Below are 57,671 nucleotides of genomic sequence, written 5' to 3'. Positions count from 1 at the left end.
CATCGCTATTCAGCCGCCAAATAATATTTTCTCTCCGGTCTGCCGATAATCCCGTACTCCAGCTCGGCTCGCGCTTCTTCCTTAGACACAAGATACTCGGCATAGCGGCGGGCTGTTGTTCGTGACGCACCCATTGCTTCTCCAAGTTCTTCCGCTGTCATTCCTCTCCCGGCAGTACACAGCGCCTCTTTAATTTTTTTCAGCGTGATCGGATTGATGCCTGTCGGCAAATCCTCCGCAGTGACAGCTCCCTTAGAGCTGCCCCCAAAAATATGGTCAATCATGGATTGGCTGACCTCCGGCTGAGACAGCAGCACCTGCCTTTTTTCTTTATACTGCAGCAGCACCTGTTTGAACTTGTCAGCCGATACAGGCTTTATCAAATAGTTTGCGATCCCCGCCCGCAGCGCTTCCTGTAAGTGGCGGGTTTCCGTTGCGGCTGTGATGATCATAATATCCACTTCCGGAAACCGTCTCCGTATCTCTGGAATCAATGCTGTTCCGAGCTCGTCCGGCATATAAATATCCAATAGCAGCAAATCAGTTTTGTGTGTCTCCAAAAGCAACATTGTCTCTTTTGCATTGCCCGCTTTGCCGATAATGCTGAATCCATCAAGCTGTTGAATCAATCTCTCATGAATTTGCGCAACCCGAAAATCATCCTCCGCAATCACGATGTGAATCAAATGGATTCCCCCTTTGTCTGTTTCTCCTTCGGTATAAAAACAGTAAATACCGCTCCCCCGCTTTTTTGATTTGTCAGCTCGATCCAGCCTCCCAGCTCACGCACTGACTCTTTTACGTTGGCGAGTCCGTAGCCTCTCTTCATCCCCTTTGAAGAGTAGCCTCTTTCAAACACCGCCTCCATTTTATCAGGCGGCACTCCCAATCCCGTATCGGATACTTCGATAACAATATCCCGTCCGATATCTGTAATAAAACATGAAACCTCCTGTACGCTTTGATCCGCTACAGCTTCGAAAGCGTTATCAATCAAATTGCCGATAATTGTAATGAGATGGGACAAGCCGACATGAGGAGGAAGAGGCCCAAGTGTGCTGTTGTCATCGATCGACAGCTTCACCTTTTTTTCCGATGCTTTGCTCATCTTTCCTAACAAAATCGCCTGCACCTGCTGCGAATGAATATTTTGGAATAAAATATCATGCTGTTCATTTTGGATGGCGTATTCCTCTTTAATCAGTTCAATCGCTTCGTCATATTCACCAAGCTCAAGCAGCCCTAAAATCGCGTATAGCTTATTGGAAAATTCATGAGTCTGAGCGCGCAGGTCCTCTGAGTATTTACGCACCTCTGTCAGCGTGTCAATCAGCTTTTTCAGTTCTGTTTTTTCTCTGAAGCTGATAACGATTCCGTACCTCTGTCCGCCTTGTGTCATGACTTTTGTATTGATAATAAAGACTTGGTCGTTGACACATACCTCCTGATTCGATTGCATTTCTTCCTGCTCAAGCACAGACATCAGTTCTGCTCCCGGCATCACGTCATCAATAGGCACGTTCATCACAGGCTCGGAAAGCTTAAGCATCTCAGCCGCTGATACGTTCATCATCGTCACAATGCCTTCACGGTTGGTGGCGATGATCCCTTCCTTAATCGCCCGCAGCATCGCATTCCGCTCCCGATAAAGAGATGCAATTTCGTGCGGCTCAAGGCCAAGCGTATCCTTTCTGATGCTTTTGGCAAGCGCGGCGGCACCGGCAAATCCAAGCAGCAGCACGAGTACAGCCATGAAGCTTAAGTCTCGCAGATGTCTCTTAATGCCTTGCTCTGTCTTCGTTTGCAGAAAATCAACGGACACGCTGCCGATCACTTGGCTGCGCCCCTTTTGTTCCTCGATAATCGGTGCGCTGCCACGAATCACCCTTTGTCCATCCGTTTTTGTCTCTGAGACGTGAGAGCCTCCAAACAGGATTTCTCTGCTTCTCGTCAGATGCTTATTTCCGCTATTTTCCGAGGCGGTTCGGACCATTCCTTTTTCATCAAGCACATAAATCGCATAAGCGCCGGTCTGTTCTTTCATTTGTTCAATGACCTCCTGCGCCTCGGCAGCTTGCCCGCCTTTCGACACGATAAGCTCCTTTGCCGGCGGCATATAGGAAATCGTTCTCGCCGTCTGTACCGCCAGCTGCTCTGCCTGTTTTCGCCCTTCTTTTGTTTGCTGAACGGCAAACGTGACTGTCAGCACGCCAATCACAAAGATCAGCAGCGCCGCAATCAACCCCATTATTTTTGTTTGCAGAGAAAAATGGAATCGCTTTTTCACCACAGCACCAGCCGTCCTTTCTACCTAGATCATACCATTTTTCGCCCGGTCATTTTCTTATTTTTCAAAATCCATTTCTTTGGTGATCAGAATCTATTATTCAGATCAAGATGTTTCCTTGTCACATTACCAGTGTCCAGTTTTGCTGAACAATCCTTTTTTCATGAAGGAATCATTCCGTCTGAACATTTCAATATACATATAGTATCTGAGTGATATGGTGAAGGGCGGGAGGTTATGGTGAAAACGAGTCTTATTGTGCTGACTTATAATCAATTGGCGCTAACAAAACAATGCTTGGAGAGCATATGGACGCATACCGATGATGACTGTATAGAAGTGATTGTTGTAGATAACGGCTCTCATGACGGGACACAGGACTACCTCAAACAGATCCCTTCAATCAAAACGATTTTTAATGAAACAAACGAAGGGTTTGCGAAAGCCTGCAATCAGGGCCTTGAGGCCGCTTCGGGGGACAATGTTCTTTTTTTAAACAATGATACTGTTGTGACAAGTCATTGGCTGGAGCCGATGATCAAGCTGCTTTATCAAGATGATAAAACCGGCATGGTCGGGCCTGTAAGCAATTATGTCAGCGGGCCTCAGCAAATCTCAGTTGATTACAACAGCTTAGAAGGAATCGAAGCTTTTTCACGGCGCCATTGCATGCAGCAGCGGGGCAAATCAAGAAGCGTTTTAAGGCTGGTCGGATTTTGCCTTCTTGTCAAAAAAGAGGTACTGGACAAAATCGGCGGCTTTGACGAGCGTTTTGGAGGCGGTTCATTTGAGGACGATGATTTGTGCCTTCGCGCTCTGCAGGCAGGATATCAGCTGAAAATCGCCCTTGATTCGTTTGTGCATCATCACGGGCATGCCACGTTTTCCGGAAATCCGGATTTAAGCATCAGCCGATTATATCAGGTCAACCGCCAAACCTTTATAGATAAATGGAAGCACGATGTGACGGCTTTTATTGATCCCCAGCCAGAGCTGACAGCCCTTGTGCCTTCAAAAGCCCGCTCCATCCTGCATATCGGCTGCGGCGCGGGAGCTGCGGGTGCAGAGCTGTTGAACCGGCAAACCTGTACATTGTACGGCATTGAAGAAGATGCATTGCTACGTACAATGGCAAGCGCCTATTATGAACAAGTCACGTCAGCAGATACGGAAACACGCGGCCTTCCTTACCCTGAGGCTTTTTTCGATACCATTTTGATAGGAGACCTTTTGAGCTGCTCGATGCATCCCCGGCGAACGATTGAGGCTCTTGCCGTTTATCTAAAGCCTTCAGGCTCATTGATTTGCAGTATCCCGAATGCAGCTTATGCAGACACGCTTTTCTCATTATTATGCGGAACACCGGCACACACGCATTTCATCACGCCTCAAAACGTAAACACACTATTTCCCGAACACCTTTATGACATAAAATCAACCACCTCTCATTTAGCCGTTCCTGAATCGAACATACAGCTGTTTTTACAAGAAGTTGAATATCTTGCCGGGCAATTTGATTTGCCTTTGGATCACTTATCAAAACATGCTCAGATTGATTACATGTTTGTCCATGCAATGAAGAAAAAACCTGAAGCGGAGGTGGTGATATGATTTCGATCAGTCTATGTATGATCGTGAAAAATGAGGAAGCCGTTATCGGCCGCTGCTTAGATTCTGTGCGCAGGATTGCTGATGAAATGAACATTGTGGATACCGGCTCAGTTGATCAGACGAAAGACATCGCTGCCCGTTATACAGACCGTATCTTTGATTTTGAATGGATAGACGATTTTGCGGCCGCCCGAAATTTTTCGTTTCAGCAGGCAACAGCTGACTATATTTTATGGCTTGATGCCGATGATGTGTTTACCGAGAAGGATCAAGAACTGTTCTTGGATTTAAAAAGAACGCTTGATCCGCATATTGACGCGGTATCAATGAACTATCACCTGGCGTTTGATGAAGAAAACAACGTCACATCCAGCTTAAGAAGATACCGGCTCGTAAAACGGGAAAAGGGCTTTAAGTGGATCGGCGCGGTTCATGAATATTTAGAGGTGTACGGAAACCTCCATCACAGTGACACAGCGGTTTCTCACATGCCTCTTAGCCATGACGCTGACCGAAATCTGCGAATTTATGAAAACATGGCCTCGTCAGGAAAGGATTTTTCGCCAAGAGATTTATTTTACTATGCGAACGAGCTGTGTGATCACGGAAAAATAGAAAAAGCGATAGAATACTATTTGCGTTTTTTGAAAACAAAGCAGGGATGGGTTGAGGATAATATCAGAGCCTGCAATAAATTAGCAGATTGCTATCATTCATTGGGACTGAAGGAAAAAGAATTAAACTGGGTGCTCCACACGCTCGTCTACGGACCTCCCAGAGCGGAAACGTGCTGCAGATTGGGATTCTCTTTTTTAGAAAAAAACGATGTCCAAACCGCTGTCTATTGGTATGAAAAAGCAATAGAAGATAGAGGCTCAGAAAGCTTGGCTTTTCAAAACCGCGCCTGCGCCACCTGGCTGCCTCACTTACAATTAGCCGTCTGCTACGATAAGCTTGGCCAGCATCAGCTTGCCTATCAGCATAATGAATCGGCTTTACAATACCGTCCTCATGATTCAAGAATGCTTGCCAACAAAACATACTTTGAAGAGGTCCTGCAGCAGCAGGCTGGCTCCGGAGGTGAACATCATGGAAATCAATAAAAGGTCACTTGCTGATTCTATGAAAGAATATGAGCGAAAAGATAAAGAGTATTACAAAAGCATCAACCGGCAGCTGTTTGACCTGGTAGAACCCCATGCGAAAACCATTCTTGAGGTCGGATGCGCCGAAGGCCTGTTTGGCGCAGCTGTTAAGGAAAAAATGAATTGCTCCTATTTTGGGGTCGAATCATATCCGCCAGCTGCCGAAAAAGCCGCTCATCACATTGACGAAGTGATAACAGGAGACATCGAAACATTGAAGCTTCCTTTTGAAAAAAACACATTTGATCACGTCATCTTCGGCGATGTATTGGAGCACTTAATAGACCCTTGGACAGTGTTAGCTAACATGAAGCCTTACGTAAAAGAAACAGGGAGCATTTTGGCAAGCATTCCGAATATCGGGCATATCTCAATTTTTGAAAGTCTGCTGACCGGCAAATGGACGTATACACAGGCTGGGCTGCTCGATAAAACACACTTCCGTTTTTTCACCTTGGAAGAAATGAAGAAGATGTTTCATGAAACAGGTTACAAGGTCAGCCAGATCGATCCTATTTCCTTTACGACTCACTATTATGAAAAAATGATCAGCAAACTGGCACATGTCAGAGCAAACATGGGAATTCACCATGCAAATTTCGAGGAGGAAGCCAGAGCCTATCAATATGTCATAAAGGCGCAAAAAAGATGAAACAGCATCTAAATGAAAATTCCATTTGCTTCATTACATGTGTTAATGATGACACCCTTTATGACCTCTGCCTGAGACATATCCAGTCTCTATCAGTGCCGCCGCATATGGAGGTTGAGTTAATTGATATACGAAAGGCTGACAGTATGGCCTCCGGCTACCAGGCGGCAATGCATCAGTCAGACGCAAAATATAAAGTGTATGTCCATCAGGATACATTTATCATTAATCGTTCATTTATTTACGATATCCTTCATGTCTTTCAGCAGAACGATGCGCTTGGCATGATAGGCGTCATAGGAGCTGAAGACGTGCCGCAAAGCGGAATTTGGTGGGAGGCTTCTAAAAAAGCGGGAAAAGTTATTGAATACCGCAGTACGTATAGCTATTTGTCGTTTGATGAGATAGACGGAACCGTGAAAACAGTTGAAGCATTAGACGGTTTATTGCTGGCCACCCAGTACGATCTCCCGTGGCGAAAAGAGATCTTTGACGGCTGGCATTTTTACGATACTTCTCAATGCTTTGAGTTCAGGAAAAAGGGATATCTTGTCGGTATTCCTCATCAAAAAGAGCCATGGGTCATACATGCTTGCGGCAATGAGTTTGATTCTGACCAGTATTCTGATTACCTTAACAAATTTTTATCGGAATATTTTAAAACATGAAAAGGCTTAAGGCTTGAATTGGCACATCAAAAAACCTACTTTTCAAAAGTAGGTTTCTTGATTTTCATTTACTTAAATTTAAAAGCAACTGAAATAGGTGTTCCTATTTAAGAGAATCTGATGGCATTTATATCCATATTCACTACGCTGCTGTTGCTCACATTACTAGCTGCTGTAAAGATTATTCTAACTTCATAAGAAGTCGTGCCTGCGGCAGCTGCAGTATCTACATACGTTGTAGCAATTGGAAATCTTGACGTCGTAGCTACGCTAATATTTCTTTGGGCAGAGCGTGTATCTATCAATACTCCGTTTCGATAAACTCTGATTTGGAACGTAAAGTTCGAGTTAGCTGCCGTTGTCACATCCACAGAAAGGGCAAGATCTAATTTTATTAATTGCCCAGCGACTGTTGGCATATTTAAAGTCCCAATTGATGTTTCAGTACCGTTAACAGCAACTGAAACCGGGCCTATTACCTCATTATAAAACAGCTGCGGATTTGGTCCTGTTGGGCCTGTGGCTCCTGTCGCTCCGGTTGATCCTGTTGATCCTGTGACTCCCGTTGCTCCTGTGACTCCCGTTGCTCCGGTTACTCCGGTTGATCCGGTTACACCAGTTGATCCGGTTACTCCTGTTGATCCAGTTGCTCCTGTTACACCAGTTGATCCGGTTACACCAGTTGATCCGGTTACTCCTGTTGATCCGGTTACTCCTGTTGATCCAGTTGCTCCTGTTACACCAGTTGATCCGGTTACACCAGTTGATCCGGTTACTCCTGTTGATCCGGTTACTCCTGTTGATCCGGTTACTCCTGTTGATCCGGTTACTCCTGTTGCTCCGGTTGATCCGGTTACACCAGTTGATCCGGTTACTCCTGTTGATCCGGTTACTCCAGTTACTCCTGTTTCTCCGGTTGATCCGGTTACTCCAGTTACTCCTGTTGGTCCTGTTTCTCCAGTTACTCCTGTTGATCCGGTTACACCAGTTACACCTGTTGGTCCTGTGACTCCTGTTGGTCCTGTTTCTCCAGTTGCTCCGGTTGCTCCGGTTGATCCTGTTGATCCGGTTACTCCTGTTTCTCCTGTTGATCCGGTTACTCCAGTTACACCTGTTGGTCCTGTTTCTCCAGTTACTCCTGTTGATCCCGTTGCTCCTGTTTCTCCAGTTGCTCCGGTTGGACCTGTTGGTCCTGTCGCTCCGGTTGATCCTGTTTCTCCGGTTACACCTGTTGGTCCAGTCGCTCCGGTTGCTCCGGTTACTCCTGTTTCTCCTGTTGATCCTGTCGCTCCGGTTGATCCCGTTGCACCGGTTGGTCCAGTTACACCTGTTGCTCCGGTTACACCTGTTGCTCCGGTTACACCTGTTGCTCCGGTTACACCAGTTACACCTGTTTCTCCAGTCGCTCCGGTTGATCCTGTTGATCCGGTTGATCCTGTTGCTCCTGTCGCTCCGGTTGATCCGGTTACACCAGTTACACCTGTTACACCAGTTGATCCGGTTACTCCAGTTACACCTGTTGGTCCTGTTTCTCCGGTTGGACCTGTTGGTCCTGTTGCACCTGTTACACCAGTTGATCCGGTTGCTCCGGTTGATCCCGTTGCTCCGGTTGATCCCGTTGCTCCGGTTGATCCTGTGACTCCTGTTGGTCCTGTTGATCCCGTTGCTCCGGTCGCTCCGGTTGATCCAGTAGGACCTGTTGATCCAGTGACTCCGGTTGCTCCGGTTGCTCCTGTTTCTCCAGTTGATCCGGTTACTCCAGTTACTCCTGTTTCTCCGGTTGATCCGGTTACTCCTGTTTCTCCGGTTGGTCCTGTTGGTCCTGTTGGTCCTGTTGGTCCTGTTTCTCCCGTCGCTCCCGTTGCTCCGGTCGCTCCGGTTGCTCCTGTTGATCCGGTTACTCCAGTTACTCCTGTTTCTCCGGTTGATCCGGTTACTCCAGTTGTTCCTGTTGGTCCTGTTGATCCTGTTTCTCCGGTTGCTCCGGTTACTCCTGTTACACCTGTTGGTCCTGTTTCTCCAGTTACTCCTGTTGATCCCGTTGCTCCTGTTACTCCAGTTGCTCCGGTTGGACCTGTTGGTCCTGTTTCCCCGGTTGATCCTGTTACTCCAGTTGCTCCAGTTGCTCCAGTTGCTCCGGTTGGACCTGTTGGTCCTGTCGCTCCGGTTGGACCTGTTTCTCCAGTTACTCCTGTTGATCCGGTTACACCAGTTACACCTGTTGGTCCTGTCGCTCCGGTTGCTCCAGTTGCTCCTGTTACACCAGTTGATCCGGTTGATCCAGTTTCTCCTGTCGCTCCGGTTACTCCTGTTGCTCCAGTTACACCAGTTGCTCCGGTTGATCCAGTAGGACCTGTTGATCCAGTGACTCCCGTTGCTCCGGTTGCTCCTGTTTCTCCAGTTGATCCGGTTACTCCAGTTACTCCAGTTACTCCTGTTTCTCCGGTTGATCCGGTTACTCCAGTTACTCCTGTTTCTCCGGTTGGTCCTGTTGGTCCTGTTGATCCGGTTACTCCAGTTACTCCTGTTTCTCCGGTTGATCCGGTTACTCCAGTTGTTCCTGTTGGTCCTGTTGATCCTGTTTCTCCGGTTGCTCCGGTTACTCCAGTTACACCTGTTGGTCCTGTTTCTCCAGTTACTCCTGTTGATCCCGTTGCTCCTGTTACTCCAGTTGCTCCGGTTGGACCTGTTGGTCCTGTCGCTCCGGTTGGACCTGTTTCTCCGGTTACTCCTGTTGGTCCAGTCGCTCCGGTTACTCCTGTTTCTCCTGTTGATCCTGTCGCTCCGGTTGATCCCGTTACACCGGTTGGTCCAGTTACACCTGTTGCTCCGGTTACACCAGTTACACCTGTTGCTCCAGTCGCTCCGGTTGCTCCTGTTGATCCGGTTGATCCGGTTGATCCTGTTGCTCCTGTCGCTCCGGTTGCTCCGGTTACTCCTGTTTCTCCTGTTGATCCGGTTACACCAGTTACACCTGTTACACCAGTTGATCCGGTTACTCCAGTTACACCTGTTGGTCCTGTTTCTCCGGTTGGTCCTGTTGGTCCTGTTGCTCCTGTTACACCAGTTGATCCGGTTGCACCAGTTTCTCCTGACGATCCTGTTGATCCCGTTGGTCCTGTTGGTCCTGTTGATCCTGTTTCTCCAGTGACTCCGGTTGGTCCTGTTGATCCGGTTACTCCAGTTACTCCTGTTGGTCCTGTTTCTCCAGTTACTCCTGTTGATCCCGTTGCTCCTGTTACTCCTGTTGATCCGGTTGGACCTGTTGGTCCTGTCGCTCCGGTTGGACCTGTTTCTCCGGTTACACCTGTTGATCCAGTCGCTCCGGTTGCTCCGGTTACTCCTGTTTCTCCTGTTGATCCTGTCGCTCCGGTTGATCCCGTTGCACCGGTTGGTCCAGTTACACCTGTTGCTCCGGTTACACCTGTTGCTCCGGTTACACCAGTTACACCTGTTTCTCCTGTCGCTCCGGTTTCTCCTGTTGATCCGGTTGATCCTGTTGCTCCTGTCGCTCCGGTTACTCCAGTTACTCCGGTTGATCCGGTTACACCAGTTACACCTGTTACACCAGTTGATCCGGTTACTCCAGTTACACCTGTTGGTCCTGTTTCTCCAGTTACTCCTGTTGATCCCGTTGCTCCTGTTACTCCAGTTGCTCCAGTTGCTCCAGTTGATCCGGTTGGACCTGTTGGTCCTGTCGCTCCGGTTGGACCTGTTTCTCCAGTTACTCCTGTTGATCCGGTTACACCAGTTACACCTGTTGGTCCTGTCGCTCCGGTTGCTCCAGTTGCTCCTGTTACACCAGTTGATCCGGTTGATCCAGTTTCTCCTGTCGCTCCGGTTACTCCTGTTGCTCCAGTTACACCAGTTGCTCCGGTTGATCCAGTAGGACCTGTTGATCCAGTGACTCCCGTTGCTCCGGTTGCTCCTGTTTCTCCAGTTGATCCGGTTACTCCAGTTACTCCAGTTACTCCTGTTTCTCCGGTTGCTCCGGTTACTCCTGTTTCTCCTGTTTCTCCGGTTGGTCCTGTTGGTCCTGTTTCTCCCGTCGCTCCCGTTGCTCCGGTCGCTCCGGTTGGTCCTGTTGGTCCTGTTTCTCCGGTTGATCCGGTTACTCCAGTTGTTCCTGTTGGTCCTGTTGATCCTGTTTCTCCGGTTGCTCCGGTTACTCCAGTTACACCTGTTGGTCCTGTTTCTCCAGTTACTCCTGTTGATCCCGTTGCTCCTGTTACTCCAGTTGCTCCGGTTGGACCTGTTGGTCCTGTCGCTCCGGTTGGACCTGTTTCTCCGGTTACACCTGTTGGTCCAGTCGCTCCGGTTGCTCCGGTTACTCCTGTTTCTCCTGTTGATCCTGTCGCTCCGGTTGATCCCGTTGCACCGGTTGGTCCAGTTACACCTGTTGATCCGGTTACACCAGTTACACCTGTTTCTCCAGTCGCTCCGGTTGCTCCTGTTGATCCGGTTGATCCTGTTGCTCCTGTCGCTCCGGTTGATCCGGTTACTCCAGTTACTCCGGTTGATCCGGTTACACCAGTTACACCTGTTACACCAGTTGATCCGGTTACTCCAGTTACTCCGGTTGATCCGGTTACACCAGTTACACCTGTTACACCAGTTGATCCGGTTACTCCAGTTACTCCGGTTGATCCGGTTACACCAGTTACACCTGTTACACCAGTTGATCCGGTTACTCCAGTTACTCCGGTTGATCCGGTTACACCAGTTACACCTGTTACACCAGTTGATCCGGTTACTCCAGTTACTCCGGTTGATCCGGTTACACCAGTTACACCTGTTACACCAGTTGATCCGGTTACTCCAGTTACTCCGGTTGATCCGGTTACACCAGTTACACCTGTTACACCAGTTGATCCGGTTACTCCAGTTACTCCGGTTGATCCGGTTACACCAGTTACACCTGTTACACCAGTTGATCCGGTTACTCCAGTTACTCCGGTTGATCCGGTTACACCAGTTACACCTGTTACACCAGTTGATCCGGTTACTCCAGTTACACCTGTTGGTCCTGTTTCTCCGGTTGGTCCTGTTGGTCCTGTTGCACCGGTTGGTCCAGTTACACCAGTTGATCCGGTTGCACCAGTTTCTCCTGACGATCCTGTTGATCCCGTTGGTCCTGTTTCTCCAGTGACTCCGGTTGGTCCTGTTGATCCTGTTGGTCCTGTTGCTCCGGTTGGACCTGTTGGTCCTGTTGATCCCGTTGCTCCTGTTTCTCCGGTTGATCCTGTTGATCCTGTTGGTCCTGTTTCTCCGGTTGCTCCGGTTTCTCCAGTTACTCCTGTTGGTCCTGTTGCTCCGGTTGGTCCTGTTGCTCCGGTTGGTCCTGTTGCTCCGGTTGGACCTGTTGGTCCTGTTGATCCCGTTGCTCCTGTTTCTCCGGTTGATCCTGTTGGTCCTATTTCCCCGGTTGATCCGGTTACTCCAGTTACACCTGTTGGTCCTGTTTCTCCAGTTGCTCCGGTTGGTCCTGTTGCTCCGGTTACACCTGTTGGTCCAGTCGCTCCGGTTGCTCCCGTCGCTCCGGTTTCTCCTGTTGATCCGGTTACTCCAGTTGCTCCGGTTAATCCAGTTTCTCCAGTTGCTCCTGTTGATCCGGTTGGTCCAGTCACTCCGGTTGCTCCCGTTGGACCTGTTGGTCCTGTTTCTCCCGTTGATCCAGTTGCTCCGGTTGCTCCGGTTTCTCCAGTTACTCCTGTTGATCCCGTCACTCCTGTTGCTCCAGTCGCTCCGGTTGCTCCCGTTGATCCGGTTTCTCCGGTTGCTCCAGTCGCTCCGGTTGCTCCAGTCGCTCCGGTTGCTCCCGTTGCTCCAGTCGCTCCGGTTGCTCCAGTCGCTCCGGTTGATCCTGTTGCTCCCGTTGATCCGGTTTCTCCGGTTGCTCCCGTCGCTCCGGTTTCTCCTGTTGATCCGGTTACTCCAGTTGCTCCGGTTAATCCAGTTGCTCCTGTTTCTCCTGTTGCTCCAGTCGCTCCGGTTACTCCAGTTACTCCGGTTGCTCCTGTTGCTCCGGTTACACCTGTTGATCCGGTTGCACCAGTTTCTCCTGTTGGTCCAGTTGCTCCTGTTTCTCCTGTTGCTCCGGTTACACCTGTTGGTCCTGTCGCTCCGGTTGCTCCTGTTGATCCTGTTGCTCCAGTCGCTCCGGTTGGACCTGTTTCTCCGGTTGATCCTGTTGATCCAGTTGCTCCTGTTGCTCCAGTCGCTCCGGTTGGACCTGTTTCTCCGGTTGATCCTGTTGATCCAGTTACTCCTGTTACTCCTGTTGCTCCAGTCGCTCCGGTTGGACCTGTTGGTCCTGTTGCACCTGTTACACCAGTTGATCCGGTTGCACCAGTTTCTCCTGACGATCCTGTTGATCCCGTTGGTCCTGTTGGTCCTGTTTCTCCAGTGACTCCGGTTGATCCTGTTGCTCCGGTCGCTCCGGTTGCTCCTGTTGCTCCGGTTGATCCCGTCACTCCTATTGCACCAGTTTCTCCAGTTGCTCCAGTTGCTCCTGTTACACCAGTTGATCCGGTTGGTCCAGTCGCTCCGGTTGATCCTGTTGATCCGGTTACTCCGGTTACACCTGTTGGTCCAGTCGCTCCGGTTGATCCCGTTGACCCTGTTACTCCTGTTGCTCCGGTTGATCCCGTTGATCCGGTTGGTCCTGTTTCTCCGGTTGGTCCTGTTTCCCCGGTTGATCCGGTTACTCCAGTTACACCTGTTGATCCAGTAGGTCCGGTTGGTCCAGTTGCTCCAGTTACACCTGTTGGTCCTGTTGCTCCGGTTACTCCAGTTACACCTGTTGATCCAGTAGGTCCAGTTGATCCGGTTACTCCAGTCGCTCCGGTTGGTCCTGTTGATCCTGTTGATCCTGTTGATCCTGTTGATCCCGTTAACCCCATTGCTCCAGTTTCTCCCGTCGCCCCCGTTGATCCGATTGCACCAGTTTCTCCCGTTGGTCCGGTTACTCCGGTTGCCCCGGTTGGTCCTGTTGATCCGGTTGGTCCTGTTGATCCCGTTGGACCTGTCGGCCCGGTCGGTCCAGTTGGTCCAATCCCCCCGGTAGACTCTATTAAAGAAACATCATCAATTAGAACAGAACCAAAAGTAGCTTTACTTATTACCACTACTGCATTTACTGCTTCTGAGGGAGGGTCAATTGGTCTATATATTTCATTCCATGTATTAAATGAGACATTTGGCAAATTTCCGGCAGCAATGATCATTTCCTGTCCGCCTTCAATCTGTTCTCCTTCACTGTTAACAAATAGAATTTGTATAGTGACTTGAGGACTTGGATTGTTCCCCATTCGCCCAAGCGAAACAGTAAATATAAGAGATTGTCCAGAAACGATAGGCACGATCTGCCCTAAAAAAGCATAAGGCTGGCTGCTGATAAACTGTGCGGCATATCCTCCAGAATGGGCAAAAGTATTAATAACGGACGTATTTGCAAAAGCCCAGCCCGTCAGATTGCCTGTTTCAAAACCTCCATTTACAATCACATTATTCACTCAACTTCATTCCCCGCCCTCTTTGATTAATTCCAGCTATTATATGCAGGAAAATCATCATCGGTCTGTAAGGTGACTAACCAAAATAAAAAAAGGTGATTGTCCCTTCATCACCTTTTGATAACCTGTAGCCTGAAAAATGCGATTTGCCGCATGTAACTGGATATGCTGCTAGTACGCCGGACATTTCTCACTAGATTAAGCAATCACCTGCCAATCATATTTTCCCGCTTTCTTCTCAGTTCTTTGCTTTTTATACCAACTTTTCATATGCCGGCTACTATAACGAGAGGCATAATCCCGTTTTGTTCTTGCGCTGAAACCCATCCATTATAAACCACCTCATACTCTGTTGCTCACGCCCTAAAGTAATATGATCAAACATAAAAAAAGGCAGACCGCGTCTGCCTTTTTTTCTTTCTACCATATCCCTAATAATTTCCACCATAATCCGCCGATCACAAGCCATGTGACAATATGAACGATCGACAGGATAAATCCGATAGACCACCATTTGCCTTGCGAAATGTAGCCTGCTCCGAAGAAGACCGGAGCCGCTCCAGAACCGTAGTGGGTTGTTGACCCGAACAGATTGCTGAAGAATGCGAGGCTCAGCGCTGCTAAAAGCGGCGGTGCGCCCGCTGCCACGATAACAGCCAAAAATGCTGAATACATCGCACTGATGTGGGCCGTCGCACTTGCAAAGAAGTAGTGAGAGTAATAATACACAACAATTAAAATTAAAAATGCCACAATCCAAGAGAATCCTGATACAGATGATTTCATGGCGTTGCTGAACCAAGAAACCATGCCTAATTCATTCAGGAAGTTGGCCAGCATAACGAGCGCCGCAAACCAAGTGAGCGTATCCCAAGCGCCCTGTTCTTTCTTGATATCATCCCAAGTCAGAACCTGTGATAATAAAAGGACTGACAATCCGATCAGTGCGGTTGTGGTTGCGTCGATGTTGAAGCTGCCGCCAAAAATCCAAAGAGCAAGCACTAAAAGAAACACAATAACCATAGAAAGCTCTGATTTTTTAAATGGCCCCATTTCTTTCAGTTTTTCGGTTGCGATTTTCGCTGCGTCCGGTGTTTCTTTAATTTCCGGCGGATACAGCTTGTAAATCACAAGCGGTGTGATGATTAAGCTTACAAGTCCCGGCACAATCGCGGCAATTGCCCAGCTTGTCCATGTTAAGTCCACCCCTGCGACATCATGGGCCAGCTTGGCAATCAGCGGGTTTGCCGCCATCGCCGTCAGGAACATAGCAGATGTAATCAAGTTTCCCTGAAAACCGGTTTTTAATAAGAAAGCACCGATTTTTCTTTCTGTTCCATCTGCCGGGCTTGATCCGAATGTTTCGGATAATGATCTGATAATAGGAAATATAATGCCTCCTGCACGCGCCGTATTACTTGGAATAGCAGGTGATAATATTAAATCACTGAACAGCAGTGAATAAGAAAGTCCAAGGGTTTTCTTCCCGAATTTCTGAACGAATACATACGAAATTCTCGCACCTAGCCCGGTTTTGATAAATCCCCGGGAAATAAAGAATGCGATGACGATAAGCCAGATGGTCTTATTCCCGAATCCGCTTAATGTATCCTCAATTGATAATGTTCCAGTTAATGCAGTAACCGCCAATGCAAAAATTGCAATTGCACCCATTGGCAAGGGCTTGGAGATAAAGCCGATAATTGTCGCGACGAAAATCGCAAACAAATGCCATGCTTTAGGTTCAAGTCCGGACGGAGCGGGAATAAACCAGATGATTAGTCCCACAGCGACAGTAATAAGCAATGGAACAAGCTTTACTGCTGACTGTTTTCCTGCGTCTTTTTCTGAAGCCATAAATAGGTCTCCTCCTATATACTTGTTTTCCGATCCCCTTTTTCATTCTACTCCTTAACTAAGTTAATAAACATTTTAATTAATTAAAAAACACAAAGGTGAGCAGCCCTTTGTGTTTTTTTTCATTTCTTAATTTAGTTTACCCGCGCCCGCTTGAGATATAACATTTGACTTCACATTCGCGGAAGCATCAATTGATCCGTGCAGAGATGGTGTCCATCCGACAGAAGAGCTCAGCCCGTTTGCAGCCGATGCGTTGATCTGCGTACCGTTCAGCAATGTGCCGGAATCATATAAAGCCGTTCCCCCGCTGAATACGCTGATCGTTTTAGCAGCAGTCAATCCCGGAACGTCAATGGCATTGTTTTGCGCATAAATTTTAGATGATTTTCCAATTCCCCACGCATAGCTAAAGGCATAATCTGATGAGTTTTTATTGCCTTCATAATAGTTGTTGTAAACGTGTACCTGTCCAAAACGGACTCTCGGTGCGCGCTGAACGATATTTTTGTAGCGGTTATGATGCAGTGTGATTTTTAATTTGCCGTCGTCGGAAGTTTTGCTATCGCTTGATCCGAAAATGGAGCTTTTATCATGATCGTGATAAAAGTTATAAGACATTGTAATGTAGTTAGCGCCGTTAGAGGCATCAGTTTGGCCGTCATGGTGCTGATATTCTCTTCCAAAATACTTTGGAGAGGTGCTGTCTGGACGCGAACCGTCATTAAAGGTACAGTGATCGATCCATACATGTGTACCGCCGTTTATTGTGATGTTGTCATATTGAGAATTCCAGTTTCCTGAACTTCCGTCAGTCGGATCCCATTGCGGGAAATAGTCATATGCGTCTTGGAATTCGATATTGCGGATAATAACGTTATCGCTCTTGATCTGGAAGTTTCCGCCCAGAACTTTAGCATTTGACCCTGAACCGACGATCGTCGTATTTGCAGGGATATCCACCATCACGCGTGCCTTTTGGTTTTTCTGTGAACGTGCTCTGGCCTCTTCCTGTGTTCCGGATGGCTCTTTTTTGCCCCATGTGCTTGGGTCATAGGCTTTCAAATATTTGTTCAAATCGTACTCTGGATCTTTATAATCATTCAGACCAAGCGGCTTCAGATTGTCATCGACATTCATGTCAATCGTTCCCTTGATATAAATGATTTTTGGCGTTGTGTTGGTGTCCTTGCCCAAAGCCGAAACGAGCTGATTTCTGTTGCTGACTGTATACACGTGGGATGACGAGGCTTTTGATCCGCCTGTCGTGCCGGTCGAGTACGCTCCCCAGCCATCATTTGACCCTAACGTCTGATGGCCCAAATCCGCTGCGTTCGCCCCAACCGGAGTCAAGCCTAATAACAAAGCCGTGGCTAACATCACTTTTTTCATTCAGTAAGAACCCCCATTTTCTATTTTGTGAGAATTTGTTCCATATTCTCACAAAAAACATAATAGCAAATTCATGGGGATCCATAACCGAAAATGTACGGCTTTTTATTGCGGCATCCTGCAAAAAAACACCGCAAAAACCGCAAATATAAAAAACCCCAAAAGGACGATAATCGCCTTTTGGGGCTACATTCCTGCATTATGCCCAAGATTTTACTTTTTCGTTGTCTGTCACAAAGAGAAGCACTTTCCCTTCATCGAGCCGTTTTTCAAACTGAGCCGCTTCGTCTTCTGAAAAACCGATTTCGTGGATTTTATTGCGAAGCTCGTCTCCTTTTTTATTAAATATGTTCCCTACCGCATGTTTGAAACCTGTTTCTTTGGCTCCGATCGTGTTGGCATTCGTGTTGTCTGCCAGTCGTTCCGTTCTGTCATCGTCGTGAGCTAAGACGTATACATCCTCTTTTGCGACACCCATTTGCTGTAATTCTTCTACATCCTTCATGAGCTGTTCGTCGTTTGTATACTCTCTTACAACTGGTTTCATATCCAATTCCTCCTTCATCATGTCTATGTTATATTCATACCCGATCCTTTTTCTATGAAACAGCATCCAGAGCATTGGGCACAAAAACAGGAAGAATGGTAGTAGATATTTCATTTCTAACCATGGTAAAGTGATAGAACGAGAGTATTTTCAGAATAGTCAAAATCAAAACCGCTGCACGGGGCGCCCGAACATGAATCGCCATTTTTATCCGTACAAGCAGGAGGTATGTCCAATGCAATACTTTTCACCAGAACAGCAATACAATGCGTGGGTTGTGAGTGATTTAGTAAAACAGGTCTTCCATCAGCGTGTCGGCTATTCAGCCGGCATTCACCAGCTTGCCATCTTTGCCGAAGAAACATTTCACATCGATATTGACTTTGTTTTCTCTATTGTCATGAATATCGGAGACATTGAATTTGCGCTCTCTGAAGAAATCGAAAGAAAATTGTCCGGCTATCTCAGCGTTCTTTTTCCCCATGTCAGCAGAGATATGCTTGAAGCCTCTAAAGCCAACGCCAGTTCGTTTTTATCCCACAGACACGGCGATGCTGTGTACGATTTATTTGTGCCATATGACCCATACATCAAAAAAACATAAAGCAGCCGCTTCTGTTTCTTTATTTAAAAAATATTGACATAGGAAGCCATGCTATTATAGTGTTTATTTGTGATAATGATTCTCATTATTAAATTCAGAAAAAAGGAAGAAAACAATGCGCACCTATCCTAACAAGTTTATTGCCATCATCAGTGTTTTATTAATCGCTTGTTTCATTATATCCGGCTGTTCATCAAGTCAAGATAACAGCGGCAGCAAAGCCGGAAGCAAATCTAAGGATTCAAGAGTCATTCAGCACGAAGACGGGAAAACAACAGTGACCGGCACACCTAAAAAAGTCGTTGTGCTTGAGCTTTCATTCCTGGATGCTGTTTACAACCTCGGCATCACACCGGTAGGCATCGCCGATGACAACAAAAAAGACATGATTCAAAAGCTGGTCGGCAGCTCGATTGATTATACATCAGTAGGCACGCGAAGCGAACCGAATCTTGAGGTCATCAGCTCCTTGAAGCCTGATTTAATCATCGCTGACGCTGAACGCCATAAAAACATTTACAAACAGCTGAAACGAATCGCACCGACCATTGAATTGAAAAGCCGGGAAGCGACTTATGATGAAACAATCGACAGCTTCAAAACCATTTCTAAAGCATTAAATAAAGAAAAAGAAGGAAAAGAAAAGCTCGCCGACCATACAAAGGTCATTGACGATCTGAAAGCGGAGCTTCCGAAAGATGAAGACCGCAGCATCGTTCTCGGCGTGGCAAGAGCCGATTCCTTCCAGCTTCATACGTCATCTTCTTATGACGGAGAAATCTTCAGCATGCTCGGCTTTACGCACGCCGTGAAGTCAGATAACGCGTATCAAGAGGTCAGCCTCGAGCAGTTAAGCAAAATCGATCCTGATATTTTGTTTATTTCAGCCAACGAGGGTAAAACAATCGTAGATGAGTGGAAAAAGAATCCGCTTTGGAAAAACCTAAAAGCGGTGAAAAACGGACAAATCTACGATGCAGACCGCGACATTTGGACAAGATTCAGAGGAATCAAGTCCAGTGAAACAAGCGCCAAAGACGTGCTCAAAAAAGTGTATAATAAGTAGGACAAAAGAGAAGCGAGGAGAATCCTTGCTTCTTCGTTTTTGCAAACAGACGCAGCAAGGAAGTGAGACTGTTGTATTACTCAGCCAAACGGCGCTCATCATCAAGATTGATGGTTTTTATCATTGCACTGATCATCCTTATTTTCGGGCTTGGGCTGAATCTCTCAGTAGGCGCCTCAGACATCGGCATCATTGATGCTTTGACATATCTTTTTGTATGGGACGGATCAAAAGAACAGCTTATCATCTCTACTCTTCGCCTCCCCCGCACATTAATCGGCGTTTTCGTCGGCGCCAGCCTGGCTGTAGCAGGGGCACTGATGCAGGCCATGACAAGAAACCCTCTGGCTTCACCTCAAATTTTCGGTGTGAATGCGGGTGCATCGCTGTTTGTCGTTGCTTCTCTCGTCATTCTGCCGGCGTCGTCCTACTCTTCGGTTGTGTTCGCTTTTGCAGGTGCGGCGGCAGGCGGCGCAATTGTGTATATGATTGCCTCTTCCGGCGGAATGACACCTGTCAAACTGGCGCTGTCAGGAATGGCGGTGCATTTGTTCCTGTCCTCCATGACACAGGCGATTATTATTTTAAATGAATCGGGAGAGGATGTGCTGTATTGGATGACGGGTGCGATTGACGGCAGCAATTGGCAGGACGTCATGACCATTGCCCCGTTTTCTGTCATCGGCATTGGACTTGCCCTTGTGTTTTCAGGTCCCGTTTCTGTTCTCGGTCTTGGTGATGAAACCGCAAAAGGACTCGGGCAAAACATGAACGGCATGCGGATTCTGATCAGCTTTATCATTTTAATTCTATCGGGCGCTTCTGTGGCGGTTGCCGGCCCAATCGGCTTTGTCGGGCTGCTCGTCCCGCATATCGTCCGCAAGCTGATCGGAGAAAATTATAAGTATGTGCTGCCTTTTTCGGCGCTATTCGGCGCCATCTTATTGGTGTACGCAGATGTCCTGGCCAGATGGATTGCATTCCCTTATGAATCCCCGGTCGGCATTGTCACCGCCATTATCGGCACACCATTTTTCTTATATTTAGCAAGGAAAGGGCGAAATCTGAAATGAAGAAATCAACCAGAAAACAAAAACGCCCCTTGCTGGCCATCCTTATATTGGCTGTCATCTTGCTAGTGCTGTCCGTGATCAGCATCGGCTTCGGGGCATTGTATATTTCACCTGATGCGGTGGTTACGAATCTGTTAGGGATGGATCATTCCTTCGAGTTTATTATTCAGCAGTACCGGCTCCCCCGCATTATACTGGCGATTCTGGCAGGCGCCGGGCTTGCCGCTGCCGGAGCCATTTTGCAGGGTGTCATCCGAAATCCCCTTGCGTCTCCGGACGTTGTCGGAATTTCAAAAGGGTCCGGACTGGCCGCCATGGCCGTTATTCTCATTTTTCCTGAGTCTCCGGTCTATGTGCTGCCGTTCTCCGCATTTGCCGGAGCAGCCATTATTGCTGTAGTATTATTAATGATAGCCCGCAAAAAAAGCATTCAGCCCTCTTCATTGGCTTTATCAGGCATTGCCTTAGGCGCGGTCTGCCACGCCGGCATGCAATATATGATGGTCAAATTTCCGGGGGACGTTAATGCAGCGCTCATTTGGCTGACAGGCAGCCTCTGGGGGAGAAACTGGGAAGAAGTTAAGCTCCTTGCGCCATGGCTGCTTGTCCTTTTGCCGATTGTCTGCATCCTCATTCCGAAGCTGGATCTGATGTCACTCGGAGATGAGCTAGCGCAGGGTCTCGGCGAAAATGCAAACAGGCTGAGATTCATCCTGATTTTCACCGCAGTTGCACTGGCGGGGAGCTGTGTAGCCGTCGTCGGATCAATCGGTTTTATCGGGCTGCTTGCTCCGCATATCGCCAGAAGGCTTGCCGGAGAAAAAGCTAAATATTTACTGCCTGCATCGGCATTAATCGGTGCTATTATATTACTAATCGCAGATACATTAGGACGCGGCATCATGCCTCCGGTTGAGATACCAGCCGGAATATTGACAGCTGTGATCGGCGCGCCTTATTTTTTATATTTATTGAAATTCGAAGCGAGGAAACAGTAGGGAGAGGATACCATGGGAAAACTGGCTGCAGACCAGCTCACTCTTTCATATGACAGCACAGTGATTATTGACGGAGTCGATTTAAAGATTGAAGAAGGAAAAATCACTGTGCTCATCGGCGCCAACGGCTGCGGAAAATCAACAATCCTCAAATCGCTGGCCAGGCTGATGGCCCCAAAAAGCGGCACGGTCCTATTAGAAGGAAAAGATATTCATCGCCAGCAGTCCAAAGAAGTGGCTAAAAAGCTGGCGATTCTTCCTCAGTCTCCTCAGGCGCCTGAAGGATTGACGGTACAGGAACTATGCTATTTCGGCAGACATCCTCATAAAAAACTGTTATCCAAGCATACGCAAGAGGATCACGATATGGTAGAGTGGGCGCTTGACGCAACCGGGATGAATGAGCTGAAGGATCGGACACTTGATGCCCTTTCAGGCGGTCAAAGACAAAGAGCCTGGATTTCCATGGCGCTTGCACAAGGCACTGATTTGCTTTTGCTCGATGAACCGACCACTTATTTGGACATTTCTCACCAAATTGAGGTGCTGGAGCTGCTGAAAAAGCTGAACCGGGATCATGGACGCACAGTTGTCATGGTGCTTCACGACTTAAACCAAGCCGCTCAATATGCTGACTATCTGATCAGCGTATTGGACGGAAAAATCTACAATGCCGGAACGCCGGAAGACGTCTTTACCCAGCCGTTTTTCCGGGAAGTCTTCGGCTTGGAATGCTGCATCATGAGAAGCCCGATCGACCAGAAGCCGATGTGCCTGCCGATGGGACTGTGCCCGAAACTACGGACGTGATGAAAAAGGAGAGGAAACCCTAGGCTGTCGAGAAACTTGACAGCCTTCATTTTCCCTTATAATATTTCATTCTCACATTTAATTGATGTTTAACTAAAAAAACATGTTATTCTTCTCATGTTCCACACGAGAAACTCTTAATATAATGTTCTTATTGACCAACTTGTTAAAGTTGTATATCTCTTCGATTCTCAACAAGACATAAACTTTATCTCATACATAGAAAAGACCGAAAGAATTATAGTAAGTCATCCCTCGAAATGTGTGGAAAGACCAAAAAAAGTGACAAAATTAGATTGTGTATCAGAAAAAGAAAGAATCAAAACAGTGGTAAGGGGCTTTGCTATTGCAGGTTCAATTAAAAATCGAAATGTAAATTGACAGAATAATATATATTTATCACAAAAATATATTGAAGATTTAAATATTCAACGGAGCTTGGGCTTAATGTCTCTTTTTCTGATTCTCAATCCTGATAATTATTAAAAACATTTAAAATAAAAGCTTGCAGAAAAAACATTGTTTTTTGTACAAGCCGAACATTATCACACAATGTTAGTATACTTTTATCAAGTCTCTAATCTAGAATGATTAATAAATTGCTTTATTAGTAATTGGCCCATTAATTGATTCTCTAATTTTATATACTGGAATATTCTTTACGCACCTAATTCCCATTTCATTGTGTCGACAGAAAGGAATATCTTTTGCTCTAAAGGAAGGGAACATTAAGCCTGGATGAGAGAAGAATGATCCTCCTTTAAGAACGGCAAATGAGTTAACACTATTAAATGGTACATTCTCAAAAATAGGGTGGAAAGCTCTCTTTGTTTTAAGCTCACTTCTAGTCCACTCCCATGTTCCGCCGATCATACCGCATACTCCATAGGGACTTTCACCATTTTGTTCAAAAATATCACTTGTTAAATGATTTAATTCTTTATCAGCATGAGCTTTTAATAAATTTTCTCTCCAGGACTTTAAAGAAGTAATGGGTTCATTATAAAGACTTCCAGCATATTGAACCTTTGCAGGATCAAATTTATCTCCCCAAGGCCATATATTACCTTTTTTGCCTCGAGCAGCTTTTTCCCATTGAAACTCGGTTGGCAATTCTTTCCCCTTATATCTTGCGTAAGCAAATGCATCATAAAAATCTATACCTGTAACGGGATGATTATCTAAATACCTATCATCCCAATATGTATTTCTTCTATGTTGTTTATTCTGTGGTTCATTAGGATGACAGAATATATGCCCATTTTCCTCTGTGAACTCGGTAAAGATATCATAATCTTTATTTGTAACAGGATACTTATCAATAAAAAAGGGAGGTAACCATACTTTTTGTCTAGGAACAGCATCTTTCCAATTAAATGTTTTGTCAGGAATTTCATTTTCATTTAAACCGAATTCAAAAAAGCCACCCGGAATTAAAATCATCCCATCTTCTTCTGTTTTTTCGAATTCCTCTATTAGACTTTGAGGAATTTTTTCTTCAAAGTCAAAGTTATTAGGAAGGATACCATTTTGATCAAAATAATTTTTTAGCATTACTAGCTCTTCATATTTTTCAACACCGAATATATCTAATAATGTACTTAATACTTTTTGGGCCCCTAATCCCACAGGTTTTTTAGGGTAGCTTATACTCTCCCGGACATCATCAATGATTGAAGACAAATATGCTAACGATTCTTCAATTTTATGATTTGCACACACATCCATAGCTTTAAAAGAAACTAAATCATCCGGATCCTGGGTTAGATTGATTATAGTTTCTACAGCAGAGAAATAAGGTACCCATTTTTCAACGAAATCAATTAATCTATACCTTATGTAAGTATTCGGGTAAGCAATACACATACCAAACACATTTTCAGCTGCTACAGGGTGTTGAATTTTATTTAGTAGAGTCATAATTCTATTATCGATTAAACTCTTAAAATCATTTTTTTTATTTTCTGGAACAGAAGTAATAAGTTCTTCAACTTCAATTAATATTTCTATATCTTTATTGTAAATTGATTTATGATCTTGCATTAATAGTGTCAATTTACGATAACCTCCCGATTTGTTTGTTGAAATAAGGAATAGCATTTAAATGCTATTCCCTAAGTGTTTACCATTTTTCATTAGTATAAAGAACCGGGCTAACAATCGATTTTCTCCAGTTTTTTCTTAATTTTTTCATGGTATCCCCCCCTTTAATAAGATATGTGGTTCCCCACCCTATTGATAGAATAGTCAGAGAACTTAAATAAACAATAACAATAAATAGAATAAAAGTAAATAGTTTACAAGGAAGTTTTTTCTTTACTTTTGTTGTTTTAAGGTGTTTAAATATGTTTATGCTCTTTACCGAGAAAAGTTATTCCAAGGGAGGATACATATGAGTAAAGGTTATTATTCTATTTTATTTAGCCAGACCACTACAAATTTAGGTTTTTCTCTATATACTATGGTAGTGATTTCGTTTTTGTTTAAAATGACCAATTCGACAACCATCGCCTCTATGGTGACATTAATAAGTATTATTTTTCGTATTTTTGGAAGTGCTATATTACCGTTAATAACAATTCGATTAAAACTGCATCTTACAATAATTATTTCTCAATTGATACAAATGCTGTTGTTAATATGTTTGTTCTTTTCTTTATTAAGAACTTACTCTAATCAAACTCTCATTTTAGTCTTTATTATTATTAGCTGTATTTCCTTTTTTAATGGATGGTTCTCACCTTTAAAAAGTGCAATTATAGGGGAAATAATCTCTCCTGATAAAAGAGTAAAGGCAAATGGATTATTATCTACAGTGGACCAAACTTTTCAATTTGTAGGCTGGTCTTTAGGTGGTCTCATAATTGCATTTTTAGGTGAGGGATATACCATTATACTTACTACCTTTTTGTTGTTTACATCTCTTATTTCTCTTTTATTTTGTCTACCACACGGCCACGCTAATTCTGTCATACGTGAAAAAAATTCTCCCAATAAGAGTATAGTAAGTGATTGGCGGTATTTATTTAGCCAAAAGAAACTTAGAACAATTATTATTATGGATTTAATTGAGTCATGGGCAGGAATGATTTGGATAGGGTCTGTCTCTTTAGCTTTCGTTAACGAAGTCTTGCATAAAGGAGAATCATGGTGGGGATTTATTAATGGAGCATACTATTTAGGTTCGATGATAGGGGGATTTATAATATATAAGCTGTCGGAGAGATTCCAAAATAAGTTAATTAATTTTATGTTAATTGGTGCTGTCTCATATGGAAGTTTAACTTTAATATATGGATTTATAAGTAATTCGTACTTAGCTCTAATATTGGTTCTCTTTATGGGGCCGGCTTATATATTAAGAGATCTTACACAAGAAACATTTATTCAGAACATAACAACCGAGCAAACTCGAATTAATATAATGTCTGCAAGGTCTTCTTTAGTACAGTTCATTTTTATGTTTTCAATTCTGGCTATAGGGGCTATTTCAGATTTCCTTGGAGTTCGTTTAGTTTATGTTTCAGCAGGTATTCTTTTATTAGTGTCCGCAATATATGGATTTTCTCAATTGCAATTCAAGAAAAAGGTAAATAAACATATAAGCTTTTAATAAATATCTAAAATTTAATTATGTTTTCGTTTGCTTTTTCGCGGTTTTATTAAAAAGTAAACATTACTTAATTGACCAAAAGAAAATGGTCGATTACAATCGATTGTCTGTTTCAAAAAGACACAGTATAAAAGTGAAAAAATTGAGAAAAGCTTTGCAGATGCAAAACAATTGCATAGACTTTGCTATGGCAGATTGATGGGAAAGCAAAATGTGAACGACTAAGCTCCCCCCTCTCAGATGCTTGCAAGAATATGAAGAAGAATCGACATACACACTAGCTAATCTTAGCTAGGTGTACACAAGCTCTTTTTCTGTTCTGTTTTCTAATAATGATAAATGACTAAAGACAACTTTTTAAAAACAAAAGAGCTTGTAGAAAGCATAAGTTCCTCTATAACCTTTTTTGTATGCCAGCATACCTTTTGTAATTCCTCTTCTGTCCATGTTACAGTGGTGTCAACCAAGTGATAGGAGGATGAAAATGAAAGCATTTCAGCAGCAAATTCAATTAGCAAGACGTCCGCAAGGTGTTCCCGTTCATGAAGACTTTCGCTTTGAAACCATTCCGGTTCCTGAACCGAAGCAAGGGGAAGTGCTTGTCAAAACGCTTTATGTATCGGTTGACCCTTATATGCGCGGCCGTATGCAGGATACGAAGTCATATGTTGAGCCATTCGCCTTGAATGAAGCGCTTTCTGGCGGGGTCATCGCTGAAGTTGTATCAGACGGGAATCATCTGAAAAAAGGCGATATCGTCATCGGAAACCTCAGCTGGCAAGAATTTTCCGCGGTAAGCGAGTCTGCCTTACGAAAAATTGATACAAGCCTTGCTCCCGCTTCGGCCTATCTCGGCATTTTGGGAATGACCGGCTTGACGGCATACTTTGGATTGCTGGATATCGGGCGTCCGAAAGAAGGCGAAACCGTGGTGGTCTCCGGAGCTGCGGGAGCTGTCGGTTCAACAGTCGGGCAGATTGCCAAAATCAAAGGCGCGCGAGTTGTCGGCATCGCGGGCTCTGATGAAAAAGTCTCCTATTTAAAGCAGAAGCTGCAGTTTGATGAAGCCATCAATTACAAAACCGCAGATGATATTCAAAAAGCGCTCGCTGATGCTTGTCCGAACGGTGTCGATGTGTATTTTGACAATGTCGGCGGGCCGATTTCAGATGCGGTCATGAACCTCCTCAATGAGTTTGCCCGCATCCCTGTGTGCGGCGCCATTTCTTCCTACAACGCGGAAAACGAAGCGGATGACATGGGCCCTCGCGTCCAATCCAAGCTGATCAAAACGAAGGCGCTGATGCAAGGGTTTATCGTAAGCGACTACGCCGACCGTTTTCCTGAAGGCGCAAAACAGCTGGCGGAATGGCTGAGAGACGGAAAGCTTCATTATGAGGAAACGATTACTGAAGGCTTCGAAAACATTCCGGACGCATTTCTTGGCTTATTTAAAGGAGAAAATAAAGGAAAACAGCTGATCAAAGTCAGTGATCCGAGCTGAAGATGAAAATGGGAGGGCTTTTTGCCCTCCTTTTGGGTTTATATGAGGTCAGCTACGAAGAATCAGCGTAAGAAAACCATCTTCATCTGGTTCCGTATCCTCCAAAGTGAAACCTGCTGCTTGAAAGCAAGCTAAACTGATTTGATTGTCTTCTTCAATGCATGCCACCCATTCCCGCACGCTAGTAAAATCAGGTTCGGTCAGCAGTTTTTGCAATATCCGTTTTCCGTACCCTTGAAGCCGGTACATAGGATTAACGATCAATCCAATATACGTCCGCTCCTCCCCGAACTCAATAACGGCCATCCCTGCTGGCAGCTGTCCATCATATGCCATGATGACAGTATCCTGTTCATCTTTATTTACTCGTGCATACCACTCATCTAATGGCAGCATGCCATCCATTCTCCGCCTGGTATCTTCATGTTCAAACCAGTGTTCAAGGATTTTCAGCTCTGGCTCCTTCACTACTTGAAATCTGTCTATTGAAACCATCTTCCCACCCCCGCGCGAAATCTTTTCTATTATTTTACAACAAAAAAGAAGGGCTTTTCGCCCTCCTTTTTATTTCGTCTTCAATTTTCCGCCGGCATACACAGCTTCCCTCAGCTCCACGCCAAGTTTCTTCGCCATTTTCTTCAGCTTTGATTCTTCCATACGCGTGACAAGGCTCAGCACGTTCCCTTCTTTTCCAGCCCGTCCTGTTCGCCCTGATCTGTGAACATAGCTGTCTTCATCAGGAATATCGGCGTGGATCACATACGGCAGGTTTTCAATATCCAAACCGCGCGCGGCAATGTCAGTTGCCAAAAGCAGCGGGAACTCGCCCTGCTCAAACGCTTTAATGATCTTCGCCCGCTCCATCTTCTTCGCCTCACTGTGAAGGATGCCAAGGTCGACATGATGGTACGCCAGCTTTTCCGCGTACACACTAAGGTTACCGATATCTCTCACAAACACAAGCGCCTGCATGCCATGAAGTCTTGAAAGCTTTTGCAGCAGCTTCACTTTGTCGCGCTGGTCACAGATGATGTATTGATGCTTCACTTTTCCCGCTTCCGCTTTGCTGCGTTCTACCTTCAAAACCTCGGGCTCTTTCGTCATGTCGCGGAGCACGTCTTCTGTTTCTTTCTTCAGTGTGGCTGAAAAACAAAGAAGCTGGCGGTCTCTTAATGTCGTTTTAATGATTTGCTTGATCGTTTCACGATGCTCCGGCAGGACAAGCTGATCGGTTTCATCAAGTACGATCGTTTTTACTTCATGCATCTTGAGTTTTTTCGCTTGAATCAGCTCAAACACCCTGCCCGGCGTCCCGACAATAATATGCGGATGATTCTTTTTCAGCTTTTCGACCTGCTTCTTCACATTCGCTCCGCCGATTAAGGAAACTGCGCGTAATTCTGATCCCGTTTTCCAGTCCTGAATCACCTGAAAAATCTGCATCACCAGCTCACGTGAAGGTGCTAAAATCACCGCCTGCGGATGCTTCTGATCAGGTTTGATGCGCTCCAATACCGGCAGTGCGTAGGCAAGCGTCTTACCCGTTCCTGTCGGCGATTCTGCGATGACATCCTTACCCTCCATGATGAGTTGGGCCGCCTGCTCCTGTACAGGAGTCGGCTCTTGGAAGCCTGAAGCGTTCCAATTTTCTTTGATAAATGATTGTGCATTATGTAAAAATGGCCAAGTTTGCGTCATTTTGTTCTCCTCGATTCCTGAAATCTATTCCATAGTATCTCAAAACAGCGCGCGGAACGCAATTTTTCTTTTTCTTTCCTATGCCTTTCAACAATCGTCTTCCTCCTTTATAATCAAAAGGTGAGAAATACACGCCATACAGCGTGTTCGATAAACGATAGAGGTGTAAACATGAGTATTTTATCTGTAAAGGACTTAAGCCACGGCTTCGGTGACCGGGCCATTTTTAATAATGTATCTTTCCGTCTTTTAAAAGGCGAGCACGTCGGTCTGATCGGCGCAAACGGTGAAGGAAAATCGACCTTCATGAATATTATTACCGGAAAGCTTGAGCCTGATGAAGGAAAAGTCGAATGGTCAAAAAATGTCCGTGTCGGCTACCTGGATCAGCATACCGTGCTGGAAAAAGGAAAATCCATCCGTGATGTGCTGAAAGACGCATTCCATTACTTATTTGCAATGGAAGAAGAAATGAATGAGATTTATAACAAAATGGGTGAAGCTGATCCTGACGAGCTTGAAAAGCTTCTTGAAGACGTCGGTGTGATTCAAGACGCGCTGACAAACAATGATTTTTATGTGATTGATTCCAAGGTAGAAGAAATCGCCCGCGGCCTCGGCTTGAGTGATATCGGACTGGACCGTGACGTTACTGATCTGAGCGGGGGTCAGCGCACCAAAGTGCTTCTCGCCAAGCTGCTTCTGGAAAAACCGGAAATCCTGCTTCTCGATGAGCCGACCAACTACCTTGATGAGCAGCATATCGAATGGCTGAAACGCTACCTGCAGGAGTACGAGAATGCATTCATCTTGATTTCCCATGACATTCCGTTCTTAAACAGTGTCATCAACCTGATTTATCATGTAGAAAATCAAGAGCTGACACGCTATGTCGGCGACTACCATCAGTTTATGGAAGTTTACGAGGTGAAGAAACAGCAGCTTGAAGCGGCCTACAAAAAACAGCAGCAGGAAGTCGCGGAGCTGAAGGATTTCGTTGCCCGCAACAAAGCCCGGGTCAGCACGCGAAACATGGCGATGTCCCGCCAAAAGAAACTCGACAAGATGGATATAATCGAGCTGGCGGCGGAAAAACCGAAGCCTGAATTCCACTTCAAGCCGGCCAGAACATCAGGAAAGCTGATTTTCGAAACGAAGGATCTCGTGATCGGTTACGATTCCCCGCTCTCACGTCCGCTGAACCTCCGTATGGAGCGCGGCCAAAAAATCGCCCTTTACGGCGCCAACGGGATCGGGAAAACGACATTGCTGAAAAGCCTGCTTGGCGAAATCCAGCCGCTCGAAGGCTCTGTTGAACGAGGCGAGCACCTCTTTACCGGCTATTTCGAGCAAGAGGTCAAGGAAACAAACAACAATACGTGTATTGAAGAAGTTTGGAGCGAATTCCCTTCGTATACGCAGTACGAAATCCGCGCCGCTCTGGCAAAATGCGGACTGACGACAAAACATATCGAAAGCCGCGTCTCCGTATTAAGCGGAGGCGAAAAAGCGAAGGTCAGATTATGCAAGCTGATCAATTCGGAAACCAACCTGCTGGTGCTCGATGAGCCGACAAACCACTTGGATGTCGACGCCAAGGAAGAGCTCAAGCGCGCCCTCAAAGAATACAAAGGCTCCATTCTTCTTATTTCTCACGAGCCTGATTTCTATATGGACATCGCGACAGAAACATGGAACTGCGAGTCTTGGACGACGAAAGTGCTTTAATGTTACGAAAAAACCCGCCTGGTAAAGGGCGGGTTTTTTACTGCCATTTTTTCTGAACGATTCTCAAAAGCTCTCTGTCTTTTAAAATGAGCTGCAATGCGATATGAATTCATCAAGTATCAGCTCTTTTTTGGCAGACAGTTCAAGGTCTTCCTCATCAGCCCATGCGGTGAACCACTCGACAGAAAAGCTGTTTTTCATGATGCTGTGTATGTATTGATAGAGCGTCTGTAAACACTTCAAGTCATATGCGTCAGGCTTTGCCTTATGCATGGCAAATGATCCCTCTTCAGCATGAACTATTATTTGATAAGGCAACCGTAAATGCACAGACACATTCTCGGCTTCCTCAAGATAAATGCCCGCCGCGTTAATACCTGACCGGAGCGGATGCCCTTTCCGGGAGTAGCCGGAGGGCTGACTGAAAAAACCGGTTTCTAAAGGCGTTTCAGCAGCTAAATAGTAAAATTGTGTCATCTGGATGTCCTTTCTCGCGTCGATTCCATTATGATTAGATTATAACCGATTGCAAATGGTGAGCCGATTCAATCGAGACTAAAAACATATCCTTGCATGCCATTTCACTTCATAATAGAAGGGGTTAAAAAAATGATAAATGGCTATCTGACGGGAAATACGCTCATACCATTATGAGGGGAAGATTAAGCAAATAAAAAAAGACACTGCACCTTAGCAGTGTCTTTCGTTATTAATGCCCTGCCTTAATTCCGGCAAGATGTTTACGACCCAGCAGAAGCACAAGCATACCGACGAGAACAACAATTCCGCCAACTGTATACGGCGCGCTTGCTGTGAAGTGTTCTGAGAGCATTCCCGCAATCCACGGAGCGATCGCGCCGCCGATGAAGCGGACTGAGCTGTAGGCTGAAGAAGCGATTGAACGTTCAACCGGTGCAGAGCCCATGACAGCTGTTGTCATGATCGTGTTGACCATACCAAGGACAGCACCGGCCACAACGATGCATGTAATAATCAACGCCTGATGCTCTGTCCAGATGCCCATGATGATCAGAATGACCGCAAAGGCGATAAAGAGAACAACCAAGGAACGCACTGTACCCAGCGCTTTGTGCACGATCGGCGCCGTAAAGACTGACGTAATCGCCAGCAGAAGTCCCCAGCCAAAGAAAACATATCCAAGGCCGTGTTCATCTAAATCCAGAACGAACGGAGAATAAGCGAGCAAAATAAAAAATCCAAAGTTGTATAAGAAAGCCGATACCGCCATTGTCAAAAGGCCTTTATATTTGAGTGCCTTCATGGCGTCAAATACCCCAACGCGCTTCGCCGGTTTAGGCAATGTCGGCAGCATCAAGGAAATGGCGATTAACGCAATAAACATCAGGACAGATACCCCGAAGAACGGCGCACGCCATGAAATGCTTCCAAGCTCTCCGCCTGCAAGCGGTCCGACGGAAATCCCCAGTCCGAGCGCCGCCTCATACAAAATAATCGCTTGAGCGCTGCCGCCGACAGACACGCCGACAATGACCGCAAGCGCTGTTGAAATAAATAACGCATTACCTAGTCCCCAGCCGCCGCGATAGCCGACAAGCTGAGCAATTGAGCTTGAACTTCCGCCAAGCGCTGCAAAGATAATAATAAAAATAAGTCCGAGAATTAACGTCCATTTTGCACCGATCCTGCTGGAAATGGCTCCTGAGAAAAACATCATAAATCCGGTAACGAGCAAATAACTTGTAAATAAGAGTGATACTTCACTAGGTGAAGCATGTAATTGTGCGGCAATCGCCGGAAGAATAGGATCGACCAGCCCGATTCCCATAAAGGAAATCACACAGGCAAACGCGACAGCCCATACAGCTTTCGGCTGATTCAGCAAACCTGTCTTCTGATTCACTTGTTTTGTATTGTCCATTTGATCTGACCTCCATCTTTATTCCATTAAAAGAAACGCTACAAAAATAGCGTTTACCAAACGTTTTATTCGATTGATTGAATGGCATGCTCCGCTTTGTCTTTCATCCCGTGCAGACGTTCCTTAAAGCTTTGGAATGTGCGGATTTTTTCATCAATCAAATCCAGCTGGTGATTCAGCGTTTCCTGAATTTCCTCCAGCTTCTCTTTCCGTTCCTTTGGATCCAGTGACAACAAATACCCCTCTTTGTTTAACTCAAGCTGGCGGCTGGTTTCCATGAAATGCTGAAGCTCCTGAAGGGAAAAACCAAGCACTTCCTTTGTGCTGATCACTTTCTCAAGCTCTTCCATATCATCCTCTGAATAAAGTCTAACGCCGCCTTCCGTCCGTTTCGGCGCTGGAATCAAGCCGATTTCTTCATAAAACCGAATGGTCCGCTTTGTCAGCCCGCTTCTTTTGGCAACTTGATCAATCTTCATCCATTCCATGGTAAATCCCCCTTCGCCTTTTCTGTTATCATTATACACCTTTTAGACCTTAACGTAAACGTTAAGTTTTGAAATGTAATAAAAAAGACGAGTACATAAAGCACCCGTCTTTCATTATCTATTTTTAAGCTAAGCTCCCTGTCACTGACAAAGACTGCTTTTGCATGCTTTCAGAAAGCAGTCGATACGCGATAACCTTCTTCTTGTACTGTTTCACGACATCGATATGGTCATCGTAGCTGTACACAAACAGCTTTACATCTTTTTTGCCTTTTTTCGTATCTATCACGAGCGGTGTTCCGCCGTTTTCAGGGTATAAATAACGCTCTTCGTCGCCTGGGTAAATATAATATTTCTCCAGGAAGACAGCTTCGTTAAATTGATCGATCATGTGCCTTTTCTCTTCACCCTCGAGCCGTTTTCCATCTAGAGAGAGAACAGCATCTTCGTCGTTCAGCTTGGCGTGAACCTCGAATTTGCTGAGCAGCCATTCTATGACGCCTGTTGGCAGGCAGGTTAATACGATTTTCACCAGACTCATGAGGATTAACATCACGATAGCCCATGTCATACTTCATCATCTCCGTTAGTTTTCCGTGTGCTGCTGACACACAATTCCATCCTATCATAAGCTGGCCGTTTCGTTTTTGTACATTATGTGAAAAAAAGTGCGGTCTGCTGCGGCCGCACTTTTCTAGCTTTCCAGCTCTTCTATCATGAGGGACAATTCCGTCCAGCGATCCATCGCTGTCTCAAGCTCTTCCGCTGTTTTTGCCTGCTCGGCCATCAGCTCTTGAATTTTCCCGAAATCACTGCCCGCCGCGGCGATATCCGCTTCGAGCTGTTCATGCTTTTCTTCAAGCTCGGCAATTTTATCTTCAATGCCGTCCCATTCAAGCTGATCTTTGTAAGAAAGCTTTTTCCGTTTTTTCTTCGGTTCCGCTTCAGCCGGTTTGATTTCTGTTGCGGGTTTTTCAGCCGTTTTTTTCGCTTTGGCCTGCTCCATATAGTCGCTGTAGGAGCCTTGGAACCGTGAAATCACGCCATTTCCTTCAAATACAATCAAACGGTCTACGACGCGGTCAAGGAAGTAGCGGTCATGGGATACGGTGATGACAACGCCAGGGAACTGTTCAATATAATCCTCAAGCACGCTTAACGTTTCTGTATCCAAGTCGTTCGTCGGCTCATCGAGAAACAGCACATTTGGCTCCTGCATCAGAACCTGAAGCAAGTATAAGCGCCGCTTTTCTCCGCCGGACAGCTTGCGGATATAGGTTTGCTGCATGGAGCGCGGGAAGAGAAAGCGCTCAAGCATTTGTTCAGCGGTGACGATATCGCCGTCCTCTGTTTTCACGACTTCCGCTGTTTCTTTCATGTATTCAATCACCTTCAGCTCACCGTTCATTTCACTGTGATCCTGGGTATAGTAGCCGATTCTTACTGTTTGGCCGATCGTAATATGCCCGCCGTCAGGAGTGATTCGTCCGGCAAGGCTGTTTAACAGTGTTGTTTTTCCAATGCCGTTCGGCCCGATGATCCCGATTCGTTCACCTGGTATAACCAGTTCATTGAATCGATCGACAAGCACGTTTCCTCCATAAGCGATCATCACGTTCTCCGCTTCGATTACTTGCTTTCCAAGACGGTGGGAGCCGATCGCAAAGTCGAGCGAGCCGGCTGACTGAGGGCCTTTCTGCTCCTTAAGCGACTCTACCCTGCCGATTCTCGCCTTTTGTTTTGTGGAGCGTGCTTTCGCTCCGCGTCTGAGCCAGGCCAGTTCACGGCGCAGCAGATTTTGCCGCTTTGTTTCTTTTTGCTCGGCCTGCGCTTCCCGTTCCGCGCGCTTTTCCAAAAAGACTTCATAGTTGCCTTTGTAGGTATAGAGACTGCCCCGTTCAAGCTCATAAATGCGGTTTGTCACGCGGTTTAAGAAGTACCTGTCGTGCGTCACCAGCATGACGGCACCTGGATATTGCGCCAAATACCCTTCAAGCCATTCAATCGTTTCATTATCCAAATGGTTCGTCGGCTCGTCTAAGATCAGGAGGTCGGCGGGCTGGATTAAGTTTTTCGCAATCGCCACCCGTTTTTTCTGTCCGCCTGAGAGCTCGTTGACAGGCTTTGTCACGTCAGTTACTCCCAGCTTCGATAACACCGTTTTCGCCAAGGTATTCGCATCCCACGCATTGTTTGCATCCATTTTCGCCTGCGCAGCCAGCAGGTGTTTCTGGCGTTTTTCATCTTCCGGGTCTTCTCCCAGTTCATAGAGCGCCTTTTCATATTCACGGAGCGTTCTCATGACAGCCGATTCACCGGAATAAATATGCTCCAGTACAGTTTGTCCAGCAGGCAGCTGCGGGTCCTGATGAAGAAATTCAACATGCACGCTGCCGGATTTGGCGATGTCGCCTTCTTCAACAGACTCCAAACCGGCAATCACTTTCAGCAGCGTTGATTTTCCGGTGCCGTTCGGCCCGATTAATCCGATTCTCTCATTCTCTTCAATATGAAAGGAGATATGGTCAAATAACGTCTTATCTCCGTATGTTTTGTAAAGGTTCTCCGCTTTTAGTATGCTCATGGTTCCTATCAATCCTCACGTAAGTTCATGTGTACATTTTAAATCAGCCGCTGGAATAAAACTAGTAAAAGAGCAGACAAATTTCATGGAAATACCGGACAGAAAAAAAGACCGGGGACTCTGTCCCCAGTCTCTTACTCTTCTTCAAGCGCTTTTTCTGCCATTTTAGCGAGATGCTGCGCACTGCCTGAGATCTCCTGCATCGTGGCGGAAATCTGTTCAACAGCCGCGGCTTGTCCGTCAGTATGCTGATTAATCGATTCAATCGATTCTTCTAGCCCTTTTAACAGGCTGTGGATTTTTTTCGTGATCTGATCGATCTGGCCGACATTTTCTTTCGAATGCGTCGCAAGCTTTCTGATTTCATCCGCTACGACAGAAAATCCTTTTCCGGACTCCCCTGCCCGTGCGGCTTCAATCGCAGCATTTAAACCGAGCAGATTGCTCTGGTCAGAAATGCCTTTCACGGTTACTGAAATATCAGCGATTTCTCCCGCGCTTTCGCTTACCTTTTTCGCTTGTGAGGAAATGCCCGACATTTGCGATGAGAATCCGTTAATGGAGTCAGAAATATCGGAAATGGCCGCAGCCGTTTGTTCAACAACTGCCGATAAGCTTTCCGCTACATCATGAAGCTTAGAGGACTCCTCAAGACTCGTGCCGAGGCCCACTCCCCCAATCACTCTTCCGTTCTGGTCATGAAGCGGAATGGCGCGTGCGATTAATGGAAAGCCGAACAATTCCTTCGGCACCATGCTCGTTTTTTTCTGATTGCTGCGGATCGCGTCTGTGATGATATCCCCTTCCTGCAGCGGATCTCCGGCTTTTACGTTAAGGGAAAAGGTTTTTGCCGGAATATTGACCAGCAATTTCTCCGTATCATAAATGCCGATTGTAATATCATCCTGAACCAGGCTGTTTAAATAAGGGGCTACTTTCACAAATGCGTCTAGAAGATCTGCTGTTTCATTTTCCGTTCTTATGCTCAATTCCAATCACTCCTTTTATTAGTAAGGGAAGCTGCGTTTTTCATGCTGAACCGAAATCCATTTCAGCGTCGTAAATTCTTCAAGACTCCATTCGCCATTTAATCGGCCAAGGCCAGATTGCTTTTCGCCGCCGAAGGCCACATTCGGTTCATCATTAATCGTCGTGTCATTAACATGAATCATGCCCGTTTCAATGCGTTTCGCAAAAGCCACGCCGCGTTCAAGATTTGAGGTATGTACGGCTCCGCTTAAGCCAAATGGGGTATCGTTCGCGATATCGACCGCTTCGTCTTCTGAATCAAACTTCATGAAGGAGACGACTGGCCCGAACAGCTCTTCCTTTGCAATGCTCATAAACGGTTTCACGTCTTTTAAGATGGTCGGCTCCACGATCGTCCCGTTAAATCCGCCAAGCTTCACTGGAACAGCCCCTTCTTCAATCGCTTTCTCAACAGATTTCATTAACCCGTCAGTCTGCCTGCTGTTGATTAAAGGTCCGATAATCGTATCAGGGTCCATCGGGTCACCAACTTTCAGCGATTCCACTTTTGCCTGATACAACTCAAGGAATTGATCATAAATTGATGAGTGAACCAGTACGCGATTAGCTGACATACAAATCTGTCCTTGATGGGTAAATCTGCTGAACACTGCCGCATTGACTGCATATTCGATATCCGCATCTTCAAGCACGATAAAGGCGCTGTTTCCGCCAAGCTCAAGAAGCGGCTTTTTAAAGTGCTTCATCGCGAGCTGGCCGATGTAGCTCCCCACTTTCGTAGATCCTGTAAATGAGATGATCCGCGGCACCGGATGTTCGACAAAGCTGTCACCGATTTCTGTAATGTCTGTGACAACAACATTCAGCAGTCCTTCCGGAACGCCCGCGCTTTCAAAAATCTTCGCAATCAGCGTACCGCCGCAAATCGGTGTTTCTTCGTGCGGCTTCAACACGACGCCATTGCCTGCTCCGAGTGCCGGCGCTACTGATTTCATAGATAAAAAGAATGGGAAGTTAAAAGGACTGATGACACCGACAACACCTGCCGGCACGCGATATAATCTGTTTTCCTTGCCGTCTATTGTAGAAGGAAGAATTTTCCCTTCCATGCGGACAGGGAACGTCGCCGCTTCTTTCATGATATTTTTCACGAGTCCGATTTCAAAAGCTGCTTTCAGCCTTGTGCCGCCCAGCTCTTCCATAATCAAATAAATGATGGCTTCTTCATTCTCTTCGATATACGTTACGGCTTTTTCTAAGATTGCTCTTTTCTCGAATGGGTTGACCGCATCCCATTTTTTCTTCGCCAAAGCCGCTGCCCGGTACGCTTCATCTACATCATCAGCAGTCGCTTTTTGAAAGGATGTGATTGTTTTTTGAGTATAAGGATTTTTGTTTTCCAATACATTTGGGCTGCTGCCCTCCTGCCATTTTCCGCCAATAAATTGCTTGTTTAATTCTTCATATTGAAACATGGTCAGCATCTCCTTTTTAACAGCAAATCAAAATATGGCCAATCTATCATTTCTATCGGTTCACCATCAGCAAAATTCAATATCCTGTTTGTAAAAATTACTATATTATGATACGCCAACGCTTTTTAGCTTCTATCGTTTAAAGCAGAAAAATATATGATTGACGCCGTCAAATTTCGACAATATAATACAACGAGAAATGTATATAATGATTAGAATATTTTGAATTTTCCAGGAGGAACTTTTTATGAGTTCATTATTTAGAAAAAAATCGCTTGAAACATTAAATGCGCAGAGCCAGTCAAAAAGCCTCGCCCGTACTTTAAGCGCATTTGATTTAACACTTCTCGGTATCGGGTGTGTCATCGGCACTGGGATTTTCGTTATTACAGGAACTGTGGCCGCGACCGGTGCCGGTCCTGCCCTGATCTTATCGTTCATTTTAGCGGGTCTCGCCTGTGCGCTTGCCGCCTTCTGTTATGCTGAGTTTTCGTCTTCGATTCCGATTTCAGGAAGCGTGTACTCATACTCCTATATCACACTTGGAGAGCTGCTCGCCTTTTTAATCGGATGGGATCTCATGCTTGAATATGTCATTGCGCTGTCGGCGGTTGCCACGGGCTGGTCTTCATACTTTCAATCGCTGCTCGCCGGCTTTAACTTTCATATTCCGGCTGCTCTGACAGGAGCTCCGGGAAGCTCGCCGGGCGCCGTGTTTAACCTTCCGGCTGCGGTCATTATTCTCATCATCACTGCAATTGTCAGCAGAGGTGTCAAAGAAAGTACACGCTTCAACAACGTGATCGTGCTGATGAAAATCGGAATTATTTTATTGTTCATTATTGTCGGCTTCGGTTATGTCAAACCGGATAACTGGACTCCTTTTATGCCGTTTGGAATGAAAGGCGTCATTGTCAGCGCGGCAACGGTTTTCTTCGCGTATCTCGGATTTGACGCAGTTTCCAACGCTTCAGAAGAAGTGAAGCATCCGCAAAAAAATATGCCGATCGGCATCATTTCAGCTCTGGCCGTCTGCACCATTTTGTACATCACGGTATCGCTTGTTTTGACAGGCATGATGCCTTATGCCAAATTAAATGTCGGTGATCCGGTGTCCTTTGCGCTTAAATTCATCGGCCAGGATGCGGTTGCGGGAATTATTTCTGTCGGCGCTATCATCGGAATCACAACAGTGATGCTCGCATTGCTGTACGCCCAGGTCCGTTTAACCTTTGCCATGAGCAGAGACGGTCTTTTGCCGGGATTGTTCGCAAAGATTCATCCGTCATTCAAAACGCCGTTCCGCAACACATGGCTGACAGGAATCGTCGCGGCGGGAATCGCAGGATTTATTAATCTCGGCACACTTGCGCACCTTGTGAACATGGGAACGCTTGCGGCATTTACAGTCATTTCGATCGCTGTTATTGTGTTAAGAAAGAAACACCCGGAAATCAAAGCTTCCTTCAGGGTGCCGTTCGTTCCGGTTGTGCCAATCATCAGCGCTGGAATATGCCTTTGGTTTATGTACAGCCTTCCAGGCATCACATGGCTTTCATTTGTTATCTGGATCGCCGTCGGAACGATCGTTTATTTCCTTTATGCAAAAAAACACAGCTTATTAAACAAATAATTGTAAGCCGTCGGTGCGGACATTTCAAACGTCCAATCCGCCGGCTTTTTTCGTTTTTGCGTGTGCTATACTTTGAGTATACATACAGAAAGGAAGACCAGCCTTGAAACCATACCGCACTTTATTATTTGATGTAGATAATACCATTTTGGATTTTACAGCGGCAGAAAAATTAGCGCTGCGCCTGCTGTTTGAAGATCAGAACATTCCGCTTACCGATGAAATGGAATCCCGTTATCAAACAATTAATCAAGGCCTCTGGAGAGCCTTTGAAGGCGGAAACATGACTCGCGATGAAGTGATGACCACCCGCTTTTCCGCTTTGTTCAAGGAATATGGCTATGAAGCAGACGGAGTGCTGCTAGACCAGAAATATCGCCGTTTTCTTGAAGAAGGGCACCAGCTTATGGACGGAGCCTTTGATCTCATCGCAAAACTGGAACAGCATTTTGATTTGTATATCGTGACAAACGGCGTTTCCAGTACTCAGTATAAGCGTCTCAGAGATTCAGGATTATTTCCGTTCTTCAAGGACATTTTCGTTTCTGAAGACACAGGTTTTCAAAAGCCGATGAAAGAGTACTTCGACTATGTGTTTGAACGGATTCCCCATTTTTCAGCGGAGCACACTTTAATCATCGGCGATTCGCTGACAGCGGACATCAAAGGCGGACAGCTCGCGGGAATTGATACGTGCTGGCTTAGCCCTGACATGAATCTCACTGAAACAGAGGTTGTGCCAACGTACCACATTCGTAAGCTTGAAGAGCTATATCATATTCTGAAAATCGAAAACACAATCATCAACTGTTAATGTTTTTTGGCCGGCGGGCGCTGCGTCTTTCCAGAAGGCGTCTTTTTTCCCTTGATAAATCCTTCACCTTATGAATAATATGGTGGTATGCACTGGTGATATATGTTAGGAGGAGAATCATTTGGCTATTGCCGCCCCGCTGAAGGAAAAACCTGTTCAAAAACCCGGCACTACTGTGTATCCGATTTTGTTTATCATTGGAATCTGCCACATGCTCAACGATTCGCTGCAGGCTGTGATACCCGCCATGTTCCCGATTGTGGAACGCTCCATGAGTTTGACGTTCACACAGCTCGGCTTCATCGCTTTTACATTAAACATGGTGTCATCTGTCATGCAGCCTGTCGTCGGCTGGTATACGGATAAACGGCCGCGGCCGTACGCCCTGCCGATCGGGCTGACTGCCAGCATGCTCGGCATATTGGGCCTTGCATTTGCCCCGTCATTTGTGACGATCTTGTGCTGTGTGTTTTTCATCGGATTAGGTTCCGCTATTTTTCATCCGGAAGGCTCCCGTGTGGCTTATATGGCCGCCGGCACAAAACGCGGGCTTGCCCAGTCCATTTATCAGGTCGGAGGAAACTCAGGCCAAGCGATGGCGCCCCTGATTACCGCGCTGATCCTTGTTCCGCTCGGACAATTCGGTGCTGTCTGGTTTACACTTGTAGCCGCGCTCGCCGTTATGTTTCTGCTTTATATTGCAAAATGGTACGCCGCTCGGCTCGGCAGTCTTGCACAGAAGCAGGGCACCCAAAAGAAAGCCGCTGAACAAAACTCGTCTGTCACCAAGTCCGTTATAACCGCTCTTATTATTATTATCTTTTTGATTTTCGCGCGTTCTTGGTATACGAGTGCGATCGGCAACTTTTACACGTTTTACGCGATGGATACATATCACGTAAGCATTCAGCAGGCTCAGAGCTATATTTTCGTCTTTTTGCTGTTTGGCGCTGTCGGAACCTTTCTCGGCGGCCCGCTCGCAGACCGTTTTGGAAAACGAGTTGTCATTCTCGGCTCGCTGCTGTGCTCAGCGCCGCTGGCGATTCTGCTTCCATTTGCCGGACCGGTTCTGGCCTATGGCGTACTCGCTTTGATCGGCTTGGTTCTCATGTCGAGCTTTTCCGTAACGGTTGTGTATGCACAGGAGCTTGTCCCCGGAAAGATCGGCACGATGTCCGGTTTAACCGTCGGCCTCGCCTTCGGTATGGGAGCAATCGGCGCTGTGGCGCTTGGCGCTCTCATTGATGCTGCGGGACTGACCCCGACCATGATTGCCATTGCGTTTCTCCCGATTCTTGGCATCCTTGCGTTTCTTTTGCCGAGCGATCAGAAACTGAGAGAATGGCATAGCTGAAAAAACCCCTGCCGCCTGGCAGGGGTTTTTTAATCAAGCTGTATAAAATGAGTGTCCGGCACCGCGTGCTTCGGGATAAAGCCGTCCGCAAAGTCCGGAAATGCCGCCTGTATTTCGTCAATCCATCTTTTCAGGTTTAACACATACGGCATATAAATCATTTCAATTGTCGCTTCGTCTTCAATGCGGTAATACCAGCAAAGATTAAATTCGTTCTCCGTCACCAATGTGAATCCGGAGAAATGATAGAAAATCAGCGGCGTTTCATCTAGATAAACGCGGCCGTCCTTTTGAGTCACCTTATAGTTTTCTATATTCCAAAGCGCCGTATTGGCTCCGGTTGATTTGACAACATGCACACCCTGATACTGTGCCGGCCACTTCTCCACATACCTTTGATCGCCGTACGTCTTTCTTTTCGTATTCATTTCCACCGTGCAATATTCAATGCAATCCTGTCTCCACTGCCACACCGCTTTATAGGCTTCTTCCGTATTCCGGGCGCCGACAAAGCCTGTGTTAAAACGCCCGGTCCGCTCATAATAAGACATGAACCGCGGCGAGTTGCGGTGATCAGTCAAATACAGTGAAGCCGCCGGATTTTCGGCAAAAATACGCGCTGGATCAGAAAAGAAAAACAGATCGGTATCCATATGGGCATAATAATCGGCGTCATCCCACTGACTCATGACATGGAACAAAAATGCGGGCTTCAGTGTCCAGCAATACTCATGGAACGTTCTATTGCTTTTCGCTTCCAATAGCTCCGGATCTTCCATTTCATGAAGCTGCACAAAGGTGACATGCTCCCATGGCACGTGCTGTAGCAATTCATATGCCTTCTGATCAACACACAGCACATATAAATGAAAATCATCGCAATGCTCATGGAGGGAATGAATCATAGGCATCAGTTTAAAGATGTGCGTCCTTGACACTATTGTTGAAAAATGAAATTGACTCACCATACCACATCCATTTATCTAAGATCCACGTGCAGTAAATCATTGACAAGCGCATACAGTGCATTGGCAAAATCGTTCACGCCAAGCTTCTTCTTCGCTTTTGGCAGAAGCTTTTGAACGGCTTGCAAATCAAAGCTTTTCGCAGTCACCCGCGGTGTTTTTTTCTGCCAATCCGGGTCCAGATTGCGATCCTTCACGACATGGAGCAGCTCAAGAAACAGATGCAGCAGCATGTCGTATTTCTTCGAGTCCAGCAGCTTATGAATATCAGCCATAATCCTGTTGGTCATGTCCGGAGGGAATGGGCCGTTAAAGGCAAGATGAACGTCTAATGACTGAATGTTGTTATATTTGTCGCACATATAGGCAATGTTTGCTCTGATATCGTCTACTGACTGACAATTGCTCGGGTGCTCCTGATGAACGCTGACAATATCGCGGTGCAGCCTGAACGTGAGTCCGGCCTGATGGAGCCTGATCCCAAGATCATAATCCTCAAACCCGTACCGCACAATGCCTTCGTCAAACAAACCGAGATCAGCCACATGCTTTCGTTTTACTGATGAATTGTTTGTGATAAAAAAACGCCACGGCATATGGTAGCCCTTTAAGTCATCGCCGTATTCATCCAGTATCCGCTTCAGCACGTCAATAAAATCGGTATCAAGGTCAAAGCTTTGATCCAGAAAGCTTTCGTTTTTGATATCAGCTTCCGCCAGAAGCTTTTGTTTGTCTTTTTTCGGCATTTCATCATATAATTTTGCGAGCTGCTTCTTATGTTCATCTTCAAAGCGCTCATAATAATAGCTGTAGATCCTTTTCCAAAATAAACCGCACACGACAAGATTCTCTTCGTTTTCATGCGCTTTGATATGCTTTGCCACAAGATCCTTGGCAGCAAGCATATCGCTGTCATGGAATATCAGAATATCTCCTCTGGCATTGCGGACCGCCTGATTTCTTCCGTATGCAATGCCCCTGTTTTCTTTAATCCGTACAAAAATCAGCGGAAAGTCCGCTTGAAACGATTTGAGCATCGAGAGCGTCCCGTCCTCAGAGCCATTATCTGCTACGATGACCTCAAACTCTTCATCGCACTCCTGCTGGTTTAAAGACAGAAGGCTGTTATAGAGGCGCTCCTTTGAATTATATGCAGGAATAATAACGCTTGCTTTCACTTCATTTTCACTTCCTGTATTTAATCATTTATTTGTTATCATCTTTTGAAGCAAAACCGTTAAATTCAGGGTCAAGCGCTTTGATATGCTGAATGATATGCGGCAGGGTCTGCTGGTACAGCTCATGCACAAACGGCAGGTCTGTGCGTGTTGTTTCGTGAATCTGTTTGATTTCATTGATGCTGACGATTCGATATCCGCTGAAATGATAGAAGATCAGCGGGTTTCCATCTTCCAGCACAATTCGGCCATCCTTCCAGGAAAACGTATGCTGTCCGTAATTCCAATGGCCGATGTTCACACCTGGTGTCGTAATGTCACACACATTCGGAAACAGCTCAGACATATAATCCAAATAGCCCTGATCCCCGAATTTCCCTTCACCCGGCGCATTTTTACACTCCTCAAGACAGCGCTCCTTCCACCACTCCAGACAGTCCGTTCCTGCTTTATCATGTTTAAAGCTGATAAAGCCCGAGTTATATCTGCCTAACAGACGCTGCAGCATATCAATTTGCTCTCTTTCAAAGGAAGGGATGATAATATCGCCCCGGGAAAGCAGCACCGAGCAGTCCGGCTGGTTCGAAAATATCGGTGACGGGTCGGTGTAGAAAAATAAATCTCCGTCAATATACGTCACCCGTTCCAGCTCGGGATTGCTGTTCAGCACAGCTTGCAGAAAGATCGGCTTCATCGTCCAGCAGTATTCGCTTTGATCCCGTGTATCCTTCAGCTTCAGGAGCGTTTCATTTTCAAGCGCTGCCACCGGTACAAGTGTCAGCTGCTTCAGATTCAATTTCTGCAATACGCGGTGCGTGTCATCATCCATACAAAGCGTAAAAATGGGGCTGTCTTGATCGACTTGCGCTAAAGACTTAAATAAGGCAACTGCCTGATATAATCTTCCTTTTGATAAAACGGTGCAATAGGCGCTCGTCACGGTATGTTCACCTCATTTCGCGTTACTTTTTGAAGAATTCTGTATACCACGCAATGGTTTTTTCAAGTCCTTCATCAATGGTGTAAGCAGGTGTCCAATTCAGCAGCTTTCTCGCTTTTTCCGCAGATAAATATTGGTGCTTGATTTCATTGCTTCCCTGATTCAGCACCTTCGGCTTTAGATTGCTGTTCATTTTCTTTAATATTTTCTCGACTAACTCAAGTACAGTCAGCTGAATCTCATTGCTGAAGTTAAAGGCTTCCCCGGCGAGATTGTGTTCCTCCATTTTCTCCGCCAGAAGCAGATAAGCCTGAACGGCATCTTCAATATAGAAATAGTCGCGGACAAAGGTGCCGTCGCTGCGGATTTCGGGAGCTTCCCCGTTCAGCACAAGCTGAATCGTCTGCGGAATGATGCGGTTGAAGTTCAAATCCCCGCCGCCGTACAGATTTCCGCAGCGTGTGATACAGACCGGCAGGCCATAGGTGTGAAAATACGTATGGCTGATCAGATCCGCGCAGCTTTTCGATACGTCGTACGGATGCTTGCCTTGCAGCGGCATATCTTCATCGTACGGAAGGTTTTCTTGATCGCCGTATGCTTTATCGCTTGACGCGACAATGACACGCTTGATTAACGGATGCTTCCGGCAGGCCTCAAGAACATTCCACGTGCCGAGAATATTCGCTTCAAAGGTTGAAACCGGGTTGCGGTTCGCTACGCCGACAATCGCTTGTGCAGCGAGGTGAAACACCGTGTCGATTTCATACTCGCCAAGCGCGCGTTCAATCACAGGCAAGTCTTCAAGAGCGCCCTGCACGATGTTCATTTTCTTCACATGTTCTCCCTGATAAAGATTGGACTGAGGCACATGATCTCTGACAAGCCCCGTCACGTTTGCGCCCTGTTCGATCAGCTCTTTCACCAAATAGCTTCCTAAAAGACCTGTACAACCCGTGACAAATACGTTTTTATTTTTCCAGAAACTCAAATCAGTTCACCATACCTTCCATACATGTTGTCCTTGATCCCACAGCTTGTTGACTTCCAAAAGATTTTTATACGTATCGATTGCCGTCCAAAATCCGTAATGGCGATACACGGCAAGTTCACCGTCTTTCGCAAGGTTCTTCAGCGGTTCATCTTCGAACATGGCGTTCCCGTCCTTCGGCAAATAATCGAAAACCTTTGGATTGAGAACAAAAAATCCGCCATTGATGATGCCGTCACTCGATGTCTTTTCAGAAAATGTTTTCGCTATGCCATCCTCAACCGTCAAGGTGCCGAACTGCGAGACTTTATCAATGCCGGTGACAGTCGCGGCAGCACCCTTTGTCTGATGATAGCTGATGAGATGAAAAAGATTGATATTGGCCAGCCCGTCCCCATAGGTGAGCATAAACGTTTCATCGCCGATGTAGTCCTTCGCCTGCAAGATTCTTCCGGCTGTCAGCGTGTCTTCCCCTGTCTCCAAAAATGTGATTTTCCACGTTTCAGGCTGTCCCAGCATCTGCACCTCTCCTGTAGAACTGTCGAGCGTGAGGCTGTTGTGCTTCCATTCGTAATTCAGAAAATATTCTTTGATTTTTTCTCCTTTGTAGCCTAAAAGCAGAATAAACTCGTTCACTCCGTAGTACTGATAGATTTTCATAATATGCCATAGAATCGGTTTTCCGCCTATCATGGCGAGCGGTTTAGGAAGTTCATTCGTGACCTCACTCATTCTCGTTCCTTTTCCGCCGCAGAGAATGACCGCTTTCATCTCTACCCCTCATCTCTATGAATATTGAGTTCGAAACCTTGGTACCTCCTTACAATCTATCAAGGCATTTCCCCGATAATTTGTCCGATTCCAATACCGGTTTCAAAATCTACTGTAATGATATGAGAGAGAGGCGGCCTTGGTGACCAAATGGAATCTATTTTTTCAACTTGGTTATGTAACCACACAAAAAAAGAGCCCTGAGCGCGGCAATGCGCCCGCTCAAGGCTCTTCTTTGTCTTATTCGATATCTTTTTCCTTGCCGTAATGATAATCAGAAGGATCAACGGCTTTAAAGTCACTGAGTTTGTGGAATCTCAGCAAGTCTTTGTAAAGGACACTGTCTGAAAGCTTCAGCTGCTGTGTCACTCTCGTTTTCAGGTTCTTCGTATCTTCATTCGCTTTTACTTCTTTACCTGTCTTCGTATCATAGATAATATTGTCGACAGATGTGTACTTCGGCGTTACAAAGTCGCCGTTTCTAAACGCCACTGTGTCGTCGTGGTCTTTAGAGAATAAATCGGTACCGAAGTTGATATATTTCTCAGAATCAATACCTTGCAAGTGAAGAAGTGTCGGCATGACGTCAATTTCGCCGCCATACGTATGGTTCACTCCGCCTTTTTTGCCAGGAATGCGGATCATCAGAGGCACACGCTGGTTTTGTGCGTTTTGATAATCTGTGATCTCTTTTCCGAGAATTTCTTTCATCGCGCGGTTATGGTTTTCAGAAATCCCATTGTGGTCACCGTAAATCATGATGACTGAGTTGTCATACAGACCTGCTTCCTTCAGTTCCTTGAAGAATTGCTCAAGGGACTCGTCAAGGTAACGGGCAGTCTGGAAGTAGCTGTCGACTGTATTATCGCCAGTCGTCGCTTTCTTAATCGTCGCGTCTTTTTCATCCAAGTTAAACGGATAATGGTTTGTCAAGGTAATCAAATGCGCGTAAAACGGCTTTTTCAGAGATTCAAGTTTTGGAATCGATTCTGTAAAGAACGGCTTATCCTTGAGCCCCATATTAATAATGTTTTCTTCTGACATGTCATACGTGCTTGCGTCGAAAAATTTGTCATAGCCGATATGTTTGTAAATCTGATCGCGGTTCCAGAACGATTTGTAGTCACCGTGCAGGACGGCGCTTGTATAGCCTTCCTTCTGATCCAAAATCGCAGGAAGCGACTGGTATGTGTTTTCGCCTTTTGTTACAAATGCGGAGCCTTCCGGAAGACCGAAGATCGAGTTATCCATTGTCAGCTCGGCATCAGATGTTTTACCCTGACCTGTCTGATGGAAGAAGTTATCGAAGTACGTGACGTCTTCGCCGCCGTGGGCCAGTTTATTTAAGAATGGCGTAACTTCTTCACCGTTCAGCTTGTAATCAATCAGGAACGACTGGAAGCTTTCCAGGTGAATCTTAATGATGTTTTTGCCTTTGGCAGAACCAAAGTACTCAGCGTTCGGCTTCGCGTAATGTGACGTCGTGTAATTCTCGACACTTGTCAGATCATCGCTGCTTGCATACGCTCTTTGCGTTTCTGTTTGAGCCGTCTGCACACCGTCATAGATGGTGTAATTGTAAAGACCTAAGTATTTTACGATATAATTGCGGTCAAATGTTCTTGTCAGCAGCTGCGGGCGGTCTTTTTCCGCAAAATGCAGGTTGATGAAAAACAGTGCGACCCCGGAAAGGATCACCAAAGACGCAAAACGTTTTTTCATTTTGAATCCTTTGAATTCAGGTCTCCAGATCAGTACCGCAATCAAGATGATAATATCTAAGAAATAGAAAATATCATGACCGGCCATGATGCTGAAAATACCGTCTCCCATGTTTCCGACGTTGCCGGACTGTTTAATGTTCGGGAACGTTAAGAAATCATCAAAGAAACGATAGAATAAAATATTTGCATATAAAATGAACGTCATCACAAAATCAATAATCAGCATGATAATAGCCGATTTTCGCCCTTTCGCAAGCAAAGCCAGTCCTAAAAAGAAGACGGCGCTTGAGAACGGGTTAAACACCAAAAGGATTTCTTGGGTTGTGCCTTTTACCCCAAGGTTAAACTCTGTTTTGTAGGATAAATACGTTTTTGCCCAAAACAGTATAACAGCCAACACAAAAAAGCTAAGTTTGTAAGAAAAAAGTTTCTTCATGGCAACCTCTACTTTCTTAAACACTTTAAGTCTTTATTTACTTTTACCTTCTCTTTTATCCTGTCTTTCAATTCCTTCTTTCCAAACAAAATCAAGGCATCACACAACAAATAAATATACCGCGCTATACCGGGATATTTACGTTTTGCACCATACCATTTCTATTACACCTATTTCAAACCAAACACTGGACGAAAGAAGCCCTCAATTCGTTTCACTTTTTTTCTCGTAAATAAAAAAGGTTTCTTTTGTCATGCCCGCTTTTGGAAAAAAAGAAATAGATACCGAGTATAAGAATAACATAAACTAGCAAAAACGAGAAATAGGTCTTAAGGACAGCCCGCCCATCAGGCGGACTGTGGTTATTGTATGCACAGACGTTTAGCGAGATCACATTTTTTTAAAAAGGACATAACAAAAGGACTGGATCTTTCCAGTCCTTTGTAAAAACAATCAAATCCCTGACCAGACATCCTTTGCATACATGCCTGTTTCCTGCAGATGTTTGAGCCAGTTTTGCGCTTCTTCTTCACTGGTGCCATGAACAGACTGATATGCGTTTTGCAGCGCGGCCTCCACATCAGGCGCCATCCTGCTGCCGTCACCGCATACATAAAGCCGGCCGCCGCGGTCGAGGATCGAAATTAAGGTTTCCGCATGTTCCGCCATGAGGTGCTGAACGTACGTTTTCGGTATGCCTTCTTTACGGGAATAAGCCGTGTGCACAGTAACAATTCCGTCTTGTTCAAACTGCTTAAGCTCATCCCGGTAAATAAAATCGCGGTCATTTCTGCAGCCAAAATAAAGATGGGCTTCGCCGAGCGTTTTTCCCTCGCGTTTTAAAGCTGACCGAGCTTGCAGGAATCCGCGGAATGGCGCAACCCCTGTTCCCGGCCCCACCATGATGATTGGTGTTTCAGGGTCTTCCGGGAGCTGAAATCGGGATTCCGGTGTGCGGACAAACATCACGACATCATCTCCCGCCTTCCGCTCCGCCAAGTCATTCGATGCCACTCCGCGATATTCGCCGCGGCTGCTCCAAGCCGGCCCGCGCACAACGCCTACAGTTATCGAGGCTTGTTCCGGATTCACCCGCGGAGAGCTTGAAATCGAATAATACCGCGGTTTTAACGGGCGTAAAAGCTCTAAAAACCGTTCAAACGGCATTTCACATGCTTCATATTGTTCGAGCAGATCCAGCATGGAAATCCGTTTTTTCAAAATTTGTTCCTGATAAACGCCCTCTTCCGTCATATCTTCCAATTCACGTTTATGAGGCGGACAGACGGTAAATGCGGCCAGCTCGCGTATTTGCGCCCTTGTTGCCGCTTCCTGCACCTCGACGCTGTAGCTGAGCAGATCATGCAGGCTGACAGGCCGATCCAAAGGCAGATGCCCGGAGCTGCGCCCGCTTGCCGTCAGTGTAACTTGGTCAGTTCCTTTTAAGCCGAATCTGTGAAGAATCCGGCTGACATTTGTCCGGCTGTTCCTTGGCAGAACGCCAAGGTGATCACCTTCCCGGTATTCGACGCCAGAAGGCAGCGCAATTTCAATATGGCGGGTGCTGCGCCCACTGTCTGCGGACTGGAGTTCACGATTTTCCGCAATGGATGCGTGAACCGCTTCATACGACCGGGCTAATGGGGATTCTCCCAGCCCCATGACAAACTGAAGGCTCAGCGTACTTCTCTCCTTATCAGCGTTTTCATTAAGCTCGAGTCCGAAGGCTTTGATGGCGTCCGACCACATGCTTTTTTTCCACTGGTCAAGCTGTCCTTCAAAATCACCGCTCACATCGCCCTCTCCGCGTGCAGAAAAACGGGTCGCCCCTTTTTCCGCTAGCTGCTCGTCAATCGTTCGGGGTACGTACTGATACGTGCTTGCCCAGTTATGATCTCCGCAGCCAAACACCGCATAATGGACACCCTCAAGCTCACCCGGCTGTATTTCTTCAAGCCACTGCACAAACTGCCCCGCATTGCTTGGCGGTTTTCCATTGTAGGAAGAGGTGACGATCACAACGGCTCCCTCTTTCGGCAGCTTTCCAATCTGATCGTTCAAGGGCGCAACCTCAGTCCTTACGCCGTGAAGACTGGCTGTATCTGCAAGCTCCCGGGCGACGCCTTCCGCAGTGCCGGTATCAGAGCCGTACAGTACGAGAAGCGGCCGGTTGTTGAGACCGATAACCGATGCACTTTTCGTTTCCTGTTTGCCCTTTTGTTCATCGTTGTGCGCCGCTTTTTCCTCCGACGGGACACCGGCATGAATCGCTTCCTGATTTCGCGTTTGAACCCGGATGTGAAAATCACCGGGCTTAAGTGTCAGCGTTTGCTTGATATCAAGCTCATAATTCTCATGATCAATCAAAGTGAAATATTTTAACATCATGCCCAGCACAAGTGTAGCCTCATGCAGGGCGAACTGCATGCCAATACAGGCTCTCTGTCCATTCCCGAACGGCTTGTAAGCATGATGAGGCACTTGGTCCTGATGTTCGAACCGTTCTGGACGGAATTCCTCAGCATCCTCTCCCCAAGCGTCTTGATCGCGGTGAAGCTGCGGAATCAAGACAGAAATTCTGTCCTTGGTTGTGATCGGATATTTTCCGCCAATGACCGTATCTTCCTTCGGATAAAGGCTGAAAGCCGGAGCCGTCGGCCATAGACGCAATGATTCATTTAAAATCATCCGGATGTATTTCAGGTCAAGCACTTGTTTATAGGTCGGCGCTGCATCCGTCAGCACCCGGTCGACCTCTTCATACGCCTTTTTCAATTTGTCGGGATGCTTCAATAAAAAGTAGATCGCAAACGAAAGCAGACCGCTCGTTGTTTCATGGCCGGCAATTAAAAATGTAATGATCTGAAAACGGATGTTTTCATCATCAAGCTTTTCCCCGGTCTCCGGATCTTCCACCTTCAGCATCCGGGCGAGCAAGTCTTTTTCATCCTGGTCCCCATCCGCCTTGCGCTCTGCAATAATGCTGTCGACTAACGAAAACATCGTTTGAATATCGTGCTGGAATTGGCGCTTGGTTCTGACCATGAGTTTATCTTGAACATCAAGCCGCTGCATCTGGTGCATCGCTTCATCCAGCGCGCGCACCATGCTGTTGATAAACGGATGAGGCGTTTCTCTGTAGTAGCTGTTAAAACGATAGTTAAATCCGCATAACCCGATCGTGTCCAGCGTCAGCCGGGTCATATCCGCAGGGACGTCGACTGCTTCATTCGGATTGAGCCTGGCCCACTTTTGAATCAGCTGAACAGCGATATCGACCATTTTTTCATGATAATCCTTCATGGCCCGCTGGCTGAACGTCGGCATCAGAATGTTGTGCGCTTTTCTCCAGTTGGGCTCATGCGTCCAGCTTGTAAACAATCCGTCACCGGAAAACGCGCGAACTTTTTCCAAAGCGCCTTCAATGCTTTTATCGAAACGCTCTTCATCACAAACTTCTTTCACGAGTTCATGGCCGGACACCACAATTGTCGTGCCCGCCGGTGTGTGAATTTGAAAAATGGGGCCTTGCTCTTCTGCCAATTTGATCAGTGACAGGGTCGGTTTATCTTTATCAATTAAAGGAAGATTGCCGAGCGGTCCAAACGTCTTCGGCTGAGGAATCGGGCTTGTTTCCTTCATCGAACCATTCCTTTCCGTATGTAATGCTTTCTATCTGACTACATTTCCCTTTCATGGTGACGATTATTCCATTTCTCTGATTGACGCCTGATCATTGTTTTTTCTATACTTGAGAAGCTGTACAATACGCAAATAAGGTGAGTTCATATATGGATTTTGAAATTCGATTTTTATCCTTTTATGTCATACAGGTGGAGGGCAAGGATGAGCAGGCTAACAAGCAATTCAAGCACTTCCAGACCCTTGATACAGAGGAATTTGAAGAAAGCGAACTGAAGGACTTTCTTGACGGAGAGCTGAAAAAAATCGTCAAACGGAAAGCCGACCGCCATCCGCAGTCCGAGCAGGTGCCGACGAAAATCGGCCATTTTATCGTCGAACCCGGCCACGAGCTGGATTCCAACCCGAACTACAACATGTTCAACCGTGCGCGCCTGGCGGAAACAAAAGAGGACTTTAACGAGCTGAGCGAACAGTTCGTCCGCACGTACCTAGATACAAGCGCGGTCCGCGGCGGTGTGTTCTTAGTCGCTTCGGCTGTGCCGAGAAAGTACTTCGACGAGTCATTTGTCTTCATTATGAAATGTGATTTTGAGCCGAAGATCGCCCGCATCTCAGACGCATCTTCCCTCATTAAAAAAGTCGAAATGGCCATCACGACAAAAAACATGAAGAGCATCCAATACCCGTTCATGCCGGAGGAAGGAATGGTCGAGGAAGGCGAGCTGAAAATCCACCAAGCCTCGCACGCCCGCTATTTTGAGGATTTCCTGAAATTCGTTGAGTACGGCGAATCAATGCCGGAAATCATGAAAACCCAGGTCATGAACATGGTGCAGGAGCACGTCTATGAGACATTTGAGGACAACAGTGAAGAGCTCAAGCAGTTTGAACAAGACATCGAAATCTGGGAAGCGAGCGAAAAACGGGAAATCCAAGAACGCCTCGACACGCATCAAGTGATCGAAGCCTCCGCCCAGATTATCGAGCACACGCCGGAAGCCGAGCTGAAAATGAAAGTCGGAGAAACCGAGATTAAGGGATTGCTAGCTGATTTTGGCGAATCGATTCATCTTGCGAAGGTGAACGGGCGCTATGTCGCGCTGATTGAAGCCGAGACGATTTCGTTTGAGAAGGGCAGTTCGCCGGTGGAGTTTTATAAGCCTGAGGGGCTGCATGAGGTGATTGAGCGGATACGGAATAAAACAGAGCAAGAATAAAAAGTCCAGAATTCAATTCTGGACTTTTCCTATTTAATATCCTTCTCTCAACACCGCATAGCACTCCCCGATCAGCTCTTCCGCTCCCGGATGGCCTTTCAGCCCGCGGCGGACGATTTCTGAAGATAAGTCCTGCACTTTGAGCGCTCTTGGCGCTCTTCTTTCGAAGTATGCCTGAAATGCGGTTTTGATGCCGTCGTGGTTTTTGAGTTCTTCGGCGAGGACCATGGCATCCTCGATGGCCATTGCCGCTCCTTGTGCGAGGGTCGGCGCTCCGGCATGGGCGGCGTCTCCCCCGATGACGACGCGGCCTTTGTACCATGGCTCCTGTACTGCGACTTGCTCCAGCTTGTTAAAAATGACGGGATGCTCTTTTGACATATGCTTTGTGACAAAATTGAGCCCCGGAAAGCCTGAGAGGATCTCTTTGACTCTATCAAACCGGGTCTCTTCCTCATCCCAATAATCGCTCGCGCAAGGCTGAAGGACGAAAACATAGCCGGCGTGTTCCGCAAGCGGCACGACGCCGATTTGTGTCTCTCCGCTTCTAAACATCAATGTCGCGTCCTCAAAGGTATAATCGGGAAGTTCGATATAAAAGCGCCACGCCCCCATGCCGAGAAACTCTTTTTCTATTTCTTTTTGCAGCATGGCATCCCGCACAATGGAATGAATGCCGTCAAAGCCCGCCAGAATGTCGGCCTGCACCTTTTCTCCATCATCAAATACAGCGGTAACCGCTTCAGGCGTTTCTTCATAAGCCACAATCTTTTTCCCCCACAAAATCCTTGCACCCGAAGCTTCGGCATGCTTGATGAGAATATCATTTAACGTTTTTCGCAGAATATTATTGCGGCCCGGAAGCTTATCATCTAAGAAAGACTCACTGACTTTGAATAATAGATTCCCCTGCTTATCAAATGTTTTAAACCACGCTGTTTGAAATCCATGCACGCAGCACTCTTCAAATACGCCCAGCTCCTTTAACACCGCCCGTGCGTTTTGCGGCTGGAGAATCCCTGCGCCGGTCTTGCGGTTTTCTGCAGCCGCTTCACATAAGGTGACGGAAAAACCTGCTTTACTGAGAGAAATGGCTGCCGACAGCCCGCCGATTCCGCCCCCCGCAATCAGTATATGTTTCATGTTGATAACCACCTTTTCAGTTCTCTGTATGTAGTTAGGCACCTAACTATATTACCTTACTATGTGCGGCAAACAGCTGTCAATCATCTCCAACACGGGTTGCGTTCTGATTTTCCCTCCATTATAATCGTGTAACGACAAACGTACGGGAGCTTATTGTGATGGAATTAAAACATTTACCAAAATACAAGCATATAACAGAACATGCCGAGACATATTCCAATGTGGACGCCGGTTCTCTTGAATTATTTTTATCTTTGTTTGATATCTCGAAAAAAATGAATCATGTGATGGAGCATTATTTCGCCAGACGCGGACTGTCTGAAGGAAAATTTAAAATCCTGATGCTTTTGTTCGACGCAAAGGACCACACGTTAAGCCCGACGGAGCTCGCCAAGCAATCGAACGTCACGAAAGCTACGATTACCGGCCTGCTTGACGGACTGGCGAGGGACGGATTTGTCCGCCGCAGGCATCACACCGAGGATAAACGAAAAATGAGTATCGAGCTGACAAAGGAAGGCAAAGAACGGCTGGAGCAATTTCTGCCCGGCCATTTCAGCAAGATTTCCGCTGTCATGGAAAACTACAGCGATGAGGAAAAAGACATGTTCGTGAATATGCTGGGCGATCTTTTTGAAAAGCTGAGCGTGTTTAAAGACTAAAAAACCCGTCTGGTCTGGACAGGCTACAGCGTTTTTCCTTAAACACGGTGACAAATATCGCTGATTACAAACACAATGCCGATCAGAACGGATGTAAAAATGCCGGACACCATTGTCACGCTATTGTACATAAATAAAAATTACAAAAAGCGCCTATCTCAATGACAGGCGCTTTCTGATTAATCATCACTGCTTAAAATGCCAAAGAAGCGAAGCAGGTTGATGAACAAGTTGATAAAGTCAAGGTACAGCGATAATGCCATAACCGGAATTAAGTCCTCCGTAATATCGCGGTGTTTGATTTGGTTCAAATCATACAAGATGTAAAGGGAAAAGACGATGGTTCCAATAACGGAATACGCCATCATCGCCGCGGAATTCAGCGGGCTGAAGATGCTGAAAATGCCAACCGCAATTAGTGCGATGAGCGCTACGAGCAGAAACGACGACAGGAACGATAAATCCTTCTTCATTTTTGCGCCGATTGTACCGAGCACAGCAAAAATTAAAAATGTAGATCCGAACGCTTCAAGTACCACATAGGCGCCGGCTATTGAAGCGTAGTGGCTGACAATCGGAAATAGGGTAATGCCGGAAACGAAGGCGAATGTATAAACAAACGCATACCCGACCGCTTTTCTTCTGCGCATCCAGAAGGCGATAATAATCATCGCCACTTCAAGGATCGAAAGCGGCAGCATCAAAGCGACAGGAATAAACTGGCCGATGTACAGCCCGACGGTTGCGATCAGCAGTGTAAAGATAAACACTGTCAAAATGCGCTGCATGATCGAATGCTTACTCTCATGAACTGTAGCTTGCATGTCAAAAATCCTCCTAAGAAATGATCTTAAAGGTCTATTATATAAAAAATGGATGAAATATGTATATGTTTTAAGGAGAATTTAATGTCGAACAAAAACCTTTTAAACACCTCTGTTACTTCGATTCTTTGCTTTTCAGTGAGAAACGGTGCTTTTCGACCTTCTCAATCTGTGTGACCTGGGAATCGTGTACGGTGATTTGAACGGTGCCGAAATCCAGTGTTTCCAACGAGCTGATAATTTTTTCAATCACTTTCGGATCAACGGTTGTTTTTGAAACCAATGACCTTCCCCCCTGTTCGGTTTTAATTCACAGTATTCTTATAAGAATTATAATATTATGTTTTTTCCAATAAATCAATGGTGATTTCTATTCACATCAAAAAGGCATATGATCACCTCATCAAGGGGCGGTCATATGCCTAATCAGATTTCATCTTAGTTTTGTTCCAATTCCTCAACAATACAGCGGACGCCCATGTTTTCAAGCGCCTGCTTCAGCGTGCCGTATGTTTCATATTCACTGAAATCAAGCCCTAATTGAATGGATGTTTGGGCGACATCCGGCCGAATGCCTGAAAATACGGCTTTGACGCCAAGTAAGAAAAGTGTTTTTGACAGGTTGTACAATTGCTGTGCAACCATTGTATCCACAATCGGGACGCCGGAAAGATCGACAACAAGACTTGTGATTTTTCTCTCAATGCATCGGACCGGCACTGTCTCTAAAATCACCTGCGCACGTTTTGTGTCTACAGAGCCAATCAGCGGCAATATGCCGATTCCATCCGCAATGGAAATCACCGGACAGCCTAATTCACTGATCAATTCCTGCTGAGAAGTGAGCCTCATCAGCATAAATTTTTGATACTGCTCGGAAAACTCAATAATCAGCTTATCGAAAGACTGATTCACAATACGGTTCCAGCGGTCAGCATCCTCATTTGTGACGATATCCCGATGCTCTTTTATAAACGTAACGACAGCATCCCAGAATGCGATTCTTGAATTTGATATGGCTTCGACGACCTCATGCACCGGAACATCTTGCTCTACTCTTTTTTTCGCAACATTCAGCGCCCATTTTGCCATATTGTCTTGAAATTCGGTTTGTTCCTCCAGGAATGCACTTGCGATTGTTATATTCGTAAACGTATGCTGCTCTGT

42 protein-coding genes and 4 pseudogenes (2 of these 46 cut by a window edge) are annotated in these 57,671 nt (G+C 46.1%); 18 read left to right on the top strand and 28 right to left on the bottom strand.

Annotated features, from left to right (window positions below):
* From NSS75_RS04400 to NSS75_RS04390, 3 genes and pseudogenes are all read right to left on the bottom strand, one after another.
* Positions 1 to 3, bottom strand: partial view of a tripartite tricarboxylate transporter substrate binding protein gene (locus tag NSS75_RS04400; protein ID WP_216395052.1) — the beginning only. Its footprint begins 957 nt before the window's first position; the window shows 3 of its 960 coding nt (coding positions 1-3); its start codon is at positions 1 to 3; its stop codon lies off the left edge, out of view.
* A gap of 2 nt (positions 4 to 5) precedes the next feature.
* A complete protein-coding gene (locus NSS75_RS04395) occupies positions 6 to 686 on the bottom strand; it encodes a response regulator (protein WP_106021448.1) in 681 nt (226 codons plus the stop codon).
* Positions 658 to 2,290 (bottom strand): annotated as a pseudogene (locus NSS75_RS04390) (sensor histidine kinase). Before NSS75_RS04390 ends, NSS75_RS04395 begins: the two are co-directional and overlap by 29 nt.
* 234 nt (positions 2,291 to 2,524) lie before the next feature.
* Here NSS75_RS04390 and NSS75_RS04385 point away from each other — a divergent pair.
* The 5 genes and pseudogenes from NSS75_RS04385 to NSS75_RS04365 form a co-directional block, all read left to right on the top strand.
* The gene (locus NSS75_RS04385; protein WP_339236156.1) at positions 2,525 to 3,898 is read left to right on the top strand and encodes a glycosyltransferase family 2 protein; all 1,374 of its coding nucleotides are present in this window, start codon (positions 2,525 to 2,527) and stop codon (positions 3,896 to 3,898) included.
* Positions 3,895 to 5,001: a glycosyltransferase gene (locus tag NSS75_RS04380; protein WP_095714414.1), complete on the top strand. Its 1,107-nt coding sequence runs from the start codon at positions 3,895 to 3,897 to the stop codon at positions 4,999 to 5,001. Before NSS75_RS04385 ends, NSS75_RS04380 begins: the two co-directional genes overlap by 4 nt.
* Positions 4,988 to 5,695, top strand: a complete 708-nt coding sequence (locus NSS75_RS04375; RefSeq protein ID WP_339236153.1) for a class I SAM-dependent methyltransferase — start codon at positions 4,988 to 4,990, stop codon at positions 5,693 to 5,695. The genes NSS75_RS04380 and NSS75_RS04375 overlap by 14 nt, the downstream gene beginning before the upstream one ends.
* Complete coding sequence (locus NSS75_RS04370; RefSeq protein WP_185848182.1) at positions 5,692 to 6,363, top strand: glycosyltransferase family protein; 672 nt, start codon at positions 5,692 to 5,694, stop codon at positions 6,361 to 6,363. Before NSS75_RS04375 ends, NSS75_RS04370 begins: the two co-directional genes overlap by 4 nt.
* Positions 6,364 to 6,882: 519 nt before the next feature.
* A pseudogene (locus tag NSS75_RS04365) lies at positions 6,883 to 11,982 on the top strand (DUF4573 domain-containing protein); the annotation flags it as partial.
* Between the two features lie 1,508 nt (positions 11,983 to 13,490).
* Here the strand turns inward: NSS75_RS04365 and NSS75_RS04360 are convergent.
* The 4 genes and pseudogenes from NSS75_RS04360 to NSS75_RS04345 form a co-directional block, all read right to left on the bottom strand.
* Positions 13,491 to 13,868 (bottom strand): annotated as a pseudogene (locus tag NSS75_RS04360) (NTTRR-F1 domain); the annotation flags it as partial.
* A 429-nt stretch (positions 13,869 to 14,297) separates the two neighbouring features.
* Positions 14,298 to 15,734: an anion permease gene (locus NSS75_RS04355; RefSeq protein WP_024120552.1), complete on the bottom strand. Its 1,437-nt coding sequence runs from the start codon at positions 15,732 to 15,734 to the stop codon at positions 14,298 to 14,300.
* Between the two features lie 129 nt (positions 15,735 to 15,863).
* Positions 15,864 to 17,126 (bottom strand): pectate lyase, encoded by a 1,263-nt coding sequence (locus NSS75_RS04350; protein WP_095714410.1) that lies wholly within the window; start codon positions 17,124 to 17,126, stop codon positions 15,864 to 15,866.
* Between the two features lie 199 nt (positions 17,127 to 17,325).
* The gene (locus NSS75_RS04345) at positions 17,326 to 17,673 is read right to left on the bottom strand and encodes a general stress protein (protein ID WP_024120550.1); all 348 of its coding nucleotides are present in this window, start codon (positions 17,671 to 17,673) and stop codon (positions 17,326 to 17,328) included.
* A gap of 235 nt (positions 17,674 to 17,908) precedes the next feature.
* Between NSS75_RS04345 and NSS75_RS04340 the strand changes: the two genes are divergently transcribed.
* From NSS75_RS04340 to yfmF, 5 genes are all read left to right on the top strand, one after another.
* A complete protein-coding gene (locus tag NSS75_RS04340; RefSeq protein ID WP_339236149.1) occupies positions 17,909 to 18,277 on the top strand; it encodes a DUF3212 family protein in 369 nt (122 codons plus the stop codon).
* A 115-nt stretch (positions 18,278 to 18,392) separates the two neighbouring features.
* Positions 18,393 to 19,343: a Fe(3+) dicitrate ABC transporter substrate-binding protein gene (locus NSS75_RS04335; RefSeq protein WP_213418414.1), complete on the top strand. Its 951-nt coding sequence runs from the start codon at positions 18,393 to 18,395 to the stop codon at positions 19,341 to 19,343.
* A gap of 71 nt (positions 19,344 to 19,414) precedes the next feature.
* Positions 19,415 to 20,416 carry a Fe(3+) dicitrate ABC transporter permease FecD gene (gene fecD, locus NSS75_RS04330; RefSeq protein WP_024120546.1) on the top strand — a complete coding sequence of 334 codons (1,002 nt, stop codon included), beginning with the start codon at positions 19,415 to 19,417 and terminating at the stop codon, positions 20,414 to 20,416.
* Positions 20,413 to 21,414, top strand: coding sequence for a Fe(3+)-citrate ABC transporter permease YfmE (gene yfmE, locus NSS75_RS04325; protein ID WP_101860588.1), 1,002 nt, complete (start codon positions 20,413 to 20,415; stop codon positions 21,412 to 21,414). The genes fecD and yfmE overlap by 4 nt, the downstream gene beginning before the upstream one ends.
* A gap of 12 nt (positions 21,415 to 21,426) precedes the next feature.
* A complete protein-coding gene (yfmF, locus tag NSS75_RS04320; protein WP_283912844.1) occupies positions 21,427 to 22,224 on the top strand; it encodes a Fe(3+)-citrate ABC transporter ATP-binding protein YfmF in 798 nt (265 codons plus the stop codon).
* A gap of 591 nt (positions 22,225 to 22,815) precedes the next feature.
* On the opposite strand, the gene NSS75_RS04315 is transcribed toward yfmF, so the two are convergent.
* Complete coding sequence (locus NSS75_RS04315) at positions 22,816 to 24,279, bottom strand: formylglycine-generating enzyme family protein (RefSeq protein ID WP_198097547.1); 1,464 nt, start codon at positions 24,277 to 24,279, stop codon at positions 22,816 to 22,818.
* A 337-nt stretch (positions 24,280 to 24,616) separates the two neighbouring features.
* Between NSS75_RS04315 and NSS75_RS04310 the strand changes: the two genes are divergently transcribed.
* Positions 24,617 to 25,837, top strand: a complete 1,221-nt coding sequence (locus NSS75_RS04310) for an MFS transporter (RefSeq protein ID WP_024120543.1) — start codon at positions 24,617 to 24,619, stop codon at positions 25,835 to 25,837.
* 484 nt (positions 25,838 to 26,321) lie between these two features.
* Entirely contained in the window at positions 26,322 to 27,341 is a 1,020-nt protein-coding gene (locus NSS75_RS04305) for an NADP-dependent oxidoreductase (RefSeq protein ID WP_339236136.1), read from the top strand.
* A 48-nt stretch (positions 27,342 to 27,389) separates the two neighbouring features.
* Here NSS75_RS04305 and NSS75_RS04300 read toward each other — a convergent pair whose 3' ends face one another.
* Positions 27,390 to 27,836, bottom strand: coding sequence for a GNAT family N-acetyltransferase (locus tag NSS75_RS04300; RefSeq protein ID WP_010333350.1), 447 nt, complete (start codon positions 27,834 to 27,836; stop codon positions 27,390 to 27,392).
* Positions 27,837 to 27,905: 69 nt separating this feature from the next.
* Entirely contained in the window at positions 27,906 to 29,039 is a 1,134-nt protein-coding gene (locus NSS75_RS04295; RefSeq protein WP_103672166.1) for a DEAD/DEAH box helicase, read from the bottom strand.
* A 171-nt stretch (positions 29,040 to 29,210) separates the two neighbouring features.
* On the opposite strand from NSS75_RS04295, the gene NSS75_RS04290 reads away from it, so the two are divergent.
* Entirely contained in the window at positions 29,211 to 30,767 is a 1,557-nt protein-coding gene (locus NSS75_RS04290; protein ID WP_101860594.1) for an ABC-F family ATP-binding cassette domain-containing protein, read from the top strand.
* A gap of 119 nt (positions 30,768 to 30,886) precedes the next feature.
* Here the strand turns inward: NSS75_RS04290 and NSS75_RS04285 are convergent.
* The 7 genes and pseudogenes from NSS75_RS04285 to yfmT all read right to left on the bottom strand — a co-directional run bounded on the left by NSS75_RS04285 (position 30,887) and on the right by yfmT (position 38,204).
* Positions 30,887 to 31,040 (bottom strand): annotated as a pseudogene (locus NSS75_RS04285) (hypothetical protein).
* 436 nt (positions 31,041 to 31,476) lie between these two features.
* Positions 31,477 to 32,667, bottom strand: a complete 1,191-nt coding sequence (locus tag NSS75_RS04280) for an MFS transporter (protein ID WP_024120539.1) — start codon at positions 32,665 to 32,667, stop codon at positions 31,477 to 31,479.
* A 65-nt stretch (positions 32,668 to 32,732) separates the two neighbouring features.
* Positions 32,733 to 33,155 carry a MerR family transcriptional regulator gene (locus NSS75_RS04275; protein ID WP_024120538.1) on the bottom strand — a complete coding sequence of 141 codons (423 nt, stop codon included), beginning with the start codon at positions 33,153 to 33,155 and terminating at the stop codon, positions 32,733 to 32,735.
* A gap of 124 nt (positions 33,156 to 33,279) precedes the next feature.
* A complete protein-coding gene (locus tag NSS75_RS04270) occupies positions 33,280 to 33,726 on the bottom strand; it encodes a YfmQ family protein (RefSeq protein ID WP_044163571.1) in 447 nt (148 codons plus the stop codon).
* Between the two features lie 123 nt (positions 33,727 to 33,849).
* Complete coding sequence (locus tag NSS75_RS04265; protein ID WP_185848186.1) at positions 33,850 to 35,739, bottom strand: ABC-F family ATP-binding cassette domain-containing protein; 1,890 nt, start codon at positions 35,737 to 35,739, stop codon at positions 33,850 to 33,852.
* A 134-nt stretch (positions 35,740 to 35,873) separates the two neighbouring features.
* Positions 35,874 to 36,734, bottom strand: coding sequence for a methyl-accepting chemotaxis protein (locus tag NSS75_RS04260; RefSeq protein ID WP_081720758.1), 861 nt, complete (start codon positions 36,732 to 36,734; stop codon positions 35,874 to 35,876).
* 12 nt (positions 36,735 to 36,746) lie between these two features.
* Positions 36,747 to 38,204, bottom strand: a complete 1,458-nt coding sequence (gene yfmT / locus NSS75_RS04255) for a benzaldehyde dehydrogenase (RefSeq protein WP_188323613.1) — start codon at positions 38,202 to 38,204, stop codon at positions 36,747 to 36,749.
* Positions 38,205 to 38,451: 247 nt separating this feature from the next.
* Here yfmT and NSS75_RS04250 point away from each other — a divergent pair, with 247 nt between their 5' ends.
* The 3 genes from NSS75_RS04250 to NSS75_RS04240 all read left to right on the top strand — a co-directional run bounded on the left by NSS75_RS04250 (position 38,452) and on the right by NSS75_RS04240 (position 42,005).
* On the top strand, positions 38,452 to 39,837 hold the full coding sequence (locus NSS75_RS04250; RefSeq protein ID WP_339236127.1) for an amino acid permease: 1,386 nt from the start codon (positions 38,452 to 38,454) through the stop codon (positions 39,835 to 39,837).
* Positions 39,838 to 39,940: 103 nt separating this feature from the next.
* Positions 39,941 to 40,651: a YjjG family noncanonical pyrimidine nucleotidase gene (locus NSS75_RS04245; RefSeq protein WP_101860598.1), complete on the top strand. Its 711-nt coding sequence runs from the start codon at positions 39,941 to 39,943 to the stop codon at positions 40,649 to 40,651.
* Between the two features lie 121 nt (positions 40,652 to 40,772).
* Positions 40,773 to 42,005, top strand: a complete 1,233-nt coding sequence (locus NSS75_RS04240) for an MFS transporter (protein ID WP_339236125.1) — start codon at positions 40,773 to 40,775, stop codon at positions 42,003 to 42,005.
* A gap of 29 nt (positions 42,006 to 42,034) precedes the next feature.
* On the opposite strand, the gene NSS75_RS04235 is transcribed toward NSS75_RS04240, so the two are convergent.
* From NSS75_RS04235 to NSS75_RS04205, 7 genes are all read right to left on the bottom strand, one after another.
* On the bottom strand, positions 42,035 to 42,970 hold the full coding sequence (locus NSS75_RS04235; RefSeq protein WP_339236122.1) for a hypothetical protein: 936 nt from the start codon (positions 42,968 to 42,970) through the stop codon (positions 42,035 to 42,037).
* A 14-nt stretch (positions 42,971 to 42,984) separates the two neighbouring features.
* Positions 42,985 to 44,148: a glycosyltransferase family 2 protein gene (locus tag NSS75_RS04230; RefSeq protein ID WP_024120529.1), complete on the bottom strand. Its 1,164-nt coding sequence runs from the start codon at positions 44,146 to 44,148 to the stop codon at positions 42,985 to 42,987.
* Between the two features lie 28 nt (positions 44,149 to 44,176).
* Positions 44,177 to 45,088 (bottom strand): putative nucleotide-diphospho-sugar transferase, encoded by a 912-nt coding sequence (locus NSS75_RS04225; RefSeq protein WP_024120528.1) that lies wholly within the window; start codon positions 45,086 to 45,088, stop codon positions 44,177 to 44,179.
* 22 nt (positions 45,089 to 45,110) lie between these two features.
* The gene (locus tag NSS75_RS04220) at positions 45,111 to 46,079 is read right to left on the bottom strand and encodes a GDP-mannose 4,6-dehydratase (protein WP_024120527.1); all 969 of its coding nucleotides are present in this window, start codon (positions 46,077 to 46,079) and stop codon (positions 45,111 to 45,113) included.
* A 6-nt stretch (positions 46,080 to 46,085) separates the two neighbouring features.
* Positions 46,086 to 46,850 (bottom strand): glucose-1-phosphate cytidylyltransferase, encoded by a 765-nt coding sequence (locus NSS75_RS04215; RefSeq protein WP_059293866.1) that lies wholly within the window; start codon positions 46,848 to 46,850, stop codon positions 46,086 to 46,088.
* Positions 46,851 to 47,090: 240 nt separating this feature from the next.
* Entirely contained in the window at positions 47,091 to 49,010 is a 1,920-nt protein-coding gene (gene ltaS1, locus NSS75_RS04210) for a lipoteichoic acid synthase LtaS1 (protein WP_024120525.1), read from the bottom strand.
* A 453-nt stretch (positions 49,011 to 49,463) separates the two neighbouring features.
* The gene (locus tag NSS75_RS04205; RefSeq protein WP_339236116.1) at positions 49,464 to 52,652 is read right to left on the bottom strand and encodes a bifunctional cytochrome P450/NADPH--P450 reductase; all 3,189 of its coding nucleotides are present in this window, start codon (positions 52,650 to 52,652) and stop codon (positions 49,464 to 49,466) included.
* A 149-nt stretch (positions 52,653 to 52,801) separates the two neighbouring features.
* Here NSS75_RS04205 and NSS75_RS04200 point away from each other — a divergent pair, with 149 nt between their 5' ends.
* Complete coding sequence (locus NSS75_RS04200; protein ID WP_339236114.1) at positions 52,802 to 53,872, top strand: DUF3900 domain-containing protein; 1,071 nt, start codon at positions 52,802 to 52,804, stop codon at positions 53,870 to 53,872.
* A gap of 33 nt (positions 53,873 to 53,905) precedes the next feature.
* Here NSS75_RS04200 and NSS75_RS04195 read toward each other — a convergent pair whose 3' ends face one another.
* Positions 53,906 to 55,015 carry an FAD-dependent oxidoreductase gene (locus tag NSS75_RS04195; protein ID WP_339236111.1) on the bottom strand — a complete coding sequence of 370 codons (1,110 nt, stop codon included), beginning with the start codon at positions 55,013 to 55,015 and terminating at the stop codon, positions 53,906 to 53,908.
* Positions 55,016 to 55,176: 161 nt separating this feature from the next.
* On the opposite strand from NSS75_RS04195, the gene NSS75_RS04190 reads away from it, so the two are divergent.
* Positions 55,177 to 55,680, top strand: a complete 504-nt coding sequence (locus tag NSS75_RS04190; protein ID WP_339236108.1) for a MarR family transcriptional regulator — start codon at positions 55,177 to 55,179, stop codon at positions 55,678 to 55,680.
* Between the two features lie 179 nt (positions 55,681 to 55,859).
* Here the strand turns inward: NSS75_RS04190 and NSS75_RS04185 are convergent, their stop codons facing one another.
* The 3 genes from NSS75_RS04185 to NSS75_RS04175 all read right to left on the bottom strand — a co-directional run.
* Positions 55,860 to 56,504, bottom strand: a complete 645-nt coding sequence (locus NSS75_RS04185) for a Bax inhibitor-1 family protein (RefSeq protein WP_010333322.1) — start codon at positions 56,502 to 56,504, stop codon at positions 55,860 to 55,862.
* Between the two features lie 115 nt (positions 56,505 to 56,619).
* The gene (locus NSS75_RS04180) at positions 56,620 to 56,787 is read right to left on the bottom strand and encodes a YezD family protein (RefSeq protein ID WP_024120518.1); all 168 of its coding nucleotides are present in this window, start codon (positions 56,785 to 56,787) and stop codon (positions 56,620 to 56,622) included.
* 155 nt (positions 56,788 to 56,942) lie between these two features.
* Positions 56,943 to 57,671: the 3' portion of an STAS domain-containing protein gene (locus tag NSS75_RS04175; protein WP_024120517.1), read on the bottom strand. 141 nt of this gene lie beyond the right edge of the window; 729 of the gene's 870 nt are visible here — the last part of the coding sequence; the start codon falls outside the window, past its right edge — the gene reads right to left on this strand; the stop codon is at positions 56,943 to 56,945.

The sequence above is a fragment of the Bacillus sp. FSL K6-1012 genome (assembly GCF_037964915.1).
GTDB classification, from domain to species: domain Bacteria; phylum Bacillota; class Bacilli; order Bacillales; family Bacillaceae; genus Bacillus; species Bacillus halotolerans.
Note: the sequence above shows the minus strand (reverse complement) of the source record. Positions and strands in the feature narration are given on the sequence as shown.

Coding starts and splice junctions, on each gene's coding strand:
- NSS75_RS04185 (WP_010333322.1), bottom strand. CDS start 56,504: ATGCAAGCTACAGTTCATGAGAGTAAGCATTCGATCATGCAGCGCATT.
- NSS75_RS04250 (WP_339236127.1), top strand. CDS start 38,452: ATGAGTTCATTATTTAGAAAAAAATCGCTTGAAACATTAAATGCGCAG.
- NSS75_RS04300 (WP_010333350.1), bottom strand. CDS start 27,836: ATGGTTTCAATAGACAGATTTCAAGTAGTGAAGGAGCCAGAGCTGAAA.
- yfmE (WP_101860588.1), top strand. CDS start 20,413: ATGAAGAAATCAACCAGAAAACAAAAACGCCCCTTGCTGGCCATCCTT.
- NSS75_RS04265 (WP_185848186.1), bottom strand. CDS start 35,739: ATGAGCATACTAAAAGCGGAGAACCTTTACAAAACATACGGAGATAAG.
- NSS75_RS04205 (WP_339236116.1), bottom strand. CDS start 52,652: ATGAAGGAAACAAGCCCGATTCCTCAGCCGAAGACGTTTGGACCGCTC.
- NSS75_RS04280 (WP_024120539.1), bottom strand. CDS start 32,667: ATGGACAATACAAAACAAGTGAATCAGAAGACAGGTTTGCTGAATCAG.
- yfmF (WP_283912844.1), top strand. CDS start 21,427: ATGGGAAAACTGGCTGCAGACCAGCTCACTCTTTCATATGACAGCACA.
- NSS75_RS04340 (WP_339236149.1), top strand. CDS start 17,909: ATGCAATACTTTTCACCAGAACAGCAATACAATGCGTGGGTTGTGAGT.
- NSS75_RS04195 (WP_339236111.1), bottom strand. CDS start 55,015: ATGAAACATATACTGATTGCGGGGGGCGGAATCGGCGGGCTGTCGGCA.
- NSS75_RS04355 (WP_024120552.1), bottom strand. CDS start 15,734: ATGGCTTCAGAAAAAGACGCAGGAAAACAGTCAGCAGTAAAGCTTGTT.
- NSS75_RS04290 (WP_101860594.1), top strand. CDS start 29,211: ATGAGTATTTTATCTGTAAAGGACTTAAGCCACGGCTTCGGTGACCGG.
- NSS75_RS04335 (WP_213418414.1), top strand. CDS start 18,393: ATGCGCACCTATCCTAACAAGTTTATTGCCATCATCAGTGTTTTATTA.
- NSS75_RS04215 (WP_059293866.1), bottom strand. CDS start 46,850: ATGAAAGCGGTCATTCTCTGCGGCGGAAAAGGAACGAGAATGAGTGAG.
- NSS75_RS04385 (WP_339236156.1), top strand. CDS start 2,525: ATGGTGAAAACGAGTCTTATTGTGCTGACTTATAATCAATTGGCGCTA.
- NSS75_RS04275 (WP_024120538.1), bottom strand. CDS start 33,155: ATGGAATGGATGAAGATTGATCAAGTTGCCAAAAGAAGCGGGCTGACA.
- NSS75_RS04305 (WP_339236136.1), top strand. CDS start 26,322: ATGAAAGCATTTCAGCAGCAAATTCAATTAGCAAGACGTCCGCAAGGT.
- NSS75_RS04345 (WP_024120550.1), bottom strand. CDS start 17,673: ATGAAACCAGTTGTAAGAGAGTATACAAACGACGAACAGCTCATGAAG.
- ltaS1 (WP_024120525.1), bottom strand. CDS start 49,010: ATGAAGAAACTTTTTTCTTACAAACTTAGCTTTTTTGTGTTGGCTGTT.
- NSS75_RS04190 (WP_339236108.1), top strand. CDS start 55,177: ATGGAATTAAAACATTTACCAAAATACAAGCATATAACAGAACATGCC.
- NSS75_RS04295 (WP_103672166.1), bottom strand. CDS start 29,039: ATGACGCAAACTTGGCCATTTTTACATAATGCACAATCATTTATCAAA.
- NSS75_RS04380 (WP_095714414.1), top strand. CDS start 3,895: ATGATTTCGATCAGTCTATGTATGATCGTGAAAAATGAGGAAGCCGTT.
- NSS75_RS04370 (WP_185848182.1), top strand. CDS start 5,692: ATGAAACAGCATCTAAATGAAAATTCCATTTGCTTCATTACATGTGTT.
- yfmT (WP_188323613.1), bottom strand. CDS start 38,204: ATGTTTCAATATGAAGAATTAAACAAGCAATTTATTGGCGGAAAATGG.
- NSS75_RS04200 (WP_339236114.1), top strand. CDS start 52,802: ATGGATTTTGAAATTCGATTTTTATCCTTTTATGTCATACAGGTGGAG.
- NSS75_RS04310 (WP_024120543.1), top strand. CDS start 24,617: ATGAGTAAAGGTTATTATTCTATTTTATTTAGCCAGACCACTACAAAT.
- NSS75_RS04375 (WP_339236153.1), top strand. CDS start 4,988: ATGGAAATCAATAAAAGGTCACTTGCTGATTCTATGAAAGAATATGAG.
- NSS75_RS04270 (WP_044163571.1), bottom strand. CDS start 33,726: ATGACATGGGCTATCGTGATGTTAATCCTCATGAGTCTGGTGAAAATC.
- NSS75_RS04350 (WP_095714410.1), bottom strand. CDS start 17,126: ATGAAAAAAGTGATGTTAGCCACGGCTTTGTTATTAGGCTTGACTCCG.